Origin of the sequence: Bombilactobacillus mellifer, from assembly GCF_000970795.1 — a bacterium.
Classification (GTDB): domain Bacteria; phylum Bacillota; class Bacilli; order Lactobacillales; family Lactobacillaceae; genus Bombilactobacillus; species Bombilactobacillus mellifer.
Map to the genome: position 1 here is coordinate 349537 of NZ_KQ034028.1, position 57671 is coordinate 407207.

Sequence of the window (57671 nt, forward strand, 5' to 3'; positions counted from 1 at the left end):
CTGATGCTGATAAAGCAAATACTGATTTAACTAATGAACAAGCCGCTCAAAAACCGGTTATTGATCAGGCTAATAAAGATAGTCAAGATGCTAATAACCAAGTTGACTCTTTAGCTGCTAAATATGCAGCTGCCAAGGATTGGTTAGATGGTTATGATGCTGGTGAAAAAGATGCTCAAGCTGGCAATGCTAAAGCTGACTTAACTGGCAAGAGTGCTGCCTTTGTTGAAGGTTACAACAGTGGTTTTGCTTCTGTAAGCAAAGGCAATCAGAATTCTGATAATAATAATGGTCAATCCAACTCTTCTAACAATGGTGCCAATAATAATGGTGGTCAATCCAACTCTTCTAACAATGGTTCCAATAATGGTGGTTTAACACCAGTTAATAATAATGGTGCTGCTAATGCTAATAACAACAAGCAAGCTAATGATCCAAATCAAAAGGCTGCTAGCGCTAACAAGAACAACTTACCACAGACTGGTGAAAATGCTAATGAAGCTCAAAGTCTAACCGTTGCTGGTGCATTATTAGCCGGAATGACCTTCTTATTCGGCAGTTTTGCTTACAAGTCCAAACACTAATTGGATAGCTTTTTGAAAATAGTCCCGTCGGGGCTATTTTTTTTGCTTTTTTATATAGGGGGGTCATTTTTATTATTTTGAAACGATTAGTTGACGCTGTGTCGGATATGTTTTAAGCGTAATATTTGCTCTTTTAAAATTTATTAGCATCATAGTAATTATCCTGTTGGTTTGAAAGCTATTTCGGATGGCAAGATGCGGGTCGAAAAGCCAGAACGCTTAATCGAAACTTCCATTCGGGGAATGTTGCCAAAGAATTCTCTTGGCCGTCAACAATTAAAAAATTGTATGTTTATGCAGGTCCAGAACATAAGCATGCGTCGCAACAACCAGAAGTTTTAGACATTAATAAGTTGATTTAAGGAGGACAAAAATTTGGCACAAGTATCTTATGCAGGTACTGGTCGGCGTAAAGGATCATTGCAGGGTTGATATTTCATTGCAAAATGCCATAGAAAAGCTTCAGATTTTAAAAAAAGATCGTTACCTTAAAAAATGATCAGATCAATTGAAATAGTAGCGAACGGTTAATTAAATCATGGAAAATATAAAGCTTTAGAATAATTAGTATTTTAAAGTAGCAGTAGAAATTACAAATATATCATGTAATTTATCAACGATTTACTAATTCACAAGGCGTTATCAGCCGTTAGTGCAAGCAAATTTTCCAGCTTGGTAACTGGTTTGGACAATGTGTACTACCTTACAACTTGTTCTAACATTATTGCTTAAAAATTATGTAAATCGATTTTGATAACTAGAAACTAAAAAGTAATTTATAAAAATTTGGATCTTTTTTGAATATTTGACTAGATTTTTGAAAGTATGAATCTTATAATTAAAACATAGATTCTTTATATATTTTTGTTTTAAATGATGTTTATGTTAGAGGGGTTTAAATATGAATAAGAAGAAATTAACCTACCTAGGTTTAGTGGGGGTCTCTGCCTTAGCTTTAGGCACGGCGCCTGCAGTTTCGGCAGTTGCTTCCAGTGCTAATGTGTGCGCAACACAATTGCAAAAAGTAGCTGGTTCAAAGACTGACAGTCAAAAAGAAGCGAATAGTTTGTCGTCGCAACTGGCAGCTGCAAAACAGAATTACAAGAAAGTATCTGCTCAAAGCGATGCTAAAATTCAAGCTGCAAAAGATGCCATTGCCGCTAAGCAAAAAGCGGTTGATGCAGCGCAGAAGAAATTGGAGGCCGCTAAAGCTGATTTTAAGCAAAAGAATGATGCTTTGGCCGCTGAAAAGGATAAACAAGCTGCCACAATCGCCAATGCTAAGCAAGTTAATAAGTTAGCACAGCAGCAATTGGACGCTCAGCAGCAAAAAGTTGATCAAGCAGCCCAAAAGGTTCAAATTGCTAAGAGCAATTTACAAGCTAAAAAAGATGCTTTAGCAGCAGAAAGAGATAAGCAAGCTCCAGTAATTGCTGACGCTAAGAAGTTGGCCAAAGGTGCACAAGACCAATTGGATGCACAACAACAAAAAGTTAATCAATTCAAGCAAGAATTGATACTGGCCCAAAATGCTTTGTCTCAAAACCAGGCAGCTTTGGAAACAGCTGGTCAAAATTATACTAGTGCTGCCAATGCTTCTACTGAGGCCGATTCCAAAGTTAATACAGCTCAAGCTGCTTTTGAAAAAGCTCAAGATAATGTAATTAGTGCTTCTAACACGGTTAACACGGTAACTAATGCTCAAACCTTGAGAATGGAACAAATAGAAAAAGAACTTAACGATGCAAATGGTCCGATTGCTCAGGCTAATGCTGATGTTGCATCAAAACAAAGTGAACTTGAGAATGCCAATAAACAAGTTACCCAAGATAATACAGCATATCAAAATGCTCTAACTACCAAAGAGGCTCAAGTTGCTCCTAAAAAACAAGCGGTTGAGAGTGCAAATCAAAAATTATCTAATGCACAAGGGAAACAAAAAACCTTAAAATCACAAATGGAAGGTCTAACTGCACAGATTGATGAAGCTAGAAAGAATGGTGACACGGACACAGTTAATCAATTGATTAGTAAGCTTGGTGAATTATCTGTAAATTATGGAAATGCTACAGTAGACGCGGGCAATGCCCAAAATGAGGTTAAAACTACCACTGATGATTTAAATAAAGTAACTCAAGAGCAAGATAGTTTAGTTAATGCTGCAAGTCAAAAATTACAAGCATCTCAGGACGTTGCAAAAAGTAAAGAGCAAGCATTAAGTGCAGCAAAACAAAATGCAGATGATAAAAAGGCGCCTCTTGAGGCAGAAAAAGCTGCTTTAGAGCAACAAGTTAAGAATGCTAAGAATAATTTTAATAATGCTAAGTTGAACTTGGGCAAAGCCAAAGATGCCGTTGATTCTGCTAGTGGCACAGCTAAAGATCTTAAAGGTAAAGCTGACGCCGCTAAAGAACAAGTTGGCAAAGCTCAAAGTGCTGCTGATAGTTCCAAGGATGCCTTATCAAAGGCTCATCAAAATTTGGATGTTTCTCAAGCAGAAATGGATCAATTAACCCAAAGCTTGAAGGATATCTTTGACTCCGCTGAAAAGCAAGAAGAAGCAGCTCAAGACGCTGTTAGCGCCAAGGCTAAAGATGTCGATGTTGCCCAAAAGGCACTAGATGATGGCAATGTTGTTTTAGGTGCAGAACAGGCCAAAATGAATGAGTTGGTCAATACGCTCAAACCATCCATGGATGCAGCTAATAAACAACTAGAAACTGCTGAAGCTGCTGTAACTGCTAAACAAGATGCTGCAGGTGCTGCCCAAAAGGCGGTAGATGCTGCTCAAGCTGATGTTGACAAAGCCAACTCTGAATATGCAGCTGCCAAGGATTGGTTAGACGGCTATGAGGCTGGCGAAAAAGATGCCCTGGCTGGCAATGCTAAAGCTGACTTAACTGGCAAGAGTGCTGCCTTTGTTGAAGGTTACAACAGTGGTTTTGCTTCCGTAAGCAAAGATAATCAGAAGCCTGATAACAACGGTTCCAATAACAACGGTGCTAATAATAATGGTCAATCCAACTCTTCTAACAATGGGGCCAATAATGGTGGTTTAACACCAGTTAATAATAATGGCGCTGCTAATGCTAATAACAACAAGCAAACTAAGGATCCAAATCAAAAGGCTGCTAGCGCTAACAAGAACAACTTACCACAGACTGGTGAAAATGCTAATGAAGCTCAAAGTCTAACCGTTGCTGGTGCTTTATTAGCCGGAATGACCTTCTTATTCGGCAGCTTTGCTTACAAATCTAAACACTAATTTGGATAGCTCTTTAAAAATAGTCCCGTCGGGGGCTATTTTTTTTGTTCTGTCTAAAAGAGTATACGAGTTCATTTTTGTCATTTTGAAACGATTAATTGCACACAGTACGCAGGTGTACGCCTGCTATTTTAAGCATAATATTTGCTCCTCTGCTCCTTGGGCTTTATTGTGATTTTGTAAGGAGTGAAGAAGATGATAAAAACTGGTCAAGCACTTTTAAATGATCCTTTTTTGAACCGAGGTACTGCTTTTAGTCAACAGGATCGACAAAAATATCATTTAGTAGGGATGCTGCCTCCGCGAGTCCAATCTTTAGCGGAACAAGCGCAAGAGATCTATTCACAATATCAAGAGAAAGCCACCGCTTTAGAAAAGCGGATCTTTTTAATGACTATTTTTAATACGAATCGGGTTTTGTTTTTTAAATTATTTAGTGAACATGTCACGGAATTCATGCCCATTGTCTACGATCCGACGATTGCAGAGTCGATTCAAAATTATAGTCATTTATTTGTTAATCCGCAAAACGCGGCTTTTTTATCGATTGACCAACCAGAACAGATCCAAGCTACGCTGGAAAACGCCGCGGCTGGTCGCAATATTAAGCTGATTGTCGTAACTGATGGTGAAGCCATTCTGGGGATTGGCGACTGGGGCGTACAAGGCGTGGATATTTCGGTCGGTAAATTAATGGTTTACACAGCTGCAGCAGGAGTTGATCCGGCCACAGTGTTGCCGGTTGTTTTAGATGTAGGAACTAATAATCAGCAATTATTACAAGATCCGCTTTATTTAGGTAATCGCCATCGCCGAATTAGCGGAGAGCACTATTATCAATTTGTGGATAATTTCGTCCAGACAGCCGAACAGCTATTTCCTGATATGTATCTTCATTTCGAAGATTTTGGCCGTGACCATGCCGCACAAATTTTAAGTCGGTATCGTTCCCACATTTTAACGTTTAATGATGATATTCAAGGAACAGGTATTATTGTTTTGGCGGGGATTTTAGGCGCTTTAAAAATTAGCGGAGAAAAGTTAACTGATCAAACTTATCTTTGTTATGGTGCAGGAACTGCCGGCACTGGTATTGTTCAACAAATTTACACAGAAATGCTTCAAAGCAACTTAAGCCCGGAACAAGCCCGGCAACATTTTTACCTAGTGGATAAGCAGGGTCTTTTATTTGCAGATACGCCTGATTTAACACCGGAACAAAAGCAATTTACCCGCCAGCGGCATGAATTTGCCCATCCGGAACAATTAACCGATTTACTGAGCGTTGTGCAGGCGGTGCATCCGACTATTTTGGTAGGTACTTCAACGCAGGCCGGAGCATTTACACAGAAGGTCGTTACTGAAATGGCCGCCCACACGGCGCGTCCGATTATTTTTCCTTTATCTAATCCGACCAAATTGGCGGAAGCTACAGCAGCAGATCTCATTAAGTGGACTCAGGGACAGGCTTTGATCGCTACGGGCATCCCAGCGGAACCAGTCGATTATCAAGGAACCCGCTATGAGATTGGGCAGGCTAATAATGCCTTGGTTTATCCCGGTCTAGGTTTGGGTGCTTTAGCAGTCAATGCCAAGATTTTAAGTGATAGTATGATCAGTGTCGCCGCGCATTCCTTGGGCGGTTTGGTAGATTCGAAGCAGCCCGGAGCAGCGGTTTTGCCGCCGGTCAAAAAGATTAATTTGTTTTCGCAAACGTTGGCTAAAAGTGTCGCCCAACAAGCGCTGCAAGAACATTTAAATCAAAGAGAATATCGTGATGGTGAACAAGCGATTGCTGCGCAGCGTTGGCAGCCCTCTTATTCCCAGTGGAGTTAGCTTATGCAGGCGATAGTTGCTTCTTTAACCAGTGTAGTTGAAATTTTAATCGTTATTGCATTAGGCTACTGGCTGCGAAATTCCTATAAATTAGGAGATCAGTTTAAAGGTAATATTTCCTATTTGATCATGAATGTCGCTTTACCGGCTTCGATTTTTGCGTCAGTGATGAAGTATTTAACCCGTGACAAACTGTTGGGATTAACTGGGGGCTTAATTTATGCCGTGATATGTATTGCCTTAAGTTATCTCATTTCATGGTTATTAAGTAAAGGGCTCCATGTACGTCCTGGTCGGCGCGGTACCTTCATTAATGCGATTACTAATGCCAATACTATTTTTATTGGTTTGCCGTTGAATATTGCGTTATTTGGGCAAAAAAGTATGCCGTATTTCTTGGTTTACTATGTGGTCAATACAATTTCCACATGGGCCATTGGGGTCTTTTTCATTTCCAGTGATGATCCGACCGCGTCTAGTCAAAAAACTGGCGGATTCAATTGGCGCAAATTATTACCAGCTCCTTTAGTCGGCTTTTTGTTGGCTTTAGTCTGTTTATTAATTGCAATACCGATTCCTAATTGGATTACCAGTGTGTTAAACATGGTAGGCGGGATTGTGACGCCGCTGTCTTTAATTTACATTGGGATCATCTTGGCAGATGCCGGCTTAAAGTCCTTACATTTAGATCGTGATACGCTGGTGGTCATTTTAGGCCGCTTTGTGCTGGTACCAGCGCTAATGCTGGGCTTAATTATGCTTGGCACTGCTTCGATCGGTCCGCATTTAGCCGGTATGGAAATTAATACCTTGATGGTGCAATCTGCCACCCCAGCGTTGGCCGTTTTGCCCATTTTAGTAGGTGAGTCACATGGTGATGTTCCATTTGCCACCAATGTGGTGACAACGACGACGGTCCTGTTTGTCATTGTCATTCCCGTAGTCTTAGCCATAACTCAAGTACTGTTATAATAAGCATTCCTTCGTAAGTTGTTGTTTTGACAATTTTTTAAAAATTTTTCGCGACATATACACAATACAAAAAAAGATCTTTGCAGTGGCGACGAGCATTCTGAGTCGTGCTTCTGTCAAAGATCTTTTTTACTATAATTTAAATGGTTGTGTTGTGGTGATAAATTGATCTGTTTCCAAGTTTTTAAACGACATGATGATTTGGTCTTTTGTATTGGCGACGACAAACATCATGGCCACGTCGGCTTTTTGTCCCGGATCAACAGCTTTTTGGGCGGCATTAATTTTATTTTGTGCGTCTTGATTGTCGCCCGCCGGACCGATTCCTGTTAAAACTTGGTCATTTTGTTTTAATTGAATATCTTTCCCAACGGCATCTTGCGGTTTGAGGGGTTGCTTGCTCTTATTGGTAAAAGTATATTCAATATAAAGGGCTGGTTTTTGATCACTATCCGGAATGAGTTTAACCCCGTCACTGGAGTTATTTAATTGAATAGTAAAGTCATCATTATCATATTTCATATTGTCATAAGATCCAGGGTTATTCCAGTGACGTTTGGTTTCATCATTCTTTTTATTTGGCTCGTTTTGTACTTTTTGGTCTGGTTGCAGCTTTTTAGGAGCCTGTTTCGTTTTGAGCTTCGGCTTAGTTGTCAGTTTCGCTTTTTTGCTAACGGAACTGCTGGTGGGGCTGGCCGGAGTCGAAGCACTTGGCGTGGGGCGATTAATGAATAAAAAGACTGCTAAAATGAGTCCCACAATAACAATCAATCCAGCTAAAATCCAGACGAAGGGTTTTTTATACCACACGGTACTATTTCGTTGCTGCCGCGTGCGCGTCACACGTTGATCTTTTAATTGTTCTTGACTTTGCTTGTATTCTAATTCCGGATTCTGGGGATAGTTGGGCGCTGGCGATGAATTGGCACCATTAGCAGTTGGCTGAGCGGGTTCTCCCGCTTGCTGGGAGGCGGCTATTTGTTGATTTTGCGTTGTTGAACGAAATCCCCCGGGAGGAGTTTGGAGACCATCACGGTTTAATTTAGTTTTAAATTTATGTTTGGGAGTTGGTTTACTTTGAGACATAAAAAGACCTCCATCTGTATTAGTATACATGCTTTTAGCTAAATGAAACAGTTAACAATTAAAAAAATCAAAAAACTTTGAAATCAATGATTGAATTATGCCTAAATTCATGATATAACATTCTGGTTGAAGATCACAAATGGAGGGGTAAAAATGTCAATGTTTGCACGCCATATCTGTGACTATGAAGTTACAGGAATGTTTAACAAAGTAGATGGTGAACAGGTTGTGACCAAACGAATTTGTCATAATGTTTCCAAAAGAGAAGCTGCAGCACGTATGAAACGTTATGTACAACTAACCTATGCGGACTCGTTGGATGTGCGGCGCCCAATTAGGGTAAATGTGAAGCTCCCTCATTAATGTTAATTGGTGGCGCTAGGTTAATAATACTCATAAGTATATTTTAACATAATGACACTGGGAAATAGTATATATGCTTGAGTCAACCCATAAGGGTTGACTTTTTAAGTAGGGTTGCATGTTTTGTTAGTTTAGCCTAAAATCAACTCCAATGGGGGGTAGTGGGATGGAACATAAGCATAAAGCAACATTGTCTGCGGGCCGTTTTGCAATTGTGACCGTATTAAATGCGGTCATTACGCTGGCCGAGATTATTGGCGGTCTGTTAGCGGGTAGTTTGGGATTAATCTCCGATGGCTTTCATAATATGGAAGACACCTTATCGATTATTATTTCCTTTGTTGCCCACTTGATTAGTAAAAAGGAAAGCAACGAACGCCAGACCTTTGGTTATCAGCGCGCGGAAATTTTGGCCGCGTTTGTGAATGCTGCGATTTTAATTGCGATTACTTTGGTCTTGGTTATCGAAAGTATTAAACGCTTAGGACATCCGCAGCATATTAATGGTGGTTTAATGTTGGTAGTCTCGATTATCGGGTTGCTGGCCAACTTATTTTCTATGTTGTTGATGTTGCAGGGCTCGCATGAGAGTTTAAACATTAAAGCGACTTTTTTACATATGGCTTCGGACACTTTGTCTTCAGTTGGTGTGATTATCGCCGCTCTTTTGGTGAAGTATTTGCATTGGACTTGGGCTGATCCGGTGATTACCGTGTTGACGGCACTGTGGATTATGAAAGAGTCCTTTGGCGTTGTGAAACAAACGGTCTTGATTTTAATGGAGGCGAGTCCCCAATTGGATTTAGAGGCCATTAAACAGACCATTTTGCAACAATTTCCCGAAGTGGTCGGATTGCATCATCTACATGTTTGGCGAATCGATGAACATTTAATTGCTTTTGATGCCCATATTAATGTGAAGGCGACCGAAACCATTCCCCAATTAGAAGATTTATACCAGCGAATCACGAATCTATTGACCAAGCAGTACGGTATTGAACATGTTACTTTACAAGCAGAATGTCAAACCGGCTTGGATGAAACGCTCATCCATCATCAGGATACTTCCCACTAATTTGGGCCATTGCGGCTGAGAGCAGTTCTAATAGATGGTCCAACGATTCAGCGGCCAAAAACGTAATTTAACTACACCAATAATATCGCGCCGGTTAACGGCATTAAAATGGCGACTATCCACCGATTGGCGCCGATTATCCCCCATGACAAAATAACTATTTTGCGGAACCCGACGAATCCCAAAAAGTTTATGAAGAGTAAAATTCTTGGTGAGTAACATGCCCGGCCGCAACCGTGCTTTGTAGGGATCTAAATAAGGTTCGGCAATAGCGTGATGGTTGATATAGGTCGTGTCATCATGAGAGCTGATTTGGTCATGTGGTAGGGCAATAACTCGTTTAATAAACAGTTTCTGCTGACTGGAACCGGGAGGATTGATCACAACAATGTCGCCTCGGCGAATAGTAGCCGTTTGGGAAGCAAAGTAGTGATCACCTTTATAAAAATTAGGTTCCATCGATTTGCCGGCCACGGTGCCGTTAAACCAAACTACATGGGTAATTAAATAAGTTAAAACGATTATGGTGAGTAAAATGCCCGCTTCCAATTTAATGGCAAATTGGTTTTTGCGGACCCAAGTTTTCCAACGCTTCACTAGTTCCTTATTTCCTCTCTTATTTACTATTTTATTTTATCTTTCCTCAAAAAATAGTCTAGTTAATGTTAAGATAAAAAGTAAATTATTTTTTAATCGAGGTTTTCTGATTGTTAATGCATAGCGTAAGTGGTGTTTTAATTATTTTAGTCTTAATTGCCACTGGATATTGGCTCACAGTGCAGGGCTGGTTTGATGAACATTATAGTAAAATTACCTCTAAATTAGTCACGCAAATAGCCTTGCCCTGTTATATGATTAATACGATTACCACCCAATTCACGCGGGGACATTTATTAAAGATTTTACCTGATCTGCAATTTCCCATTTTATCGATGACTTTACTTTTTGGCCTTTCTTATTTGGTGCAGTGGTTTTTTCAGATCGATCCCCATCATCGCGGGTTGTTTAAATCTATGTTTGCCAATTCCAATACCGTTTTTGTGGGTTTACCCGTGAATATGGCGCTCTTTGGCAAGGCCAGTATTCCGTATGTCTTAGTTTATTATATGGCAAATACCACCTTTTTTTGGACGCTGGGCGTTTACTTGATTCGCAGTGATGGTCAAACCCATCCCGGTTTTAATTTGTGGCAAATAGTGCAAAAAATCTTTTCACCACCGTTGTTAGGCTTTATGATGGGGATAGTTCTGGTATGCCTGCAAATTAAATTACCGCCTTTTGTGGAGTCCGATTTACACTATTTGGGTAATTTGACGATACCTTTATCTATGTTTTTTATCGGTATGAAATTAGCCCAAATGGGCTTGCGCAATATTCGTCCGTCCAAAGACATGGCCGGCATTTTCTTGGGTAGATTCTTGTTAGCTCCCATTTTAATGACGATATTAGTATTACCTCTGACCGTGCCCAATTTAATGAAGGCGGTTTTTATTATTCAATCGGCGATGCCGGTTATGACTAATGCGCCGGTAGTAGCTAAATTATATCATGCAGATTCGAATTATGCGGCAGTGATGGTTACCGCCACGACTTGTTTTAGTTTAATTATGGTGCCCCTTTTAATGATGATGGTTATGCGATTGGTATAGGTGAAAAAATGGTTCAACTAATTTTAATACGCCATGGACAAAGCCAGGCGAATGCTTTGAATCAATATACTGGTTGGTCGGATGTACCCTTAACTGCTCAGGGCAAAGAACAAGCCCGCCTAGCAGGCCAAAAACTTTACCAAGCTGGAGTGGGCTTTGAGGCGGTCCATACTTCGGTATTACAACGTGCAATTCAAACGGCGATGATTATTCAGACCGTTTGTCACGCCGCCGCAGTGCCATTAACTAAATCGTGGCGTTTAAATGAACGGCATTATGGTGCTTTACGAGGACGTAACAAAGATCAAACCCGCCAGCAATATGGAGCAAAACAAGTAGCTTTGTGGCGTCGTAGTTATGCTGTAGTGCCGCCCCCTTTAACGCAGCGAGATACCCACTTACGGGTCTATCAACGTTACCCACAAACCATTTTACCCTGGTCTGAGAGCTTAAAAATGGCTCTACAGCGGACGGTCCCATATTTTCAAGATCATGTGGGTCCGGCTTTAATCACTGGGCATAATCAATTGATTGTGGCTCATGGTAGTACCTTACGGGCCTTGATTAAATATTTAGAGGCGATTGACGATCAACAAATTAATCACGTCGAAGTCGCCAATGGCCAGCCGATTATTTACGAGATGGATCAGCACCTGCGAATCCGCTCCAAAACTGTGTTAACTTAGCTTTTGCTTCCTTGCTCACGCTAAGCAGCAGCTTTTCCCAATTAAAAACTCTGGGTCCTTAACTGACCCAGAGTTTTTTTAATCGTCATCTGTTTCGTCTTCGTCCAGCTCATCGTTAGTATAGTTGATAATGGGTTCGCGTTTGACCAAGCGTAAGCGATCTGAGCGCATGCGCCCTAAAGCTAGCGGTACGCGTTCTTCGATCACATCGCTATAAGAAAGGCCAAACCAAATGGCCGGAGTGACCGTATATTTTTGTAACCAAAGCCGCGCTTGGATGATATTCTTTTTTAAATTGTCCAATTGCGTATCGGGGGAGAGCACTTCTTGAATTAAGACAAATGTAAAATCGCCCACGCTCCGATCAGGAATCGTGGTATATTGTTGCGGTTGCCGCGGTAGTTCCCCTTTAATCATCATTTCATTAATAATTTGCCGCAAAAAGAGGTTAACTTTTTGTTCCATCCGAAATCCCAGATACAATTGAACATTAACCATATAATTCGTGTTATAAGTATCAACACTATAAGCGGTCGTATAAGGATTGTCCGTTACATTAACGGTCACAAACCAGTATACTTGGGCTCTTTTAGGACGTTTGTCCAGAATGGAATATAAAATATCTTTTTTAATTTTGTAACCATTATGCACATGGGTTAAATAAACTAAATTGGTAGCATATAAGGGCATACTTTGATCTTGGCTGAGATTTTTCAGTTGGTTTTTATAGGCTAAAAGCGAAACATACTCCCGGTGAAAAGTATTATCGTTTTTAAGCAATTCTCCATAATGCCAAATGATCATAATCATAATGATCACCAAAGCAATTCCCAATGTAACGTAGCCGCCATGCAGGTATTTAATACTATTTGTGATCAAAAAGATAGTTTCAATACTAAAAAAGAAAATCACAATTAACTTAGCAAAAAATTTATTGAAGTTGCTGGTGGCTAACCAAGCGTTTAACAAGATGGTGGTCATAATCATCGTAATCGTAATTTCCAACCCATAAGCTGCAGACATTCGTGCGGAAGTTTGAAAGAAAATAACAATACCTAAACAGAGGATCCAAATAATATTGTTGACCGCCGGAATATAAAGTTGACCTTTAAAATTGGTCGGATAAACCATTCTCAAACGCGGTAAAATTTTTAATTTAGTAGCTTCGGAAACCAAAGTATACGAACCGGAAATTAAGGCCTGCGAAGCAATAATCGCCGCCATCGCTGCCAAAAAGGTCATCGCTAAACGAAATTGTGATGGAATCATCGCAAAGAAAGGATTTAAACCATCCATTTGTTGAAATAAGGGCTGATCTTTAATTTGGTTGATCCACACGGCTTGACCTAAATAATTAATTAATAAACAGATTTTGACATAGGGCCAACTACCATAAATATTATTGCGCCCCACATGACCCATATCAGAATAAAGAGCTTCTGCACCCGTTGTAGCCAAAAAGATGCTGCCTAAAATGAAAAGCCCATTTTTATTTTGGGGACTGAATAAGGTTTGCACCGCGTACAAAGGATTTAAGGCCCGCAAAAAACTCCAATCATCAGCGAGGCGGTATAAACCGATTAAGGCCAAGCACGTAAACCATAACATCATGATCGGGCCGAAAGCGCGGCCAATGGCTTCTGTCCCAAAACGTTGAATAAAAAAAAGAATAGATAAAATGATGACTGTGACTAAAATGACGGTTTTTTGGTTATGAATCCACACACTATTAAAAATAGTGACACCTTTTAAACCTTCAATGGCCGTCGTCACGGTGACTGCCGGCGTCATCATCCCATCGGCTAAAAAGGTGGCCCCGCCGATCATCGCCGGAATAATCAACCATTTAGCTTTTTTACGGACTAAGGTATATAAAGCAAAAATTCCACCTTCACCATGGTTATCCGCGCGCAGAGCAATCAAGACGTATTTGGTGGTGGTGACAATAGTTAACGTCCAAAAAATTAACGACACGGAGCCTAAAATAAAATCTGTAGAAATATTTTGTAAGCCACCGTTACCACTAATCAAGGCGGCCATGGTGTACATCGGTGAAGTACCAATGTCGCCGTACACGACCCCAAGCGCCACGATAATCCCGGCCAGAGAAAGCCGGTTATTAGTGCTTGGTTTGTGATTTATCAGGGAACTTTTCCACTTCATAGTTATTAGTCACGAATCCTTCAAAGTGATTTTGAATTCATCATATCACGACCATTCTTCTAAAACTAGATTTATAACAAACTGGCGGTTGGAAAACAACGCGGGATAATCCCAGAAGCTATGCTTTCAGATGGATCCTCCAGGATCACTCCGACTGATTGGTGTTGGTAGATTGAACTTGCCGTTTTAAGCGTAAACTGGTGGAATTGAGCTGCCCCAAAATCACCGGTACGCGTTCCAAAACCACTTCACTATACGACAACCCAAACCAATTAACCGGACTGATGGTGTATTTTTTTAACCACAGCCGCGCTTGAATTAGATGCTTTTGCCAATGATCTAATTGGGTATCTGGGGATAGGATTTCTTGAATCAAAACAAAAGCAAAGTCTCCCACTTCCCGATTAGGAATAGTTGAATATTGTTGCGGCTGGCGGGGCAATTCACCGCGTAACATCATTTCATTGACAATTTGTTTTAAAAATACCGAGACTTTTTGCTCGATCCGAAAACCTAAATAGAGTTGAACATTAACCATATAATTAGTGTCGTAAGTATCAACACTATAAGCAGCGGTGTAAGGATCATCAGTGACATTGACCGTGACAAACCAGTACACTTGGGCGCGTTTGGGACGTTTATCCAAAATAGAGTAAAGAATGTCCTTTTTTATATGGTTGCCCTTTGACATTTTAGTTAAATAAACTAAATTAGTAGCATACAAGGGTAAAGTCTGATCTTGACTTAAATCATGCAGTTGTTTTTTATAAGCCAAGATAGAAACATAATCTTGATGAAACGTATTATTATTTTGATAAATTTCCCCGTAGCGCCAGATAACCATAATTACGACTAACAGCGTTGCGGCCGTGAAGGTGACATAGCCGCCTTCAAAAAATTTGACACTATTGGTTAATAAAAAGATGCCTTCAATGACTACAAAGAAGCCAATAATCAAATCAGCCAAAAAAGGTTTTAGTTTGGTAGTATGTAGCCAAAAACTTAACAAAATGGTCGTCATAAGCATAGTGATCGTGATGACCAGACCATAAGCGCTGGACATTTTGGCTGAACTTTGAAAATACAGCACCACTAAACTGCATAATATCCATAGAATTCGATTAATAGCGGGAATGTATAATTGCCCTTTAGAGTTCGTTGGATAAATCACTTGTAAACGCGGTAGAATTTTTAATTTGGTAGCTTCGGAAACTAAAGTAAAAGAGCCGGAAATTAAAGCTTGCGACGCAATGATGGCGGCCAGCGCTGCTAAAAGGATCATAAAAAGACGGTAATGAGCCGGAACCATGGCAAAGAAGGGATTTAAATTGTGATCTTGGAGATACAAGCGCGAAATTTTAATTTGATCGAGCCAGACGGCTTGGCCTAAATAATTTAATAATAAACTGACTTTCACATACGGCCAGCTGCCATAGATATTATTGCGGCCGACGTGTCCCATATCCGAATACAAGGCTTCAGCACCAGTCGTGGCCAAAAAAATACTGCCCAAAATAAAAAGGCCATTACGATTTTGGGGATCACATAATATGCGCACGGCATATGCGGGATTTAAAGCTCGTAAAAAAGACCAATTACCAGCCAAACGATATAACCCAAACCAGCCTAAAGCGGTGAACCATACAAACATAATGGGGCCGAATGCTTGACCAATCTTAGCGGTACCAAAACGCTGAATTAAAAACAGCCCGGAAAGAATAAGAATGGTGACCACTATGACGGTATGCTGATTGGCAATCAACACATGCCGCCCCAAAGGAATGCCTTTGAGGCCTTCAATCGCGGTCGTAACAGTGACCGCTGGAGTCATCATCCCATCTGCTAAAAATGAGGCGCCGCCGATCATCGCCGGAATAATTAACCATTTGGCCTTTTGCCGCACCAAGGTATATAAGGCAAAAATCCCACCTTCACCTTGGTTGTCTGCCCGCAGCGCAATGAGCACGTATTTGACCGTCGTAATGATCGTTAAGGTCCAAAAAATCAACGAAACTGACCCTAAAATAAAAGTAGTAGAAATATGGCGTAAACCCCCGTTGCCGTTAATCAGCGCTGACATAGTATACATCGGTGAAGTACCAATATCTCCATAGACCACGCCTAGTGAAATTAACAGTCCAGCAGCAGATAATTTGGTAGCAGTGGAGGCTGGGTGTAAATTATTTTTGTCCACATTAATTACTTCCCTATACTTCTTGAGACTTCCAGTATAAGATGATGAGAGTATTTAACATCATTTCTAAATAATTTTCAACAATAATCAGAATAAAGAGTAAAAAATGTTGGACTATTAATACTTTCGTTTTAAGAGTGTAAAGGTTAAAAGTATGCAACAAAAATTCAAAAAAGCTCTATATGTATTCTTAATAAGTAGTTCTATTTGCCTGTGGAGTAGTAGTTTCGTGCAACCTGTACAAGCAGTCACCTTAATGCCGGCTGCGCAAAGCGAAGTCCAAAATTATCTTCAAAAAAATGCCTTTAGTGGAACTTTGTTGATTATTCGGCACCAACGGCCTTTGTGGATCGTCAACCAGGGCTTTGCTAATTTTGCACAACAAAAACCGACCACAATTCGATCGGTTTATCAATTAGCGTCGCTGCAAAAATCGGTCACGGCCACTTTAGTCATGAAAGCGCAAGAACGCCATAAATTACGCTTAACCAATACCTTAGCCCAGTATTATCCGCAAATACCCCAGGCCCAAAATATAACTTTGTGGAACTTAATTCGGATGGAATCGGGTCTGGACACCACTGCCCAGCTGCCGCCCAATTTGCGGGGGGCGCAATTAGATCACTTTTTGCAACATAAATTGCAAGCCATACCGCGATATCGTAATGTTTGGCATTATAGCGATTATAATTACGTTTTATTGGCCCGGATTTTAGAAAAAGTTTACCACCGGTCTTATGCGCAGATTTTTCAACGGGAAATCAAACGCCCCTTACACTTGCACCACACCGATGTCCGCTCTAATTTTCATCGCCAAACAGAAGCTGCAACGGCTTATGCCTATGATAACTATCAAACTGGTTTTTCCCAACCTTTAAAATTAGATGAACGGCAACTGCATTCCGAATCAGGGGCCGATCAATTGTATTCCACCGTTTATGAATTTTATCGCTTGCAGGCAGCCATCGTCCAAGGAAAAATTATTCGGCCTGCCGATGTGATCATGTTGCGGACTCCCGGAGTAGCTAGTCTGTACAATGGTGGGGTTTACAATGTGAAACCTGAACATTTCTTTTATGCCCGGGGCGTCGATCAAGGCTTTGACGCCGCTTTTGCGATGGCCGATTCCGGCAAAGACGCTGTAATTTTATTTAGTAATCGCCATAATCCCCATGGCGATAATTCTAATAAAATGGTCCAAATCATTTATCGGAAAGTTTTTGTGCAATAAAAAAAACGACCAGCGTTTGATGAACGGTGCTCGTTTTCTAAGATTCTGATAATGATTAAGCTAAAGAGCCCATTGGATCCCAAGGTGCGAGGACATGTGCGCTTGCTTGATCGTAAATTTGATTTAACTCATCAGACAGATATTGTTTATTAATGACTAATTGATAGACAAATTGATCAAACCAGGCGTCACTCATGACAAAATAACCTTTGGTGCCCACTTTTTCGCCCCAAGAGTTTTCCACTTTCCATTTGCGTGGTTTGCCTTGGTCGTCCAAATCCACACCGGTCAATACCATTGCGTGATTCATCAAGCTTTCCGCATAATCTAAGCGTTGCGCCTTGGTTAAGTTGAAGTCGATATTAAAGAGACTTTGCAGATCATAGATATCTGTATCTAAAATGCCGCTTTGGCGTTCCGCCATTTGGGACACGTCACTGCCAAACCAGACAGCTTCACCATTTTTTAGTTGCTTAATAGCCGCTTCTTTGAATGTCTTTAAATCTAAGTTCAAATGGCGTACTTGTCGACCGCCGACTACGTTGCCTAACATTTCCACCGTATAAACTTCATTGTACGGTTTGTCAGCTGTCGGTGAATTGATCGTGGAAATATATTGACTCAAATCCATATCAATATATTTTTGATAGAAGGTCAAAGGGGTGAGGTCATGTTCTGTGTGATAAACTTGATCGTCATCCCGATAAGACCAGTCAAATTTAACTGGTGGCTGACCTAAAGCCAAAACTAAAATTCGATAAACTTCACTGAGCATTTGTTCTTTATGGCTTTGTACTTGGGTTTCCGGGGCCTGGTCATTCACTAATTGCCGCAATTGAATGGCATCTTTGCGTAATTTTAAGTTTAATACTTTATTTAAATCAGCCGAATTCGTGCGATTAGCTGTATCGGGCATCACACTTTTGGGAACGACTCCATATTTGTCAAATAAAGCACAAACTAAATCCCATTGGCCGCCATCTTGTTGGGGCGTAGCCAATAAGAAATCCACTTTGCGATCACCTAGTGGCAACGCCGCCGTTTTAATAATATTTTCATAAAAGTAATTGGATTTTTCTAATTTATCCCAAAAGAACATGTAACTTTCTGACAATTCAAAATCTTTAAGTTTGAATTTGTTTTGCATAGGGTGGCGCAAAGTATTTAAAGCTGCAAAAATCCAGCACATTCCTGAACGCTGTTGGTCAGCGACTTTACCAGTATCTAATTCGATGGAAAAAGTGGGGCTCATGGCTGCTTGTGATTTGAGGGTCAGACTAGATTTGAAAATCCCGTTGTGGGCGACACTATTTTGTAAAGCAGGAGCTGCCGGTAGTTTTTGCAAATCGGCTTGGAACTGGTTTATTGCTTGTGGATCAATAGCTTGAGTCATAGAATTCCTCCTTGAAAAATAAAAAAAGTTTAATTTGAATTTAACGGAAAAATCAAGTCGCGTCTAGTGCTTTAGCGAATATTCTCAATAATTTGTGGTCCGTTGGCAGTGCCTACAATGACGGTATTCACAATATCCAAAAACAGACCGTGTTCGATAATTCCGGTTTGATGATCTAACCAATCTGCTAAAAGATGCGGATGTTGCAGCTGGTCTAAGTGCAAATCAAAAATATAGTTATGCATATCGGTTAACACCGGTTGACCCTGATCATCCATCCGCCACTGCGGATGTAAATTTTCTGCCTCCAAACGTTGCAATAATTGTTGATGACCAAACGGAATCACTTCCAGTGGGATGCCAAAAGCTCCTAATTGTTGAACTTGTTTAGATTGGTCAACAATCCATAAATTGCGTTGCGAGTTTAAGGCCACAATTTTTTCATAGGTTAACGCTGCACCACCACCTTTAACCCCTTGAAATTGAGTATCAATTTCATCGGCACCATCAATAGTCAAATCAATGTGGTCTACTTGATCTAGTGGTAACATGTTGATGCCGAGCTTTTTTGCCTGATCCCAAGTGCGTTGGGAAGTGCTGACACAGTTGACAGTTAAATCACCGGCTTGCACGCGTTTGCCTAATTCTTCGACCATGTAATAAACTGTGGAGCCGGTTCCCAAGCCCACAGTCATATGATCTTGAATAAAATCAACTGATTTAATACCGACAGCTTGTTTTAATTGATCTTGCTTCATTTTTTTTGCGCTCCTTTAGACACTGGATGGTACCATAATTTTTGAAAAGTCGAGTTTTGTTCAAACATTTTATGTGCAAAAGGACAGACGGGAACAATTTGGTAATGATGTGACTTTGCCCAATTAACAAAGGTGCTTACTAACTGCGTGGCAATTTGCTGTCCCCGATAGGCGGGGGCTACAAAGACTTGATCAATACTAACAATGTCAGCTGCGAGTATAGTATAGGTTAATTGGGCCAGTAACTGATCGTGTGCATCGGTCTGAAAAAAGCGACCAGGTTCGTGGTTAAATTCCAACAATATATCCTCCTGCCCTCATAAAGTTTGCTATAATTGATTTTACTATATTTATCTATAATAAGGAGTATTTTCAGTGAAAAAACGGGGATTTGAAGTGGTTTCACGCTATCAACAAGAAGACATTCGGTTACCACAACGCCAAACGCGCGCAGCTGCCGGCTATGATCTGGAGGCCTCGGAAGATTTTGTAGTGCCGACTATTTGGCGACAACCCCTAGCGCAAGTTTTAGGTAGTTATTTGCATTCTGCTTTGAAGCGGGAGAATTTTTTTGAACAGGCTCAAAAAGTTTTGCAACCTGTGTTAGTGCCGACAGGCTTAAAAGTTTACATGCCGTCCCAAGAGGTCTTATTATTAGTTAGCCGTTCGAGCGGGCCGTTGAAACGTGGTTTGGTGATGCCCAATGCAGTAGGGGTTATTGATGCCGATTATTACAATAATCCCCATAACGAAGGTGAGATTTTTGTTCAAATGTTGAATTTCTTTCCACGGGATCGAGTAATTCACAAAGGTGAGCGGATTTGTCAGGGCATTTTTGTGAATTACTTGGTGACGGATCAAGAGCTAAAGGAGGCTCGAGCCCCCGAACGTCAAGGAGGCTTTGGCTCTTCAGGTTTATTTTAGGAGGTTTTATGGCGAAGACTAAATCGCATTTTGTGTGTCAAAATTGTGGTTATGTTTCCCCGCGGATGTTGGGGCGTTGTCCAAATTGCGGAGCTTGGAATCAGTTTGTGGAAGAATTAGAACGACCTAAAGCAAAAGTTCCACAAGCGCAGTTGTCCCATAGTGTTCCCCAACCTACAGCGTTAACAAAAGTAGCATTTGATGAAACACGGCGGATTGTCACGGGCTTATCTGAGCTCGATCGTGTTTTAGGAGGAGGATTAGTCCCCGGTTCTCTCATTTTAATTGGTGGCGATCCCGGAATTGGCAAATCAACTTTGCTGCTGCAAGTGTCTGGACAGTTAGAGCAGACGGGCGGTCGCGTATTATATGTTTCGGGTGAAGAAAGTCCTTCGCAGATTAAATTGCGGGCTAATCGATTACATGTGAGTGGTCAAAATATTTTTCTGTATGCGCAAACGGATATGAATATCATTCGCCAAGCCATTGCACAGCAACAACCAGATTACTTGATTATTGATTCCGTTCAAACCATGAATGAACCGGAATTATCCTCGGCAGTGGGTAGTGTCGCGCAAATTCGCGAAGTAACTGCGGAATTAATGAATATTGCAAAACAGCAGGGCATTACGATTTTTGTCGTCGGGCATGTAACCAAAGGCGGAGCTATTGCCGGACCGAAGATTTTAGAGCATATGGTAGACACAGTGTTATATTTCGAAGGTGATTTGCATCATAATTATCGCATGTTGCGCTCCGTGAAAAACCGCTTTGGTTCGACTAATGAAATTGGCATGTTTGCGATGCATAATGATGGCTTACAAGAAGTCAGCAATCCTTCCGAAATTTTTTTAGAAGAGCGGTTAGCTAATGCGACCGGTTCCGCTGTGGTTGTCTCTATGGAAGGCACTCGGCCGATTCTAGTAGAAATTCAATCTTTGATTACCCCGACCCTTTATGGTACCGCCAAACGCACAACCACGGGCCTCGATCATAATCGCGTATCCGTTATTATGGCGGTGTTAGAGAAACGGGCCAATATCTTATTGCAAAATCAAGATGCCTATTTAAAAGCTACGGGAGGCGTGCGCTTGGATGAACCAGCAATTGATTTAGCAATGGCGTTGGCGATTGTATCCAGCTACCGCAACAAAGGCTTGCCTGCTCAAGACTGTTTCGTGGGAGAAATTGGTTTAACCGGTGAAATTCGCCGAGTTAATTTAATTGAACAGCGAATTAAAGAAGCCGCTAAATTAGGCTTTCGTCGAATTTTTATTCCGGCTAATAATCAGTTATCGGCTGATGAACAATATAAGATTGAAATTATTGGGGTTCATACAATTGTTGAAGCGATCAAAAAAGTTTTTGAAAATTCGGCAATAACCCTTTGATTTTTGGCCAACAGCGGGTAAGCTGGTAAAGGTAAGTACTAAAAGTTTATCAAGAAAGAGGATCTTGTTTTGACTGAACAAAAAATTAGAGTTCGTTATGCTCCGAGTCCCACGGGTCATTTGCATATTGGTAATGCACGAACAGCATTATTTAATTATTTGTTTGCCCGCCATAATAAGGGTACCTTTGTGATTCGAATAGAAGATACTGATCAAAAACGCAATGTTGCTGGTGGCGAACAAAGCCAATTAGAGAACTTAAAATGGTTGGGGATTGATTGGGATGAAGGTCCGGATATTGGCGGTAATTATGGTCCTTATCGGCAATCTGAACGCGGGGAGATCTACCAAAAATATATTCAACAATTACTAGATCAAGGCGCGGCTTATTATTCTTATGAGACTTCCGAAGAATTAGAAGCCCAAAGAGAAGCGCAAAAAGCTCGTGGTGAAATGCCGCATTATGAATACGAATTTGCGGGATTGAGCGAAGAAGAAAAACAAGCAAAAATTGCGGCCGCTAAAGCTAAAGGTTTAAAACCAGTAGTCCGGATTAAAGTGCCTAAAGATAAGATTTATCAATGGGATGATCTGGTCAAAGGCCCAGTCCAGTTTGATTCCGATACAATTGGCGGTGACTGGATTATTCAAAAACGCGATGGTATGCCGACATATAATTTTGCGGTAGTCATCGATGATCATCTCATGGAAATTAGTCATGTGTTACGTGGTGATGACCATGTGGCTAATACGCCGAAACAATTAATGATTTATGAATACTTAGGCTGGCAAGCCCCCGAATTTGGGCACATGAGTTTGATTATTAATAGCGAAACCGGTAAAAAATTAAGTAAACGTGATGAAAGTGTTCTGCAATTTATTGAGCAGTATCGGCAACGGGGTTACTTACCGGAGGCAATGTTTAATTTTATTACTTTATTAGGCTGGTCACCTGTGGGTGAATCTGAGATTTTTACCCGGAAGCAATTTATTAAACAGTTTGATCCTCGGCGTCTCAGCAAATCGCCGGCCGCTTTTGACCAAAAGAAATTAGAATGGGTCAATAATCAATATGTGAAAGCGGCTGATTTGAGTCGGGTGGCCGATTTGGCTTTAGCCAATTTAATTGATGCCGGCTTAATTGAACCTCAGCCAAGTTTGTCCACTATTGAATGGGCGCGGGCGTTGGTGTCCTTATTTAAGGATCAAATGAGTTATACGAATCAAATTGTCGAATTATCTCAAATTTTCTTTAACGATCCTAAACAACTGGACGCTACAGAAATGGCGGAACTGCAAAAAGACGAGGCTTTGCCGACTTTATTGGCATTTGAAAAACATTTGCGCCAGTTGCAACGCTTTACCGCGACGCAAATTATGCAAGCTATTCAAATGACACGCCAAGAAACGGGAGTCAAAGGGCGTAAATTGTATATGCCAATTCGGATTGCGATTACACGCTCAATGCATGGTCCCGGCATTGGAGAAGCAATTGAATTGTTAGGTGCCACTAAAGCACAACAGCATCTGACAGAAACTTTACAACAATTACAGCAATAAATTTTAAAGCACAGCGGGTGAGTGATTGTCAACAGCTGTGCTTTTTTACAAAAGAGGTGGTCCAATGGTTTTACGTGTATTTAATACTTTAACCCATCAGAAAGAAGAATTTCGGCCCTTAGAGGCACCTAAGGTCACCATGTATGTTTGTGGCCCCACGGTCTATAATTATATTCATATCGGCAATGCCCGCAGTGTAGTAGCGTTTGATACCATTCGACGGTATTTGGAATACCGGGGCTTTGAGGTGAATTATGTTTCCAATTTTACCGATGTGGACGATAAAATTATTAAAGCAGCCCAAGAACAGCAGCTCACTTGTGAACAAATCGTCGAAAAGTACTTGCGGGCTTATTATCAAGATATTCAAGCCCTCAATGTGCAGCCGGCGACTTTAAATCCGCGGGCGACGGAAAATATGCCGGAGATTATTACTTTTATTGAAGATTTAATAGCCAAAGGCTATGCTTATGCCAGTGCAGGTGATGTCTATTTTCGGGCCCGTAAATTTGCCAACTATGGACAGTTGTCAAAACAAGCCGTGGATGATTTAGAACAAGGAGCTAGTCAGCGGATTAATGCGGCTGATACTGTCAAAAAAGAAGATCCCATTGATTTTGCTTTATGGAAACATGCGGCTTCTAACGAAATTTCATGGGATTCACCTTGGGGATTAGGACGTCCGGGCTGGCATATTGAATGTTCCGTGATGGCTATCAAATATTTAGGGCCTACTATTGATATTCATGCCGGGGGCGAAGATTTAATTTTCCCGCATCATGAAAATGAAATTGCACAAAGCGAAGTGCATACGGGTCAAAAATTTGCCCGGTATTGGTTGCATAATGGCTTCGTGACGATTGGCTCTGATAACGAAAAAATGAGCAAATCCCTGGGGAATTTCATAACGGTTCATGAATTATTACAGCAAGTAGATCCCCAAGTTTTACGGTTGTTACTGGCTGCCACGCAGTATCGCCATCCTTTGCAATACAGTGATGCCAGTCTGGATGATGCACAAACGAACCTCCAGCATTTACAAACGGCCGCGAAAAATTTGAATTTCCGCTTGCAGGATTCGCAGACTACGGCTTTTGATGAGGGTATCGAGCAACAATTAACCCAGTTAACTCAGCAATTTACTGCTCATATGGACGATGATTTTAATGTGCAAAATGGGTTGAGCGATGTCTATGAATTAATGCGCTTGATTAATCGGTATAGTCAACAAGCGCAGATTAATTTTGACAATGCCCGCCATTTGTTGGATCGTTATGCCCAATTATTGGCGATTTTTGGGATAACTTTAAAATTTGACTATGAGGTTAATGCCCAAGTGGAAGAATTAATCCAACAACGGGAAGCAGCGCGAGCTAATAAAAATTTTGCCCAAAGTGATCGCTTACGGCAACAATTACGGCAAATGGGAATTATTTTAGAGGATACGCCACAAGGAACGCGGTGGCACAAAGAATGATCGATTATCAACAATTAAACGGAACGACTTTAGCTTATTTAGGAGATGCAGTTTGGGAAGCCTATGTTCGACAGCATCTGTTACAACAAGGTTTAACCAAAGTTAATAGCTTACAGCGCCGGGCTACTTATTTTGTCTCAGCCAAATCGCAAGCGGCCTTAGTCGCTTTAATGCGGGCAGATGATTACCTTACGGCGGATGAATGGGATATTTTTCGGCGGGGCCGGAATGCCAAAAGTTATACCCATGCGAAAAATACGTCGATCCAAACTTATAATATTTCCACAGGGTTTGAAGCAGTTTTTGGCTATTTACAAATTAGTGGTCAAAGTTCCCGGCTGCATGAGTTGGCCACGTGGTGTTTAAATCAAGTAGAGGCAGGTCGTTGTAATGCATACCATTTCCAATAAGGAATTGCCTGAGGTGGTTTTTGGGATTCATGCGGTGCAGGAGTTATTAAAGAGTGATCAAGCCCTGCAAAAGGTAAATAAAGTTTATCTGCAAAAAAATTTGCACAGTGGATCTTTGACCCGGATTAATCAGCGGGCGCAGGCCTTACATTTAGTGGTCCAAGCAGTTCCCAAAAATAAACTAGACGACCTAAGTGACCACGGTAATCATCAAGGAGTGGTGGTCACGGTCAGTCCGTTTGCGTATGTGGAATTAGACACTTTGCTTGAGCAGTTACATGCTAATCAACAAGAGCCGTTTTTTTTAATTTTAGATAATTTAAATGATCCGCGCAATTTTGGCTCTATTTTACGCACTGCGGATGCCGTCGGGGTTAATGGAGTTATTATTCCCAAACGTCGGGCGAGCGGTGTCACGGGCTTAGTAGCTAAAACCGCTACGGGAGCCATAGAACATTTACCTATTGTGCGCGTGACCAATTTAGTTCAGACGATTCAACAATTAAAGGCGGCGGGCATTTGGATTTTTGGAACGGATATGACTGGAACCGATTATCGCCACTGGAATGCCCAAGGACCCATTGCCTTAGTCATTGGTAATGAAGGCAAAGGACTTTCAACTTTAGTCAAACAGCAGGTAGATCAAATGCTGACTATCCCGATGATCGGACATGTGCAGAGTTTGAATGCTAGTGTAGCGGCTGGAATTTTGCTCTATCAAGCTTTCACCAGTCGGAAAGTTAATTAACATGAAAAAACAGATTTTGATCGTTGACGGTTACAATGTCATTGGGACGTGGCCGCAATTAAAAAAATTAAAAAGTCAGGACCATTTAGAAGATGCCCGTGATCAATTATTGGCAATTTTAGCTAATTATCGGAAATTTTTTGAAGGGCAGATTATTGTAGTCTTTGATGCAATGTATGTGCCGGGAATCAAAGAACATTTTAATAAGTGGGACTTAGATGTGATTTTTACACCGGAAGATATGACGGCGGACACGTATATTCAAAATTTAAGTGAAAAATTAAATACGATTACCAATCAAGTGACCGTCGTCACGTCCGATCAGGCCGTCCAATGGACAATTTTTTCCCGCGGCGCAATTCGGATCCCTTCTTATGAGTTATATCGGCGGATCCAGGAAATGAAGCGGGAATTAAATCTGGAAAGCAAAGAACATCACGATCGTAGTATTCAGCGGACCACCCCGTGGCGGGATGATCAGTTGGAAGAATTAGCGCGCTTGCGTGATGAATTGTCAAAAAAGCCATAATGAAATCGCTTGTAATTAAACATTTGTTCGCTTATCGTTGGAAAAGCTTTTTGTTATCATGAAGATAGTGTTTGTTGATCCGAAAGGAGCAACATGGCAAATAAAGGTTTAATTGAGCAGGAATTACGGTGGATTGACCAAGTGAAACAAGATAAGTGCTCGTGGTGTTTAGAGTGCTTATTCAATAAATATCGTCCCCTTGTCGAAAACTTGCGCCAAATTTATCACTTGCAGCTATTTGATCGTGATGATTGGTATCAAGAAGCGCTTTTGGTCTGTTATGAAACATGTTTAATTTTTAATGCGGCCCGCGGTTCGAAATTTGGCAGTTTTTATAAGTTACGTTTACAAAATCGAATTGCCAATTTAATTCGCCAACAATTAGCCTTTAAACGTCGTTCGAATGTGGCGGCCTTGTCCTTTGAACATTTATTAGATTTAGATCCGGATTTGGAAGGCTGGCTACGTCCTGCTATGTCACCTTTATATATTGAAGAAATTGTCGAAACCAAACGTTACGTGCAACAATTATCTCCTGTGGAATTACAGAGTTTGCGCATTGTATTAGGCCAATGTTCGCTGGAGCAGGCTGCCCAGCGTTCAATTTATTCCACGGCCCAACTGCAACGAGCCATTGGCCGTTCGCATGGTAAACTCAGACTTTTATTATGTGGTTAAACGATTGACACCTTTTTGTGAGTCGGTTATAGTAGCAAGCAGGTGGACTATTTTATGAAAGCTAAAAAAATCACTTTACAATGTAGTATTTGCGGGGCACACAACTATCATCCCATCAGAAACACTGAGCATACAGAGCGGATGACAATCAAAAAATACTGCCCGCATTGCCGACGTCATACGATCCATCAAGAAACCCGCTGAGAAAGAGATTATGATCATGAAATTTTTAAGAGAAGTTATCGCAGAAATGAAGTTAGTGGAATGGCCCACTTTAAAAGAAAACCGTCATGATACAACAACGGTAGTTCTAACATCGATCTTTTTTGCTATCTTTTTGGGAGCCTGTGATTGGATTTTCCAAAAATTATTTACAACTTTTGTGACTCACCGTTAATTGATTGGATTGTGTATTAAATAAAATTTTGTTACAATTTATTTGTGATGGGAAACTTCGTGGAAACGAGGTTTTTTTATTTGGAAAGAATAAGGAGAAAAACAATGGCCGATCCAAAACAAAAAATGTGGTATGTGTTACATACTTATTCAGGATATGAAAATAGTGTCAAAGATAATTTAGAATCGCGTGCAAAATCGATGGGCATGGAAGATTATATTTTTCAAGCGGTGGTTCCCGAAGAAGAGGAAACCGAAATCAAAAATGGTAAAACTAAAACAGAAATGAAGAAAACTTTTCCGGGTTATGTCTTAGTTGAAATGGTCATGTCCGATGAGTCCTGGTTTGTTGTCCGGAATACACCGGGAGTGACCGGATTTGTCGGCAGCCATGGTGCCGGGAGTAAACCCGCACCATTATTGCCGGAAGAAGTAGAGCATATTTTAAATGGAATGCAGCAGGCTAAGCCCAATTATGAATTAGATTTTGAAAAAGGCGAAACAGTTAAAATTATGGACGGCGCGTTTGCAGGACTGGAAGGAAAAGTGACACATCTGGACCAAGAACATGGCAAAGTCAAAGTGGAAGTCGATATGTTTGGCCGCTTAACAGAAACGGAACTAGATTATCATAATTTACAAAAAGCTTAGTTGAAGAGTGCGTTAAATTGTGCTATATTGTTTAAGTATGTCATCTGACATACTTGTGGGAGGGAAAATTAGCTTCCCATCTTAACCACATCACGGACTTAAGGAGGTATGTACCGTGGCTAAAAAAGTTGCCAATGTGCTTAAATTGCAAATTCCAGCTGGAGCAGCAACTCCAGCACCTCCAGTCGGGACTATCTTAGGACCTGCTGGAATTAATATTGTAGATTTTACCAAAGACTTTAATGCGCGTACGGCTGATCAAAAAGGCATGATTATCCCTGTGGTGATCACCGTCTATGAAGATCGTTCATTTGATTTTGTAACGAAGACTCCGCCTGCAGCCATTTTATTGATGCAAGCGGCCGGAATTAAGAAGGGTTCCGGTAATCCTCGCGATGAAAAGGTCGGTAAAGTAACGCAAGATCAAGTACGTGAAATTGCCGAGACAAAATTAAAAGATTTAAATGCTAATGATGTTGATGCTGCTATGAAAATGGTAGCAGGTACTGCTCGCAGTATCGGTCTTAGTGTCGAAGAATAACAGCAGTTTTCAACTCAAAGTGACGAACAAGCACGGGCTTGTTAAAGTGGGAGGGGCAATACCCCATTGGACCACAATCGCAAGGAGGAACAAACGACGTGGCTAAACATGGAAAAAAATATTTAGCAGCTGCTAAACAAGTAGATGCTCATAAATTATATGAACCAAAAGAAGCAATTGAACTATTAAAAAAGATTGATTATGCAAACTTCGACGCAACCATTGAAGTAGCGTATAACTTAAATTTAGATACTAAACAAGCCGATCAACAAATTCGGGGTGCCATGGTTTTACCAAATGGTACCGGTAAAACTCAGCGCGTAGTTGTGTTTGCAGACGGTGATCAGGCTAAACAAGCTGAAGCTGCCGGTGCAGACTTTGTGGGCGCAGATGATTTAGTTGATCGCGTTTCTGACGGTTGGTTGGATTTTGATGTGGCAGTAGCCACACCAAAAATGATGGCCAAAGTAGGACGTTTAGGGCGGATTTTAGGTCCTAAAGGATTAATGCCGAATCCGAAGACAGGCACCGTAACAATGGATGTGCAAAAGGCTGTGGAAAATATCAAAGCCGGTCAAGTAGCTTATCGGGCCGATGCGCAAGGCTTAATTCACGCACCATTGGGTAAATTATCCTTTGAAACCGATAAATTACTCGAAAACTTTGCAGCTTTCAATAGTATGGTCTTAAAAGCTCGTCCGGCTACTGTTAAGGGCCAATTTGTAAAGACAGTCAACTTAACTTCAACTTTTGGTCCGGGCGTGAAAGTTTCCTTTGACTAGTTCTTTAATTAATGGTACTTTATTACAAGTAAAACCTACCTAAGACTCAGGTGGCCTTGTCCTTAATATCCTGCCGAGGCTAGATGCTGATAAATCAGGCATTGCGTCGGTGACGCAGTGCCTTTTAATTTAGGTGGAATAATAATGGAGGTGAAATGGGATGAAAGAAGCAGTTTTGAAGGCCAAGCAAGATTTGGTTGACGAAATGGCGGATAAGATGCAACGTGCCGAATCAGTGATTGTAGTCGATTATCTAGGCTTGAATGTAGATCAGGCCACGGAGTTACGGCGTCAGTTACATGAAGCCGACGTAGAATTCAAAGTGGTTAAAAATTCGATTTTGAGCCGTGCTGCTCAAAAAGCCGGATTTGCAGAATTAAACGATACTTTTGCTGGTCCGACGGCGGTGGCTTTCTCATACGAAGATCCAATTATTGCAGCCAAGACAATTTCTAAATTTGCGGAAAGTGCTACAGTTTTAGAAATTAAGGGTGGTATGATTGAAGGCAAAGTGCAAACTTTAGATAAAATCAATGAATATGCACATATGCCAAGTCATGATGAATTATTAGCAACCTTAGCTTCGATGTTGAAAGACCCTGTACGTAAAGTGGCTTATGCAGTACAAGCGATTATTGATAAACAAAATGATTCTGACGCTGCGTAATTGTTAAAATAAACCATTGGAGGAATAAAAATGGCTTTTGATAAAGATAAAATTATTGATTCGCTCAAAGAAGCAAGCATTTCCGATTTAAACGATTTAGTAAAGGCAATTGAAGAAGAATTTGATGTTTCAGCTGCTGCTCCAGTTGCTGTAGCTGGTGCTGCAGCCGGTGGTGAAGCTGAAACTAAAGACGAATTTGATGTTGAATTGACAGAAGTTGGTCAAGAAAAAGTTAAAGTTATTAAAGCAGTTCGGGAAATTACCGGCTTAGGCTTGAAAGACTCCAAAGACTTAGTTGATAAAGCACCTTCTGTTGTTAAAGAAGGCGTAGCTCAAGCTGATGCTGACGATATGAAAGCCAAATTGGAAGAAGTTGGCGCAACAGTTACATTGAAATAATTGCAATTTATCGTTAAGATTTAAGGGTAATCAGTTCGTGATTACCCTTTTTTTTGTTATCATTATAATAATAGTTCGATCAGAGATGTTTTCTTGCTTATGGGCGATGTTCCTGGATAATTAGCGCTGTAAGTAATATTTTAGGGGTTAGGTAAATACCCATGAAAGAACAAAAATCACTAGCAGCATTCCTTTTAATCAATTTAGTTATGTTAACTTTAGCCATTATTCCTGTCATAGCTGATTACAGTTCTTTTCAAGTGCTCCTGAAGTCGGAACAACTAGCCCAGCAGGCACAGCAGCCAACCCATCAGGCGGCTGTCAAGCATCGCTCTGTCACAACTGCGCCCAATTCTCGTCGAATCCGTGACTCTCGTTTCATGCGGCAGCCCATGAATTGGCGTTTATCTTCGCAAGTGACTCCTTATCCTGATCTCAAGAAATATCCGCAACTGTGGATCAAAGTTTCTTTAGCTAAACAACGGGTCTATTTAATGAACCAGCAGCATTTATTATATGAGATGTACGCTTCTACGGGGGCTAATCGGCCGGCTATGCAAACTCCGCGGGGAACTTACTACATTCAACATGAACGCGGAACTTTCTTTTATAGTCCCCGCGAAAAAGAAGGTGCGTATTACTGGGTATCCTGGTTAAATCATGGGGAGTATCTATTTCATTCCACCCCGACGGATCTGCAAGGGCATTATTTAGAGTCGATTGCTCAGCAATTGGGACGCAAAGGAACCTCCTACGGCTGTATTCATCTCACCGTTGCGGATGCTAAATGGTTTTATCAGAATATTCCCTATCGCACGAAAGTCGTGATCCAATAATTAATAGTTAAAGTGAGGCAATAACTTGGCAGAGCAATATTTTACAGCACACCCAACAGCACAACATGATCAACACACTTTTGATTTTACTTTACGGGGTCAGGTATTCCATTTTCTCACTGATAGTGGCGTTTTTGCCAAAGGGACCATTGATTATGGCACACGAGTTTTATTACAAACTCTGGATTTTGACCAATTGCCTGAGGGTCCCATTTTAGATTTAGGTTGTGGCTATGGGCCTATTGGCTTAACGGTTGCCAGTGAACAACCGCAACGGCCAGTGGATTTAGTAGATATTAACCAACGGGCTTTGGAGTTAGCCCGCCAAAATGCTCGGCAAAATCAACTCACGAATATTCGGGTGTTTGCCTCTGATAGCTATCAACAAGTGACCATTACCGATTATGCCGCCATTTATACAAATCCGCCTTTACGTGCCGGCAAAGTGGTCGTTACTACGATGATTACACAAGCCAAGGATCATTTACAACTCCAAGGCCAATTCTGGTTAGTAGTTCAGAAAAAACAAGGCGCACCTTCTTATCAAAAAATTATGCAGCATACTTTTGGCAATGCGCAAATTATGAAACGAGATAAAGGATACTATATAATTAAAAGTGTTAAGACCGAAAACTAAAGATTTATATACCACTGAGCAATTAAACTTTTATATGAACCAGGCTCTCGTAACGGCCCAACAAGCGGCGGCCCAACAGGAAGTACCAATCGGAGCCATCATTGTAGATAATTTGACGGGACAGATCCTGGCACGCGGGGCTAACGAGCGTGAACATCAGCAAAACCCCTTAGCCCATGCGGAAATCTTAGCTATTCAAGCCGCTTGTCAACAATTGGGCAGCTGGCGCTTGGAACATCATTCTTTATTTGTAACCTTGGAACCTTGTGCCATGTGTGCCGGCGCCATTATTAACAGTCGGATTACAAATGTGATTTATGGCGCAGCCGATCCCAAAGCCGGATCAGTGGAGTCGTTAGTTAATTTATTTGCCTTACCTTACAATAGCCGCCCAGATTATCAAGGGGGTATTTTAGCACCAGCCTGCAGTAAATTATTACGCGATTTTTTCCAAAGAATCCGCCATCAGCAGCGCTAAATAGTTGCTAAAAAATGATAGATCGGTTACAATTAACCATGGTCGTTAGACCAGAGGCAATGGTGGACTTACGAATCGTGTCAGGTTCGGAAGAAAGCAGCACTAAGTATGTTCTGTCATGTGCCTTTTATATGACAATTGAGACTCTTAGCTAATTAGCTAGGGGTTTTTTATTATTTTGATTTCGATAAAAAGTACTTGCAACCTAAAGCTCATTTTAGGAAGCAAAACCGTTATAATAAAAATTAAATGTATCCTTATGTATGTGTCGGGAAAAATCTCACAATCTTAGATCAAAAGGAGCGATGCTATGGCTTATCAAGCTTTATATCGTGTATGGCGTCCGCAAAAATTCAGTGAAGTGATTGGGCAAACGGCCATTACGCAGACGCTACGTAATGCAGTGGCTACGAAGCAAGTCAGTCATGCGTATTTATTTACGGGACCGCGTGGTACCGGTAAAACTTCTTGTTCCAAAATTTTAGCCAAAGCAGTCAATTGTCAAAATCCACAGGCAGGTGAACCGTGTAATCAATGTCCAATTTGTCAAGCTATTAATGATGGCAGTCTCAGCGATGTTTTGGAAATTGACGCTGCTTCCAATAATGGTGTGGAACAAATTCGCGATATTCGCGAAAAAGTTAAATATGCTCCCACACAGGCGGAATATAAAATTTATATTATTGATGAAGTACACATGTTGTCGACAGGGGCCTTTAATGCCTTATTAAAAACTTTGGAGGAGCCCCCAGCCAAAGTAATTTTTATTTTAGCAACCACCGAGCCGCAAAAAATTCCGGCGACTATTATTTCACGGACACAGCGCTTTGATTTTCGCAGAATCACGGCTGTGACTATTTTTCAGCACTTAGAAGACATTTTAAATCAAAAACAGATAACCTATGACGCCCAGGCGCTGCGCATTATTGCGCAAGCAGCAGAGGGTGGGATGCGAGATGCGCTTAGCATTTTGGATCAGGCATTGGCTTTACCACCTGATAATTTGACAGTGGAGAATGCATTACAAGTAACTGGGACATTAGATAAGCAACAATTGGAGTCATATTTTCAAGCGGTGAGTGAACAGCAAACGGCGGTGGCTTTAGAAGCCTTACATCAGATTATGGCGAGCGGCCGCTCAGCCAAGCGTTTTGGTGAGGCCATTATTGAAGTTTGTCGGGATTTATTATTAGTGAAAACCGACCCGCAGCTCTTGGATGATTTTGCTCAGACCTTAATATCGCCCAAGATTTTAAATCTCCAATCCGCCTTCTCTAATGAACAATTATATCGGCTCATTGATGTTACTTCCCAAACGCAACAGCAATTAAAAACAGCGGATCAACCGTTACTCTACTTGGAAGTGTTGACGGTCAAATTAATTGAAGTACTCCAAACACAAGCGAAGACAACAACACAGTCCATGGCCTCAAAAGTGCAGCACTTACAAACAGAAGTGGAGCAATTGAAGCAAATGGTCAAAACCTTACAAACAGCACCACCAAAGACAACAACTGCGGCTAGTGCACCGACTAATTCAGCTCAAACTGCTTCAGCTAAGAAACCCCATGCTAAAGTTCAAGTGGATCGAACGAAGATCAATCATATTTTGCAAACGGCTACCCGTCCGGCGTTACAAGCAGTCCAAGAAGTATGGCCTGATTTAATGAATATGTTAAGTGTTACTCAACGTGCAATTATGAAAGTGTCCAAACCGGTTGCGGCTAGTGCTGATGGGATTGTGGTGGCTTTTGATTATGCGGTTTGGTTTGAACGGGTCATGAGTAATCAGGAAATGTTGACAATGTTAAAAGTCAACTTGGATAAACTCTTAGCTAATCAAGCCGATGTCGTACTTGTGGCGGCCGAAGACTGGCCACAACTGCGGCAAGATTTTTTAAAACATCATGACTTGACCAAAGCACCAACGTCTGCGAATAATGCTTCTACTAACGATTCAACAGCCAACGATCTGGTGACACAAGCGCAAAAATTATTCGGTAAAGAGGCAGTCGAAGTTAAAGCCGATTAAAATTTTCTCCCGAACACGACTGTTAGCCGGCAAGCCAGCTGGATATGGACAAGCTGGTAGCAGATAGGACGCGCTAACAGAGAAGCTTCCATTTATCATGGAAAAGAAGCAGAATTTTAGGAAGTGAAAGTATAAAATATGCAGTATCCTCAAGCGATCACGCAATTAATTGATTCATATATGAAATTACCCGGCATTGGTGCCAAAACAGCGACCCGGTTAGCTTTTTTTACTATCGATATGGATGATGCGGATGTGCAAGAATTTGCCCAAAGCTTGCAAGCAGTGAAGACCCAATTAACTTATTGTTCTATTTGCGGCAATATTACAGACATTGATCCTTGTCTAATTTGTACGGATCCGCATCGGGATCAGTCACAAATTCTGGTAGTCGAACAACCTAAAGATATTATGGCATTAGAAAATATGCACAGCTATCAGGGGCTGTATCATGTTTTAGGCGGCGTCTTGTCACCAGTCAAAGGCGTTGGTCCTGATGAATTGAAGATCAAACTTTTGGTAGAACGACTCAAGAAAAGTAAGCAAGTGCAAGAAGTTATCGTTGCTACTAATGCCACACCGGAAGGAGAGGCCACCGCGATGTATTTGGCTAAATTAATCAAACCTGCCGGTATTAAAGTCACACGCTTAGCACACGGACTGGCAGTAGGAGCGGATATTGAATATGCCGATCAAATGACTTTAAAACGAGCCGTGGAAGGGCGGCAACAATTATAAGCTAAAGTAAAGCACTTTGGCTTTTTTAATAGAAAATGATGAGAAATTAATGGAGTTTTTTAAGAAAGCAAAACATTTTCTGCAGCCTGCAGATATAGGTGATTATTTAAAATTTAGTGCCTGCACGGCGGTCATTTTGCAAACAGTATTGCAGTTTGCCTGTCATACTCAGCCTACGGTTGCTGAGCAACGTGGCATTGCCATAGTTTATAATTTGACTAAGTTTACTGCTCCCGCGTTTATTTTTGGGATTTTATATACTACGACTCACACCACTTTAGATACTGCGGGGCCGCCCAATTGGCAACAATATTTTCGCACAGCTTGGCAAAATTTAGGCCGGCCGACATGTATCTGGACGCTTATTTACCTGCTGTTTTTTCCTAATTTGCAGCAAAAACGACCCTACCATAATAGCGTAACGTTTCTGGAACAGTTTTTAAATGGTAATGCGGCACCGCATTTGTGGTATAACACAATGATGTTTCAGTTTATCATCCTGATGCCCTTGTTTTCGCTGCTGGTACATTGGTGTCACCGACAACCGGGCCGCGGTTGGCTGTTGGCCGGCAGTGCTGTGGTTGCAGCTGGTGGATGGTTATTTTTTTATGACGCGCAAATTTTACACGGACCGCATGCTAGTGACTGGTATTGGTGTGATCGCCTAGGTCTTAGTTTTGGCTTATACGGCATCGGGGGAATGTTGGCTGGTATTTTTCCTGAATGGTGGGAGCGTCAACTGCAACGTGTGGGTAATTATTTTTTTATTTTATTTGTGGGGACCCTAATTTGGATTAATTGGGAATTTTTTCAATTAGGTTTACCCATTGTGTTAGCCCGGGCCACTTATTATAAATGGTCCACGACGATCTATGATTTAACCGTCATTAGTTTCATTAGTTATTATGCTAGTAAGCATATTCGCAATCACCCTCAAGCCACTAAGAAAGTTCACTGGGGTGCTCAGCTGGCATATCGAGCTTATTTAGCCCATGTGTTTTGGCTCCAGCTTTTGTGGAATCTAGGCGGCCAATTACTGGTAACCCGGCAGCTGCTCGGTGGTGTAGTTTTATTGTATGGCTTAACCTGGCTGTTAGCCTTTAGTTCCGCGCAAGTGACTCTCACTTTAAGTCAAAAATTACAAGCACGCGCAATTAAATAGATAGATTGATTGTTCGCTGGTGCTGAGGTAATGGTTGTTTTCAATGTGGTGTAATTTATCTACTGACTTACGGTTTTTTATCCAGAGATTTTATCAACATGTTATGATAGAACAGAACATAAGAACTGGAAATTAGATCGAAAAGGTTGGGATGCTGGTGACAGGTATTTTTATTTCTTTAGAAGGACCTGACGGTGCCGGTAAAAGCACCGCGGCACAAAGTTTGGTTCCGTTGATGGAACAGGTCAGTCAACAAGAAGTGGTATTAACCCGTGAACCTGGGGGCAGTCAAATTGCCGAGCAAATTCGACAGGTCATTTTAGATGTTAATAATTCTGCAATGGATCAGCGAACAGAAGCCTTATTGTATGCGGCTGCCCGGCGACAACATTTAGTAGATGTGATTTTGCCGGCGCTTGCTGCCAATAAAATTGTTTTAAGCGACCGCTATATTGATAGCTCTGTGGCTTATCAAGGCGCAGGCCGCCAAATTGGCACGCAGGCCGTCTGGCAGCTCAACATGTTTGCCACCGAGCAGTTATTGCCACAGCTGACATTGTATCTTGATGTTCCGGCCGAAGTAGGTTTAAGTCGCATTCAACACCAACGCACTACGGGCTTAGATCGATTAGAGCAAGAACAATTAGCATTCCATAAGCGAGTCCAGCAAGCTTATATGCAGCTGCTGCAGGATAATCCGCAACGTATTAAACGCGTAGATGCCACTCAAGCCCCCGCACAAGTGGTTCAAAATTGTTTGCAGATCATGATGACACAATTTAAATGGGCAAGGTGAGAAGTCATGAAATTAGTAATTGCAATTATTCAAGATCAAGATCGTTTAAAATTAGCAAAGGCCTTGCGCCAAGCTGAATTTCAATTTACCCGTTTGGCGACGACAGGTGGCTTTTTAAAGCACGGTAATGCTACTTTCTTGTTAGCGGTGAAGGATGAGCAGTTGGATCAGCTCTTAGAAATTATTAAAGCCCATTCCCAAACGCGGACAGAATATCTCCCCCCAGCAGTTGCGTCGACTTTGTTGGATCAAATGCCGACACAACCTATTGAAGTGACAGTGAACGGGGCTACTATTTTTATAGTGCCGATTGAAAAGATGATTAAATTTTAATGATGACTGCAATCGAACAGCTCCAACCGCAATTAACAACGCAACTGGCCCAAACGATTGTCCGTCAACAAGTGGCGCATGCTTATCTTATGGTGGGAGAAGATCAGAGCCAAACCGTACAATTGGGCCTCTGGTTTATTCAAGCTTTGTTTTGTCAAGATCTGCACGCCGGTTATCCTTGTAAAAAATGTAACCACTGTCGCCGAATTGCGCAAAATAATTTTCCAGATGTGCTGTGGCTTACTACAACCAAAGCTAGCTTAGGCGTCGATGAAGTACGTCCCGCTAAATTAGAAATGGAGCAATCAGGCTTAGAAAGCTCGCACCGAGCTCTTGTGGTTCAAGCTGCGGAAAAGTTGACCAACGCCAGTGCCAATAGTTTATTAAAGTTTTTAGAAGACCCTACAGGGCAAGTAGTGACAGTATTGTTGGCCACCAATTCCACCATGATTTTACCTACTATTTTATCGCGGGTGCAGATTTTACGACTGGCTAATAATGTCGTCGATCAGACTTGGCAAGCCCAATTACAAAAAGAAGGCTATTCGACCCAAGATATCCAAATCTTGGCGGCTGCGCATTTAGATAATGATTTGACTGCTAATTTGGCAGCAACTGAATTTGACCAATTAAAAAAGTTATTGCAGCACTGGTTTGATTTGTTATGGCAGCAACCGCAGTTGGCGTTTGTGGAAGTTGGGGCCAAGATTAATAAACAAGTTAATCAACGGCCACAACAAAAAATCTGGTGGTGTTTACTGGAACATCTGTTTTCACAAGCGTTAAATCAAGCTGCCATGCAGCAAACACAATTAGCGCAGACCCAATCGGCGGTCGAATATTTTTTACAGGCTAAAACTTATTGGAAGAGTAATGTCAGTTTTGAAAATAGTTTAGAGTATTTAGCTTTAAGTATGGAAGCAATTCTTCAAAGGAGTTAATTATGGCACAAGAAGATTATTATGCCCGCTTTGAAGCGCTGCAGCAAGGAGCTCAAAATTTAACTCAGGAATTAACCGCTATGAAGGCGGATATTGCGCAGATTATCGAAGAAAACGCTAAATTAAAAATTGAAAACGAACACTTGCGCCATCATTTAGCAGCGCTGAATGAAAAAAATACTAGTGATTTGCCGGAATCGCGGCGAACTTTGGAAAAGCTATATCAAGAAGGCTTTCATGTGTGCACGGTTATGTATGGTGCTCATCGGGAAAGCCAAGAAGAATGTGCTTTTTGTCTAGATGTAATTTATGGAGATCGTAAAAATAAATGATTACGGAAGTTTCAAGTTTTGCCCCGCACACTACGGGGTGTTTGTATTTAGTACCGACGCCGATTGGCAATTTAGATGATTTAAGTGTGCGGGCCGTAAAAACTTTACAACAGGTGGCCTTGATCGCGGCAGAAGATACTCGAAATACGCAAAAATTATTAAATCATTTTCAAATTCCCACTAAGCAAATAAGTTTTCATGAACATAATACCCAACAGCGTTTGCCCCAATTAGTGGCGCTGTTACAAAGTGGACAAGATATTGCTCAGGTTAGTGATGCCGGAATGCCCTCGATCAGCGATCCAGGCAAGGAATTGGTGCAAGCTTGTGTAGCCGCCAAAATTCCAGTGATCCCGCTTCCAGGGCCCAATGCTGCTTTGACCGCACTTATTGCTTCGGGTTTATCCCCTCAGCCTTTTTATTTTTATGGTTTTTTACCCCGAAAAAAAAGCGACCTGCAGCAGACTTTAAATTTTTTAGCACAGTTAACGACAACCTTTATATTGTATGAATCGCCATATCGAATTCAACAGACCATAGCCCATTTACAAACGGTCCTGGGATCCCAGCGGCCAATTGTGTTAGCGCGGGAGTTAACGAAAATTCATGAAGCCTTCCTGCGCGGCAGCTTAGCGGAAGTGCAAGCTTATTTCCATGACCACGCTCCGCGCGGTGAATATGTGTTATTGGTGGCCGGCAAATCAGGACCCGCAGTAGTGACGTGGAGTGCCTCACAAGTCTTGGCACAGGTGCATACTGAGATTGCCGCCGGAACGAAGCCTAACACAGCAATTAAGCAGGTAGCAAAACAAGCTGATTGGTCGCGGCAAGCAGTTTATAATTTATATCATGGATTGGAAGCCAAAGAATGAGTCAAAAATATGCAGAACAAATCATCGTACCGTTTTATTTTATTAATTCTACAAGAGAAATGAATTTATCGGCTTTATTTAATGCCATGCTTTTAGTTTCAGAGCATCAATTGCATGCTTTAGGCTTGGATTCGCAGCAGCTAGTCGCTCAGCATGGCTTAGGATGGGTGGTCACTAAGTATCATTTAGACGTTCAAGCCATGCCGCGTTTGGATGAGCAGATTACGATTACGACTGAGGCCAATAGCTATAACAAATTTTTTTGTTATCGAACTTTTACAGTTCAAGATGCCCACGGACAAGAATTACTGCGGTTAATCAGTAATTGGGTAATGTTGGATATCCAAACCAGAAAAATGGTCTTATTGGATCCCCAGATAATGCAGCAATTAGATTGCCCATACTCGCCGAAAGTCTGGAACTTCCCCCGGATTGATTTAGTAGAATATCCGGCATTGCCGCGCGAGTACCGGACCCGATTTTTTGATATTGATGTGAATGGTCATGTGAATAATTCGATCTACTCCGATTGGATGTTAGATTCTTTAGGCCGAGATTTTTTGTTGAGCCATGATCTGCAAGCTTTTGATATTAAATTTGAACGTGAAGTACATTATGGTGAAACCGTGCAAAGTTTTGTCCAACTCGAGCAAAATGTGAGTCATCATTTAATTAAGTCAGCTGCCGGCACTAATGCCCAAGCTCAAATCACTTGGAAAACCCTCCCGCAAACTTAATGACGGCAGACTCATAATGAGGATTTTGAACTAAAAGAATGCTTGTCAAGAATTATCTTTTAAGTATGCTACTCGTGATAGATACCAAATACCATAGCCGCTAGGATCGTTGGGAACAATTTAGCGCGCCTAATCTTTGCTAAGGGTTAGATCCATTAGATTTCTGTCTTTTCGGGTCAATTAGTGCAAGTGAGGGCAACAATTTCCTCGGCAAGGACAGTAATCTGAGAATTTTCTGAGTATAATTCTCAATGATGCTCTAGCTGAATCCTTCAAAACTTTCTGGATAATTTTTAATGATTGACTGTGCGTTTGGCGGAGACAAGGCATGAAACCGCTCAGTTAGAGTCACAGGTGGTCAGCTTTGAAGCATAGTTCATTTAGTTTATAAAAAATTAATTAAAATTAATTTATTTTAATCAAATTGGTTTACTTCTCTCATTTAATTGTTTTATAATGCAGTAACGAAATGGGAGGATAAACCATGAAACGGATTGGCAAAATTGTCCTAGTTTTCATTTGGAGCCTGATCCTTGTGGGCGGGATTGCCCTTGGTATTGCGGGTTTAAATGTTATTTGGAGAGCTGTTTTGTTTATTATTCATCCGAATGCCAGTACGAATTTCAAAATTTTTGAAATTGCAGAAGTACAATTTAGTACCCCGGGAGTGATCTGGGTGGCTTTAATTCTTCTTTTAGAAATTATTGGTTTGGAATATATGTTATATCTATTCCATACAATTTTACGGGGCTTTTACCGCCATCAAGTGTTGAATGTTAAAAGTTTACCCCAGTATCGGGGCTTAATAATAACGGCTGTCGCATTGGTGCTGGTTCAGGTGATTGCCATTCTCCTATTTAAAATGTTAACCTGAGAGTTGATGCTAAGAAGTGGGTGATCAGGTGACGAAAATTTTGGTGATTGAGGATAATCGATTACTGCTCGAAGAGATGCAGACTGCATTTCAAAAATGGAATTATCAAATGGGGCGTATTCAGAATTGGGACCAAGTTGATGACGAAGTGCGCCGGCAACAACCAGATTTAGTCATAATGGATATTACGCTGCCGAGTTATGATGGCTTTTATTGGACGCAAAAAATCCGGGAATTTTCTGATGTCCCGCTAATTTTTGTGTCGGCAGCCGAAATGGATCCCAATGCAGTACGGGCAATTGCCAGTGGAGCGGATGATTATATAGTTAAGCCCTTTGCCAGTGAAGTTCTGATTTCAAAAATTCAGGCGCTGTTGCGGCGAACGCAGCCCCAGTTGGCTACCCAGTTGAGATTTGAAAATTATCAACTTAATGTTTTGACCAATGTAGTAACGCAAGGTGCCCACCAAGTTAAATTAACTCCTACCGAAGGTTTGATTTTAAAAGTTTTTTTTATGCATCCGCAGCAAATCATTACTAAAAAGCAACTCTTACAGCAGATTTGGCAAAGTGGGGAATTTCTGGATGCCGCAGTGCTCAATGTGAACATGAGTCGATTGCGGTCTAAAGTAGCCACTGTGGGTAATTTAAAAGAGCAGCTGGTGACAGTACGAAAAAGGGGGTATCAATTAGTATCCCATGCGAACAACTATTAAATTGTGGGGCCGTCTGCTTCGAGCACAAGTAATCTTTGTGGTTGGATATTTGATTATTGTGGGGCTTTTAGCCGGACTTTTTAAATTATACCGCTTTCCGGTGGCCTTAACTTGGGATTTTGTGCGGTACTCTGGCTTGCTGTTGGTGGGAGCTCTTATAGGGCATATGCTCTTGCAATATTATCAGATCAAAAGGTTGCAGCAGTCACAAGCTAAGCGCTCTTTGATACATAATCCAGTTATCGCTGCTTATCAGCAACAAATAGCACTTTTACAACACCAATTGCGCCAAGAAAAAAGCCAAACCCAATACCAGCAATCGGTACAGCAGAATTATCTATTGACTTGGAGCCATGAAATAAAAACACCTTTGACGGCGCTCATGCTGGCAGCAGAAAATGATGGACAAGTGGATAGTAATTTAGTGCAGCAGCAGACGATGATCATTAAAGAGCAGTTACAATTATTGCTGAATTATGAACGCTTAGCTGATTTTCAACATGATTTAACTTTTGAAACTGTAGATTTAGCTCAAGTTATTAAAACCGTTATCCAAGAATATGCGCTCTTTTTTCTGAATAAAAAGATTACACTGCAATTCACGGTACCGACAGTGACAATTATTTCTGATGCGAAATGGTTACAAGTCGTCCTGGAACAGATCATTTTTAATGCTGTGAAATACTCATCGGTGGGCGGCAAAATTAAAATTGCCTGGCAAAATGCGCAATTAATTATTCAAGATCACGGCATTGGGATTACGAGTATGGATTTGCCCCGGATTTTTGAGGCCGGATTCACCGGCACTAATGGCCGGCAGCATCAAGCAGCCACAGGTATGGGGTTATATTTAGCCAAACAGATCTGTAACCAGCTGCAAATTGAGCTGAGTTATACTTCGCAGGTCGGACAACAAACCACCGCACAGCTTGCTTTTAATACAGTTCAATAACAAATTGTAAGGTTCTTGACAGGACTGTAACTAACAGTCTGGTTAGGGGCCTTTTATAATGACTGTAAATCCAACATTAGGAGGAGCAGACAGGTGGCATTTCTAACTTTAAAACATATTCAACGTATTTTTGAACCGGGAAACAATCAAGTAGTAGCTTTGAAAGATATTTCTTTGACCGTGGATGCTGGGGAATATGTGGCTATTATGGGTGAATCAGGAGCGGGGAAATCGACACTCTTGAATATTATTGCTACTTTGGATCAAGCCAGCAGTGGAAAAATTACCCTCAATGGGCGCGATTTGACCAAGTTACCCGAAAAAGCGGCAGCCCAATATCGGCGGGAACATCTCGGCTTTGTTTTTCAAAATTTTAATTTATTGGATTCATTTAATAATCAAGATAATATTTTTTTGCCTTTAGTTTTGGCGCATACACCCCTGCAGGAAATGCAGCGGCGTTTAGCACCTTTAGCACAGCAATTGATGATTACGAAGTTACTAGCACGCTATCCTTATGAAATTTCCGGAGGACAACGGCAACGGATCGCCGTGGCGCGAGCTTTAATCACGCAACCAGAATTACTGTTAGCCGATGAACCTACGGGAGCTTTGGATTCACATAACGCAACCCAATTGTTGAAATTATTCGCTCAAGTTAATCAAGCCGGACAAACTATTTTATTAGTGACACATAGCGCTGCCACAGCCAGTTATTCGCGGCGGACTTTGTTTATCAAAGATGGCATTATCTATCATGAACTATATCGCGGCACCCAAAGTCAAACGCAGTACTTACAAAAAATTAATACGAGTTTGACCGCCTTAATGACCTCCGGAGGTGAAGAAAATGTTAAAGCTTAAATTAGCTTGGCGCGGCTTAGTTCACCATGGTCAACAATATGGAATGTTTGTCTTTGCGAGTGCCGTTTTAGTGGCTTTAAATTATATTTTTACGGCGTTGGTCAATAATTCGAGTCTGCACCAGGCTATGAATGGCCAGTATTTAATTATCATTGCACGGCTGTGTTTGATCTTTGTATTAATGCTGGCGGTTGTTTTTATGTTTTATGTGAATAGTTTTTTGCTCCAGCAACGGGATCGAGAATTAGGTTTATATAATATGCTGGGTCTCACACGCGGTAATTTGGGCATGATTATGTTTTGGGAAAATTTAATGCTTTATATCGCCGCTGTAGGTCTAGGATTATTAGCTGGAATTAGTTTTTTAAAAATTGCTTTTTTAGTCTTACAGCACTTGACGACGATGCAACATTTACATGAAGAAATTAAGCTGGCCAGTGTCAACAAGGTTGCAGTAATGTTTGGGGTCATCTATGGGCTATTGTTACTATATGATATTGGTCGTATGCGGCGGGTCAAACCGATTACTTTGTGGCAACAGGCTAACGCAGGTGAACAAGAACCGCGTAGCCATTGGGTGAGTGGTATTTTAGGGGTTGTCTGTTTAGGGGCAGGTTTTGTCATCGCAGTCCGCACGCACCCCAATATATCGGCTTTTTTCTCCTTTATGGGTGCAATTATTTTGGTAGTAATAGGCACTTACTTAGTTTTTATCAGTGGTAGTATTTTATTATTGAAATTTTTAAAAAACCGCCCACAGTACTATTATCAACCGCAACATTTTATTGCAGTTTCCGGAATGTTGCATCGGATGAAACAAAATGGCGCCAGCTTAGCCTCTATTTGTCTTTTATGTACCTCGATTTTAGTCACAATGATTATGACGGCTAGTTTGTATTTTGGCAGTAGTAGTGTCTTACGTTTATGGAATCCCTATGACGTGATGATCAGTCAACCTCAACCGCTGAATAAAACGCAACAACAGCAACTACACCAGCTAGCTCACCGCCAGCAGCTCCAAGTGCAGCCGCAACATCAACTGACAATGACCCAACCCGTCTTGGGAGAAATTCAAGGATCTGTATTTGTCAAAAGCCAAGCCACGCCGACTTATCAGTTGGCTACTTTAACCGTGGCTAATTATAATCACTTAAATCACACCCATTATCATTTAAAAGCTAACGAAATTCTGTTCTACTCACCGGATTCCAATTTACATTTGACCCAACTGACAATCAAACAACAACATTATAAGGTACGCATGTTGCATCATTTTAATTTGTATTTTAACTATGAACATTCCGTAACAACGCCTCTTTTTGTCGTGGCCGCCAATCGTACGCAGGCGCAAGCCATTAATCCGCAACGGTGGCTCACGGTGACGGGCTTTAATCTTCGAGGTAAACCGCAACGCCAAATTCACTTTGCCCAGCAAATGCAAGCCCTGTGGCAATTAGATCCCAGCATGTATTCGGTCCGAGCGCAAATGGCCGCCTTTTGGAATTCATTATTTGGGGGGTTCTTTTTCTTAGGCATTCTGATCAGTATTGCCATGGCTTTGACAACGGCTTTAATGATTTATTATAAACAAATTGCTGAAGGAACAGCGGACAGACAGCGATTTTGGACAATGCAGCAAGTCGGTTTAAGTTTGGCAGAAAGTCGTAAAGCGATTTATAGTCAAGTGTTAACCGTATTCTTTTTGCCTATTGTGGGGGCGGTAGTGATTACTGGTTTTGCTTTGCCCGCGATCATTAATGTTTTAAAAGTATTTTCGTTATATAATATCCATTTATTATTAGCGGTTGCAGCGATCACTTTACTTTTGTTAATCATTTTGTATGTCGCGTTATATTTATTAACCACACAAGTTTATTCCCGACTGGTACGCGTGGAATTTAATCCTCAAAATTGATCCAAAAGCAAAGGATACACTCAGCTTTAATCCATCAATACAGGGTAGACAAGTAGATAAATTCACACCAATTACGCAAAAAAATCCTTCACCGGCTTGTGAAGGATTTTTGGCGTCAGCACAATGAAAGATTACACTTTATTTTTGAATGCTAATCGTCCACGCGCCATTATCATGCTGTTCAAAATTGGTGATTTGAAGATGGTTTTGATCACAATAATTAGGCAGGGTCTCTACTGCTTCAGGGCAGGTAAAGGTTAACTCAATTTCTTCACCATCTAAACAATCGCCTAAAGTTTTTTGCAGAGTTAAAAGTGGAACGGGACAATCTTTGCCGCTAACATCAATTTTTTTCATAAAAATCACCTACTTATAGAATATGTTGACTAATTGGTAGCTTCTGGTTGTTTAATTATTTTAAAATGTTTTTTATCGCTGGGATTCCCCTTTTGCACTGGAAATTCTTGGGGGTGTTTTTGATGACTCTTATCCCAATCATACCAGCCACCGTCAAAAATATGGACCTGTTTCCAACCATTATCTTTGGCCAGGAAAAAGGCCGGACAAGCACGCCAACCCGTGCCGCAATAAAAAACAGTTTCTTTATTAGGAGTAATGCCTTTACTCTTCCAATATTGCAGGATGCGCTGAGGATTTTTCATCGTCCAATCTTTATTCATTAAATAATAGACGTCACTGCTGGTCTTACTTACCCGTGCATACACCGCACCGTTGACCTCGCCGGTGTTTTTAATATAGTTGTAGCCACTAATATTGCCGACATATTCGTCCCAACTTCTAGTACTTGCTAAAACTAATTTGGGATGTTTTTGCCGATATTGCCGAAAGTCATTGGCTGTTCGAATGAGATCTTCCGGATGTGCCGGTGTTTGACGACCAAAGTTGGATTTAGCTACAGGCTTGAGGGTTCCTTTTTGAAGCGGCAGCTTATTATTTTTCCAAGCATTTAAGCCGCCATCGACGATTTTGATATTTTTAATCCCCAGCCAATAACCCACAAATTCTACTCGAGCGGAGGAAAGGGCATCTTCGGAATAAACAAGCACCGGTGTGTTTTTCGTAATTCCTTTTTTCAAAAAAGCATCCCGGCATTGTTTAAAGCTTAAAATGTTCCAATGATTTTGTTCCGTTTCAATTTCTAAAGTATCAAATTGAACCGCGCGTGGTAAATGGCCTTTAGCATAACTAGTTTTTTTACCGTAAGAAGTCTCCAAAACCACGGTTTGCGGATGCTGCTTAATTTCTTGATTAGCTGCTTTGGCATCAATATAAAAATGTGAATGTTCTGTCTTCACTAACCGGCTTTTGTCCGGAGCGATAGTTTTGGCAGGTTTGGCTGCGTTGTTTCCGCTTTTGCAGTCTGCTTGAACATTCGTGGTGCTCAGACAGCCGACAGTGAACAGTAAAACAAAAGATAAAGTAAGCTTTTTAATTTTCATTATTAATTTCCCTCGACATTGGTCTGATATATAAAAAGTAGGATCCAATCCATAAACCAAAAGTAATAAAGATAATATTAGTCAGTGATTCCAAAGATAACATGGCATTGCCGACAATCCCATTGGCCAAAATGCAGCCATTGCCTACTACGGCGCCAAATCCCATTAAACAACCACCAACAAAAGATAACATGATATCTTTACCACTATAATTTTTAAAGGCAAATTCTTTGTTGGAAAAAGTAAAGGTAAAAGAACCCAAAATTAGACCCACCACGAATAATTCGCCCCAGTCCAGTTTGACCGCGGCACTACCAAAAAAGTTTTGCCAAGAAATTAGAGGCCCTAGAGTTGCAACACTGCCATAACGGCCGGTTTGATAGCTAAAATAAAAGCTTAAACCAGCAATAATTCCTAAAATGGCTGCTGTAATAAAGGGATTCCAGCGTTGTCTTAACAAATAATCAGAAATTTTCGTTTTGGAGGAATGTTTTTGAAATTTACTGAGGTAAGAATTGGCTTGTCCCAGTTTTTGTTTATAAATTACAAAAAGAAAAATTACAAAAAGTGGTACTAACAAAAATAGGGGATTGAACCGAATCAGATTCGTATAGTTGGCACTAGTTAGTGTGGATTGCTGTAATTGATTATTTAAGGGTGATAGCGGACCTTGTTTCGTTGCAACTGCGATCAGCATAAAACTTAAGGCTGCAATTAAACCGGTGATCCGACCGTCACCAATTTTAATCATAGCCGTCGTGATACAGCCGCTGCACATGGCGGCTCCAAAGCCAAAAAAGAGACCGCCAATAATTTCGGAGCTTACCGAAAAGGGAACTTGGGCGGCTTCAGGAATTACATGTAGCGCAATCAGTGAAAAATAAATAACACTGGTGGTTAAAATAATAAAAAAGAACCACCATAAACCATCTAATTTTTTTTCTACATAAATATCTCGTAAACTAGCAGATAAACATAAGCGACTTCGTTTAAGGAAAAAGCCAAAGGCTAATCCCATAATTAATCCTGATATCAACATAATTCACCACGTAACTTGAATTGAGATTAGTTGAACTTGCGAATGATCAGGGGTTAGTGGAGGCGATGAAATCCTCCAATGATCTAGCGATTAATGGGATAAAATAAGTAAGCGTTTTACTATCAGCAAAATAAATTCTCAATCATATGTAAAAGTTTAAGTAATGATTGATTCATACAAAAGCATCCCATCACTCCCTTTGTTCTTAAAATCACATTCACAAGTACAAAAATAACTATAATACAGAAATAATTATAATTCAATATGAAAAAAATGTTGATGGTCTCTTACGGAATTTTAAAATCTTGTTTCGGAAGCTTTTGCTTGTCAGATTATAACTTGAAAATAACGCGATTTATTGACAGCAAACCTGAAAGAAGTGCTATGATAGAACATGTGTTATTTTCAGTAATTACAATTCATAGTGCATCATTCTTGGAAGAAATGGCATTATACGAACAATAAGTAATGACAAAATAACATGAGGCTTTTGAGGAAAGTTGGATTTAGAGGTTATGAGTTCTATACAAAAAAGTCCCTTAACTCCGCAAGTACGTTTATCCCATAAGCATCATATGACGATTCATTGGAAGGAATTAATTCATAATGATAATGTGGTCGCCGTAAAAGCGCGTTTTAAAGAGCGGGCGTCATTAGTGGGGCGCGTGGGGATTATTATGCTAGCTTGTGGTACTGGTGCGTGGCGGGTCCGATCGGCGATGAATACCACTGCGCGTGCTTTGGGTATGACCTGTTCGGCAGATATCGGTTTAGTAACCATCTCTTTTACTTGTTTTGGACCAGAACGGAGTTATTCGCAAGTGTTATCGCTGCCTACCAGTGGGGTCAATACGGATAAATTAGCCCGAATGGAGCAGCTGGTTCGGCAATTACCAAAATTATGTCAAACAAAGACAATACGGGAATTACATATTATCTTGGATCAGATTCAGCATTTGTCCGGCAATTATACACCACCGTTAGCAGCGTTGGCAGCTGCCCTAGCTTGTAGTGCCTTCGTTTTTTTGCTGGGCGGCGGTTTAGTAGAAATGTGTTGCTGTTTTGTCGGCGCGGGGATTGGTAATTGGGTGCGCAAATTAATGCTAGATCGTCACTTAACCATTATCGCTTGTATTGCGACTAGTGTGGCTTTAGCAGGTGTGGCTTATTTAGGTTGTTTTAAATTTTTGGAATTAGTCATCGGTGTTTCTGCCCGCCACGAAGCGGGATATATTGGCGCCATGTTATTTGTCATTCCCGGTTTTCCCTTTATTACCAGTATGTTGGATATGGCTAAATTAGATATGAAGTCGGGTTTGGAACGGCTGCTGTATGCATTGATGATTACAACCACGGCTGCTTTGGTGGGCTTAATGGTAGCGTTATTAGTTCATTTCAAGCCAGATAATTTTGCCCCTTTACAGCTATCCGCGGAATTATTATTTTTATTACGTTTGCCAGCGAGTTTTTGTGGAGTATTTGGATTTTCCATTATGTTTAATAGTCCACCGAAGATGGCGGCTTGTGCCGGGTTAATCGGTGCTGTGGCTAATACCTTACGCTTAGAATTGGTTGACTTGACTACCATGCCTCCTAGCGCAGCGGCGTTTATCGGGGCTTTAGTAGCTGGTTTGATTGCTTCGGTAGTTAATCGCCATACTGATCATTTTCCCCGAGTTTCATTAACAGTGCCGGCCATTGTCATTATGATTCCCGGCTTATATATTTATCGCGGAATTTATAATTTAGGCATTAATGCTGTAGGAGTTGGAGCTTTATGGCTGTCTCGGGCGGCCTTAACTATTATGTTTTTACCTCTGGGATTATTTGTGGCCCGGGTTTTGTTAGATAAAGATTGGCGCCATTGTAATTAAGTCCAACTACTTTTCGTAGTGGGGCTTTTTTAATTAGTCCTTGATCTCTAGTGTACTTGAAGGTCTATTTTAAAGTTCAAAGAGGTGATGAGTTCAATTAAATCATTTCCATAAACATGATAGGCAATGAAGAAAGGATTAGTTTTTCAAAAAAATCAACCAACGTATTTATAGTCTGACTTGATAAGAGGAGGATCTCTAATGCAAAAGCAAACTGCTGGCCGTAAACAACTGGGAGACTTAGCACCTAAGTTTGCCCAACTCAATGATGATGTTTTATTTGGTGAAGTGTGGTCGCGGGAACAACAAATGTGTGTCCATGATCGGAGTCTGATTACTTGTGCCGCGTTGATGGCCCAAGGACTATTTCCACAATTAGAGTCGCATATGCATCTGGCGCAACAAAATGGGGTGACCCAAACAGAAATGGTTGAATTAGTGACGCACCTAGCTTTTTATTGTGGATGGCCGAAAGCCTGGTCCGCGTTTGACTTGGTCAAAAAAGTTTTTGGTACAAGTGCGACTTCGACCACAAAAAATCAGGACTGATGGGATAATTCGCCAATAACTTTTCTCAACGGTTTTGTTAGCGTTTAATTTCCGGTACACTAAAGGGTGAAAACTGGCGCTTCAATTAAGAAATAGGAGTTAACACGTTAATAACGTGCAAATTACTGTAAATTGTGGAGTTTGAACCAATAAAAAAGACTGACAACCAGAGTGCTGGTGGTCAGCTTTTTGGGTGGACTCTACAAAGAGTACTTGAAAGTGCCAGGTTTCAAAATTATGGATCGGAGGAACAAAGTACATGCTACTACCCAATGACTATTGGTTAGATAAAATTTTGACAAAATCTTTTTTATTATCGCCCCGCGCTTTACGGCATATGGCAATTGATGATGAATTTCCTTTAACTCCAACAGTAATGGCCTTATATGATTTGCGGACACGTGCACAGTGTGAATGGTCCACAGTAATAGTAGATGCTAAGTTTGGTTGTCTGCTCACTCATCGGACGACTCGGCAATTAATTAATCATTTTTTGCATCACAATTTGGTCGATCTGCATCTGTCCCGTATTCTACTTTTGTATCATCAACGCCGCCGCTTTTTACCGTTAATCTTGGGGAATGCGGTGTATTTACCGTTACATGGGGCCCAACAAACAACAAGTGATTGGATAGGGTTGCATTGGCAACGATATTTTTTCCAAAATCGGGCCGCCCAATGGGTTCAATTTCAAACTCTCAATCATTACCATTTACAATTTGCTTATAGTTCTCAGCGCAGTCTTTTAAGGGCGATTCACGATGCTTGTTATTTAGCACATTACTGTTACTGGTTGACGGTCCAATTAGTGCAGAATTTAGGTTATCAATTACAAGCTTCAACAGTACGCAATTTACTTTGGTTATTTGAGCAGTGTTCTTGTACATTACATAAAAACTTGCCGCCCACAGCTGCGGAGAGTAAACGGTTTTTACAAACTTTTCAAATCTGGACTTTGCAACAAGTTGTGGCGTTACCTGAATTTTCTTGGTCTGCGCAAATGCAACAACAAGTCGTTCACGAATGGTCTGCTTTGTTAATGGGACATCGTTATCTGTGGTGACCAATAGTCATCCAATTGTAATGTTAATGCAGATTGGCGGGTAACATGACAGCGTCGAAAATGGTAAATTAACTGCACCATAAGCGCTTGTGGAATAAATAGTAAAGGATTATTTCACATGATTACCCATGATTTAGCAACTGGTTTTACCTTAGCGCTCGACCATCGGGCCTTAATTCAAGGTGCTTTAAAACGGGGGCACATTGTCTTAGGGCAAACCATCTTTGATGATGCACTGCAAGAAAGTTATCTGTTATATGCTCAAACTTGGGCCCACAGTCAATTAGAATTAAAACAGTTTAATCCGTTTATTTTTCAAAAAATCGTCTGGCGTGCTCTGGATTGGTGGCGAGCCCAAGCTGCGCATCGTCAAATAATTCATGATTCTTTTTTACCGCAACAGCTCGCTGTTAACGCCACGACTGCCAATATAATTGATCACTGGTTAGCAGTAGAACAACTCGTCCCGCAATTGACTAGATTACAATTAATTATTCTACAACAGCACTATTGTCAAGGACTAACTTTGAAACATTTGGCGGCAAAGTTAAAGGTCAGTGAGCGTTATTTACGCCAACAGCGGGCCCGCTTACGCCAACAATTACGTTTGGAATAAGCTCGCTATAACGAAACCTCCTCAGTTAGCCCCTGAAAAGATGTTTTTTCTTGATTTATAACTATAAAAATCCTCCCCACTACGCAAATTATAGTGGGGAGGATTACTTTTGAAAAAGCTGATTAGATAAGGCATCAATCGCTAATCTGGGCGTTAATCCTGCTTAGACCCGATTGACGTTTTGCACGGCTTTATATTGTAAGTTAATCATTGTAACTCTGCGGAAATTGGAAAAGTTTAATTTAAATTAATTCAAAATGTACGGGGTTACGGCTCTGAAGGGCGCATTATTAAAGACCCAGTGCACTTCACGACGGAGTTGGAGGCAACTTGATTGGGAGGCAGTCAGTTATACCAATTGGCCTTTTTTGTACACTTGTTTATCTTCTTGTTGTACTGCCTTGATATTTTGTAAAGGATTTTCATCTAATACTAAAAAGTCGGCAAATTTACCTGCGGCCAAGGTTCCGTATTCTTGATCAATTTTCATCAGTTTGGCGGAATTAACTGAAGTTTGCAGGGCATCAAAATTACTAAAACCATGTTCGACCATTAATTCCAGCTCCACTGGGGTTTGGAAAAATTCATTAAATGGAGTCCCAGCATCAGTTCCCAAAGTAATAGGAACTCCGCGATGATAAGCATGGCCGATATTTTTATATAAATCATCTAATGCATCTGCGGCTTTTTTCACTTCCCAATCAGGCAAAATGCCGTGACCATATTCCGGGATAGCCCAAGCGGCGATAAAAGTTGGGGTTAGGTAAGTGCCTTGTTCCAACATTAAGTCGATTTCTTCATCGTTAACATAAAAGCCATGCTCAATCGAATCTACCCCGGCTTTGATTGCATTCAAAATGCCGGGATTGCCTTCCGCATGAGCCGCCACGATGTCATTTTTGTGGTGGGCTTCTTCTACGGCGGCATGAATTTCTGCCGTACTTAATTGTGGATCATCCATGAAGTCATTGGGAGTCATAACCCCGCCGGTAGCCATGACTTTAATTGCTTTGGCACCTTTTTTCAAGCCCTGCCGTACAGCTTTGCGCATTTCATCGGGAGAATCGACTAAATGACCAAAGTTGGGGAAGTCGCCGTGGCCGCCAGTCATCGAATATGGACGTCCGGAAGGCATAATTTCCGGAGCGGCTGTAAGGCGTTTATTTTGGATTAATTGACTCAAAGTAATATCAATATCGTAAGTACTACCACACTCTCGAATGTAAGTAACACCGGAATGCAGCAATGATTGCAAGTTTTGTACGGCTAGCACAGTTGAGGCTACTACGTTGGCCGCAGTTCCACCATCACCGGTTTTGGGATTCATTGTAATGTGGGTATGGCAATTAATTAAACCAGGCATGACAAATTTTTGTTGTAAATCAACTTTTTGTTCAGCCTCAGGTGCAGCTTGGGTACCAGTTTGCTTAATTTTGCCAGTTTCATCTACCAAAAACCAGGCGTTAGCTTGAATTTCATTCTTGGACCCATCAAATAGCTGGCAATTATAATATAACGTTGTTCCCATTTTTAACACTCCTCTAATTTAAATTAAATATTTTAATGGATTTATCATAATATTTGTGGTATCTTAAGTCAAATCAAATTATAAAATAAAGGAGATGGAATTATGACAGCATTGGCAGCCATTTTTGCGGTCATGGGCTGTATTTTTGTAGGAGAATGGGTGTCAAAAATAACCCATGCTTATTTGCCCTCAGTCTTTGTATCGGCTATGTTATTCGTTGTTGGTTATTGGACGATTTTCCCCAAGGACTTATCAGCTCAGGCATCGTTTAATATGACCGCTGTAAATATGTTTATGGCTTTAAGTTTAGTCCACTTAGGAACGCTCATGAGTTTAAAGAAACTTTTGCAGCAGTGGCGTGCAGTATGTATTGCCCTTTTGGGGGTCTGTGGGACAATTATTTTGACAATGTTAGTCGGAACTAAATTGTTTGATTGGCATACGGTGGTTGCGGCGGTGCCACCATTAACTGGTGGCATTGTGGCTGCTTTGTTAATGTCTAATGGATTACGGGAACAAGGGATAATGACGCTAGTAGCCTTACCTATTGCAATGATGGTAACGCACTCCTTAGTCGGTTATCCGTTAACATCTACTTTGTTGAAGCAGGAAGGCAAACGGCTGATTAAAAAGTTTCGCGGTGATCCCAAACTACAAGAACAAATTGCTCAGGCGGGCGCGAACTCCGATTCCAGTGCAGCCATTATGGAAGGACCAGCTAGAAAAACAATTTTTACTGTACCGGAACGTTATGATACTGCCGCCTTTATCATCGCTAAAGTAGCTTTTGTAGCCGTGTTAGCTACCGCCTTTGCTAAATTATTAAATAACGTTATTAATCCGAATGTGATGTGTTTATTATTTGGAGTGGTGGCGCACCAAATTGGGTTTCTGGAAGATGAAGCTTTGGAAAAGGCCCGTATTTATAACTGGATTTTATACGGCATTATGATTTATGGTTTTTCTCAATTATCTTTGCTTTCACCAAAACAGATGGGTCCGATTTTTATCCAAGTCTTGGTTTTGATTGTTTTAGGCCTGATCGGGATGTTCTTAGCCTCTTTCTTGTTAGCTAAACCATTTCACATGTCTTGGCAGATGGCTTATTGTTGTTCGTTAACAGCACTTTTTGGCTTCCCTATGGACTATGTTTTAACTAAAGAAATCGTTGAAGATTTAGCTACTAGTGAAGGTGAAACACAGTACTTATTAGACAGTATGATGCCTAAAATGCTGGTGGGTGGTTTTGCCACTGTTTCTATCGCGTCGGTGGTCATCGCCTCCATCTTCTTAAAACTTTTATAATTCAAAAAAGCACTACTATTTTTGAGTAGTGCTTTTTTATGCAAAAATTCCAGAAAATTTAACTATTGAGATACTTTTTCAGGGCAGAACCTTGCAACCCTGCACTGAGACCAACTAATAATTTAATCCGCGCTTTGGGGCCATTTAAACCACGACAAAAGATAATTCCCATTTGTGCCAGATTGACCCCGCCGCCTTGATAATCATATACGGGTTCGGCAATTCCATTGAAACAGCGGGAAACTAACACCAAGGGGATATTCTGGTGCACTAAAGCTTGTAAGGCAGCAAGTGTTTGGGGCGGAAGATTACCAGCACCTAGAGCCTCGATGACAATTCCGCGAGTGGTAGGTTGGTTGAGAGCTTGAAATAAAGTCCCGGTCATGCCGGCATAGGCTTTAATCAAATAGACCTCAGTTATTACTTTTTCGATTGGTAAATGAGGTTGTGGATTGATTGTTTGCATATAATTGACATGACCTTCTGACACAATACCAATGGGGCCAAACGTCGGCGTGCGAAAGGTTGCAACATTAGTGGTATGAGTTTTAGTCACGTAGCGGGCCGAATGAATTTCATCATTCATGACAACCACGACACCCTTACCCACAGAGGCATTGGCACTGGCTACCATGATCGCCGTGCGAAAATTATATAAACCATCGCTGCCAATTTCATTGGAGGAACGCATGGCCCCAGTGACTACTACGGGCATTGTGCTGGTTAAAGTTAAATCTAAAAAGAGGGCGGTTTCTTCTAAAGTGTCAGTGCCATGGGTCACTACGGCACCATCGAAACCTTCGGCAGCTGCTTGACGGAGTCTTTGTGATAGCCGCAGCATATGCGCAGGGGTAATATGAGGCGAAGGCAAATTGAAAATTTCTTCAGTTACTAATTGGATTTGCCCTTGCGAGTCCAAAGGTAGTTCTGCCAAGGGATTTTGGGCATTGGGTTTGATTTTACCAGTAGCATCTTCTGACATGGAAATAGTGCCACCAGTGTGAAGGATAAGAATTTTTTTAGTCACAAAAATAGCTCCTCATAAAAAGAATTAGTCCAATTTTAGCACTAACTACGTAAATTATGATACATTAGAGTTTAATTAATAATCTGGAGTAGGAAATAAAGCGTTAAGTGTCAGTGGAACGGAATGTGAACACTGAACGAAAAGCCTGAGCTTGCGGTTTTATTTCCGCATTCGCCACGATTTGCAGTGGCAACTCCGCCAAGGAGATGCTGAAATGAATAAATTACAAAGTATCACGAAAACGAGAGCTTTAACTGATTTAGCAGTTTTAATTGCCCTGCAATTAATTCTGAGTCGCTTAACCATCGGGCCTAGTTTTTTAAAAATCGGTTTTAGCTTTGTTATTATTGCCTTAATAGGTTACTATTTTGGACCGGCGCGCTCGATGTTGGTAGGGATCGTGACAGATATTTTGGGCAATATTTTATTTCCACCGCAAGGCGGTTTCTTCTGGGGATTTACTTTGTCAGCGGCATTATTAGGTTGGCTATACGGACAATTTTTATATGAACGGCCCATTCGATGGTGGCGGTTGTTGGCAGTGACGGTGGTAGCTTTATTAGTAGTCAATTTGGGTTGCAATACCTTATGGGTTAGTTTTTTAACGAAGATTTCTTTTAAAACTTTATTTTGGATGCGTTTATGGAAAGAGCTGCTTTTTATTCCCATTCAAACTGGTGTTTTAATAGGAGTTTTTCACTGGTTAAAAAAACACCATTACACGTTTGAGGAATAGAGCGCGGACCATTGTCGCCAGCAGGCGGCTTTTTTTATGCTAAAATATAAGCAATTAAGGAGAAATCGATATGAATTTATTGGCACTTGATACTTCTAATCGCTCATTAACAGTAGCTAGTGCAAGTGATCACCACTTAATCGCACAAGTCAGTTATGAAAACCAACATTCACATAGTGTGACTTTAATGCCGGCCGTTGATCAAGTAGTGCAACAGGCTGGTTGGCAGCCGCAAGATTTAGATCGAATTATTGTAGCCCAAGGTCCGGGATCTTATACAGGTTTGCGAATTGGGGTCACTACAGCTAAAATGTTAGCTTGGACTTTGCATAAAGAATTAGTAGGAGTTTCCAGCTTAGCCGTTTTAGCTCAAAATGTCGGCCCGACAAAAGGTTATTTAGTACCGTTGTTTGATGCTCGAAATCACAATGTCTTTGCCGGAGTATATAGATTTAATGAACAAGAACAACTAGAAACAGTCGTTGAAGATCAGCACTTGGCTTTAGCGACTTTATTACAAGAATTACACCAAATTGACCAGCCGCTTTGTTTTATTTATGATTTACGTGCCGATTTTCAAGAACAGATTAAAAATAGTTTGGGCACTCAGGTGCGCTTTATAGATTGTTATCAGCCTCAGCCGGAATCTTTAATTACGCTGGGATTACAGGCAGCAGTAATTACTGATCTCAATCAATTTGTGCCGCATTATTTAAGGCAAACGCAAGCAGAATTAATTTGGTCACAAACTCATTCTGTCAATAGTTCCTCAAATTATGTGGAAGATGTTTAAACATTGGTGGTCATGGCATAGTTTTACACCGTTAGTGTTTGTGCCTCAACAACTGGAGC

The 57671-nt window shown here is 41.0% G+C and carries 61 protein-coding genes, 1 other RNA gene, 1 pseudogene, 1 riboswitch and 1 other annotated feature (1 of these 65 running past the window's edge); of the genes and pseudogenes, 51 read left to right on the forward strand and 12 right to left on the reverse strand.

Going from position 1 to position 57671, the window contains the following annotated elements:
- The 5 genes and pseudogenes from JG30_RS01665 to JG30_RS01685 form a co-directional block, all read left to right on the forward strand.
- Positions 1–584: LPXTG cell wall anchor domain-containing protein (locus JG30_RS01665; RefSeq protein ID WP_046315659.1), on the forward strand; the 584-nt coding region annotated here is incomplete at its 5' end.
- A 150-nt stretch (positions 585–734) separates the two neighbouring features.
- Positions 735–946 (forward strand): annotated as a pseudogene (locus JG30_RS08950) (uL13 family ribosomal protein); the annotation flags it as partial.
- Between the two features lie 539 nt (positions 947–1485).
- Positions 1486–3849, forward strand: a complete 2364-nt coding sequence (locus JG30_RS01675; RefSeq protein ID WP_052725159.1) for a coiled-coil domain-containing protein — start codon at positions 1486–1488, stop codon at positions 3847–3849.
- Between the two features lie 195 nt (positions 3850–4044).
- The gene (locus tag JG30_RS01680; protein ID WP_046315663.1) at positions 4045–5685 is read left to right on the forward strand and encodes a malolactic enzyme; all 1641 of its coding nucleotides are present in this window, start codon (positions 4045–4047) and stop codon (positions 5683–5685) included.
- Between the two features lie 3 nt (positions 5686–5688).
- Positions 5689–6657 carry an AEC family transporter gene (locus JG30_RS01685; protein ID WP_046315665.1) on the forward strand — a complete coding sequence of 323 codons (969 nt, stop codon included), beginning with the start codon at positions 5689–5691 and terminating at the stop codon, positions 6655–6657.
- A gap of 132 nt (positions 6658–6789) precedes the next feature.
- On the opposite strand, the gene JG30_RS01690 is transcribed toward JG30_RS01685, so the two are convergent.
- Positions 6790–7743, reverse strand: coding sequence for a DUF5067 domain-containing protein (locus tag JG30_RS01690; RefSeq protein ID WP_046315667.1), 954 nt, complete (start codon positions 7741–7743; stop codon positions 6790–6792).
- A 153-nt stretch (positions 7744–7896) separates the two neighbouring features.
- Here JG30_RS01690 and JG30_RS01695 point away from each other — a divergent pair, with 153 nt between their 5' ends.
- Entirely contained in the window at positions 7897–8106 is a 210-nt protein-coding gene (locus tag JG30_RS01695) for a hypothetical protein (protein WP_046315669.1), read from the forward strand.
- A 166-nt stretch (positions 8107–8272) separates the two neighbouring features.
- Entirely contained in the window at positions 8273–9181 is a 909-nt protein-coding gene (locus tag JG30_RS01700) for a cation diffusion facilitator family transporter (RefSeq protein WP_046315671.1), read from the forward strand.
- A gap of 27 nt (positions 9182–9208) precedes the next feature.
- On the opposite strand, the gene lepB is transcribed toward JG30_RS01700, so the two are convergent.
- The gene (gene lepB, locus JG30_RS01705; RefSeq protein ID WP_046315673.1) at positions 9209–9778 is read right to left on the reverse strand and encodes a signal peptidase I; all 570 of its coding nucleotides are present in this window, start codon (positions 9776–9778) and stop codon (positions 9209–9211) included.
- A 116-nt stretch (positions 9779–9894) separates the two neighbouring features.
- Here lepB and JG30_RS01710 point away from each other — a divergent pair, with 116 nt between their 5' ends.
- The gene (locus tag JG30_RS01710; protein ID WP_046317128.1) at positions 9895–10830 is read left to right on the forward strand and encodes an AEC family transporter; all 936 of its coding nucleotides are present in this window, start codon (positions 9895–9897) and stop codon (positions 10828–10830) included.
- An 8-nt stretch (positions 10831–10838) separates the two neighbouring features.
- Positions 10839–11516 carry a 2,3-bisphosphoglycerate-dependent phosphoglycerate mutase gene (locus JG30_RS01715; RefSeq protein WP_046315675.1) on the forward strand — a complete coding sequence of 226 codons (678 nt, stop codon included), beginning with the start codon at positions 10839–10841 and terminating at the stop codon, positions 11514–11516.
- A gap of 78 nt (positions 11517–11594) precedes the next feature.
- Here the strand turns inward: JG30_RS01715 and JG30_RS01720 are convergent, their stop codons facing one another.
- The gene (locus tag JG30_RS01720) at positions 11595–13679 is read right to left on the reverse strand and encodes a KUP/HAK/KT family potassium transporter (RefSeq protein WP_046315677.1); all 2085 of its coding nucleotides are present in this window, start codon (positions 13677–13679) and stop codon (positions 11595–11597) included.
- Between the two features lie 145 nt (positions 13680–13824).
- Entirely contained in the window at positions 13825–15873 is a 2049-nt protein-coding gene (locus JG30_RS01725; RefSeq protein ID WP_046315678.1) for a KUP/HAK/KT family potassium transporter, read from the reverse strand.
- A gap of 229 nt (positions 15874–16102) precedes the next feature.
- On the opposite strand from JG30_RS01725, the gene JG30_RS01730 reads away from it, so the two are divergent.
- A complete protein-coding gene (locus tag JG30_RS01730) occupies positions 16103–17104 on the forward strand; it encodes a serine hydrolase domain-containing protein (RefSeq protein WP_046315680.1) in 1002 nt (333 codons plus the stop codon).
- Between the two features lie 55 nt (positions 17105–17159).
- Here the strand turns inward: JG30_RS01730 and JG30_RS01735 are convergent, their stop codons facing one another.
- The 3 genes from JG30_RS01735 to JG30_RS01745 all read right to left on the reverse strand — a co-directional run bounded on the left by JG30_RS01735 (position 17160) and on the right by JG30_RS01745 (position 19554).
- Positions 17160–18497 carry a C1 family peptidase gene (locus tag JG30_RS01735; protein ID WP_046315682.1) on the reverse strand — a complete coding sequence of 446 codons (1338 nt, stop codon included), beginning with the start codon at positions 18495–18497 and terminating at the stop codon, positions 17160–17162.
- A gap of 71 nt (positions 18498–18568) precedes the next feature.
- The gene (gene rpiA, locus JG30_RS01740; protein WP_046315684.1) at positions 18569–19255 is read right to left on the reverse strand and encodes a ribose-5-phosphate isomerase RpiA; all 687 of its coding nucleotides are present in this window, start codon (positions 19253–19255) and stop codon (positions 18569–18571) included.
- The gene (locus JG30_RS01745) at positions 19252–19554 is read right to left on the reverse strand and encodes a GNAT family N-acetyltransferase (protein ID WP_046315687.1); all 303 of its coding nucleotides are present in this window, start codon (positions 19552–19554) and stop codon (positions 19252–19254) included. The genes rpiA and JG30_RS01745 overlap by 4 nt, the downstream gene beginning before the upstream one ends.
- A 76-nt stretch (positions 19555–19630) precedes the next feature.
- On the opposite strand from JG30_RS01745, the gene JG30_RS01750 reads away from it, so the two are divergent.
- The 33 genes from JG30_RS01750 to JG30_RS01900 all read left to right on the forward strand — a co-directional run bounded on the left by JG30_RS01750 (position 19631) and on the right by JG30_RS01900 (position 45622).
- Positions 19631–20179, forward strand: a complete 549-nt coding sequence (locus tag JG30_RS01750; RefSeq protein ID WP_046315689.1) for a dCTP deaminase/dUTPase family protein — start codon at positions 19631–19633, stop codon at positions 20177–20179.
- A gap of 65 nt (positions 20180–20244) precedes the next feature.
- Positions 20245–21570, forward strand: coding sequence for a DNA repair protein RadA (radA, locus tag JG30_RS01755; RefSeq protein ID WP_376856570.1), 1326 nt, complete (start codon positions 20245–20247; stop codon positions 21568–21570).
- 69 nt (positions 21571–21639) lie between these two features.
- Positions 21640–23130 carry a glutamate--tRNA ligase gene (gene gltX / locus JG30_RS01760; protein WP_046315693.1) on the forward strand — a complete coding sequence of 497 codons (1491 nt, stop codon included), beginning with the start codon at positions 21640–21642 and terminating at the stop codon, positions 23128–23130.
- A 64-nt stretch (positions 23131–23194) separates the two neighbouring features.
- Positions 23195–24607: a cysteine--tRNA ligase gene (gene cysS / locus JG30_RS01765; RefSeq protein ID WP_046315695.1), complete on the forward strand. Its 1413-nt coding sequence runs from the start codon at positions 23195–23197 to the stop codon at positions 24605–24607.
- Positions 24604–25017 carry a Mini-ribonuclease 3 gene (locus JG30_RS01770; RefSeq protein ID WP_046315698.1) on the forward strand — a complete coding sequence of 138 codons (414 nt, stop codon included), beginning with the start codon at positions 24604–24606 and terminating at the stop codon, positions 25015–25017. The genes cysS and JG30_RS01770 overlap by 4 nt, the downstream gene beginning before the upstream one ends.
- On the forward strand, positions 24998–25765 hold the full coding sequence (gene rlmB / locus JG30_RS01775; protein WP_046315699.1) for a 23S rRNA (guanosine(2251)-2'-O)-methyltransferase RlmB: 768 nt from the start codon (positions 24998–25000) through the stop codon (positions 25763–25765). The genes JG30_RS01770 and rlmB overlap by 20 nt, the downstream gene beginning before the upstream one ends.
- Position 25766: 1 nt before the next feature.
- Positions 25767–26294, forward strand: a complete 528-nt coding sequence (locus JG30_RS01780) for an NYN domain-containing protein (RefSeq protein WP_046315701.1) — start codon at positions 25767–25769, stop codon at positions 26292–26294.
- Between the two features lie 93 nt (positions 26295–26387).
- On the forward strand, positions 26388–26972 hold the full coding sequence (locus tag JG30_RS01785) for a sigma-70 RNA polymerase sigma factor region 4 domain-containing protein (RefSeq protein WP_046315703.1): 585 nt from the start codon (positions 26388–26390) through the stop codon (positions 26970–26972).
- Between the two features lie 54 nt (positions 26973–27026).
- Positions 27027–27176, forward strand: a complete 150-nt coding sequence (gene rpmG, locus JG30_RS08860; RefSeq protein ID WP_084616631.1) for a 50S ribosomal protein L33 — start codon at positions 27027–27029, stop codon at positions 27174–27176.
- 16 nt (positions 27177–27192) lie between these two features.
- Positions 27193–27369 carry a preprotein translocase subunit SecE gene (gene secE, locus JG30_RS01790; protein WP_376856531.1) on the forward strand — a complete coding sequence of 59 codons (177 nt, stop codon included), beginning with the start codon at positions 27193–27195 and terminating at the stop codon, positions 27367–27369.
- Between the two features lie 104 nt (positions 27370–27473).
- Positions 27474–28019, forward strand: coding sequence for a transcription termination/antitermination protein NusG (nusG, locus tag JG30_RS01795; protein ID WP_046315704.1), 546 nt, complete (start codon positions 27474–27476; stop codon positions 28017–28019).
- A gap of 115 nt (positions 28020–28134) precedes the next feature.
- Positions 28135–28560, forward strand: a complete 426-nt coding sequence (rplK, locus tag JG30_RS01800) for a 50S ribosomal protein L11 (protein ID WP_046315706.1) — start codon at positions 28135–28137, stop codon at positions 28558–28560.
- A 98-nt stretch (positions 28561–28658) separates the two neighbouring features.
- Complete coding sequence (rplA, locus tag JG30_RS01805; RefSeq protein WP_046315708.1) at positions 28659–29342, forward strand: 50S ribosomal protein L1; 684 nt, start codon at positions 28659–28661, stop codon at positions 29340–29342.
- Positions 29343–29362: 20 nt separating this feature from the next.
- Positions 29363–29478, forward strand: a sequence feature (ribosomal protein L10 leader region).
- Positions 29479–29502: 24 nt separating this feature from the next.
- Complete coding sequence (gene rplJ / locus JG30_RS01810) at positions 29503–30009, forward strand: 50S ribosomal protein L10 (RefSeq protein ID WP_046315710.1); 507 nt, start codon at positions 29503–29505, stop codon at positions 30007–30009.
- Positions 30010–30039: 30 nt separating this feature from the next.
- On the forward strand, positions 30040–30408 hold the full coding sequence (gene rplL, locus JG30_RS01815) for a 50S ribosomal protein L7/L12 (protein WP_046315712.1): 369 nt from the start codon (positions 30040–30042) through the stop codon (positions 30406–30408).
- A gap of 161 nt (positions 30409–30569) precedes the next feature.
- Positions 30570–31244 (forward strand): L,D-transpeptidase, encoded by a 675-nt coding sequence (locus JG30_RS01820; RefSeq protein WP_052725160.1) that lies wholly within the window; start codon positions 30570–30572, stop codon positions 31242–31244.
- Between the two features lie 25 nt (positions 31245–31269).
- The gene (locus tag JG30_RS01825; RefSeq protein WP_046315713.1) at positions 31270–31881 is read left to right on the forward strand and encodes a class I SAM-dependent methyltransferase; all 612 of its coding nucleotides are present in this window, start codon (positions 31270–31272) and stop codon (positions 31879–31881) included.
- Complete coding sequence (locus JG30_RS01830; RefSeq protein WP_282433253.1) at positions 31862–32359, forward strand: nucleoside deaminase; 498 nt, start codon at positions 31862–31864, stop codon at positions 32357–32359. The genes JG30_RS01825 and JG30_RS01830 overlap by 20 nt, the downstream gene beginning before the upstream one ends.
- A gap of 48 nt (positions 32360–32407) precedes the next feature.
- Positions 32408–32494, forward strand: an RNA gene (ffs, locus tag JG30_RS08775) — signal recognition particle sRNA small type.
- A gap of 175 nt (positions 32495–32669) precedes the next feature.
- Complete coding sequence (gene dnaX / locus JG30_RS01835) at positions 32670–34391, forward strand: DNA polymerase III subunit gamma/tau (RefSeq protein WP_046315714.1); 1722 nt, start codon at positions 32670–32672, stop codon at positions 34389–34391.
- Between the two features lie 138 nt (positions 34392–34529).
- Positions 34530–35129: a recombination mediator RecR gene (gene recR, locus JG30_RS01840; protein WP_046315715.1), complete on the forward strand. Its 600-nt coding sequence runs from the start codon at positions 34530–34532 to the stop codon at positions 35127–35129.
- A 49-nt stretch (positions 35130–35178) separates the two neighbouring features.
- Complete coding sequence (locus JG30_RS01845; RefSeq protein WP_046315716.1) at positions 35179–36291, forward strand: acyltransferase family protein; 1113 nt, start codon at positions 35179–35181, stop codon at positions 36289–36291.
- A gap of 157 nt (positions 36292–36448) precedes the next feature.
- Positions 36449–37087, forward strand: a complete 639-nt coding sequence (gene tmk / locus JG30_RS01850; protein WP_046317135.1) for a dTMP kinase — start codon at positions 36449–36451, stop codon at positions 37085–37087.
- Positions 37088–37093: 6 nt separating this feature from the next.
- Positions 37094–37420, forward strand: a complete 327-nt coding sequence (locus JG30_RS01855; protein ID WP_046315718.1) for a cyclic-di-AMP receptor — start codon at positions 37094–37096, stop codon at positions 37418–37420.
- Complete coding sequence (locus JG30_RS01860; RefSeq protein ID WP_046315720.1) at positions 37420–38361, forward strand: hypothetical protein; 942 nt, start codon at positions 37420–37422, stop codon at positions 38359–38361. The genes JG30_RS01855 and JG30_RS01860 overlap by 1 nt, the downstream gene beginning before the upstream one ends.
- A 2-nt stretch (positions 38362–38363) precedes the next feature.
- Positions 38364–38693 carry a DNA replication initiation control protein YabA gene (locus tag JG30_RS01865; protein WP_046315722.1) on the forward strand — a complete coding sequence of 110 codons (330 nt, stop codon included), beginning with the start codon at positions 38364–38366 and terminating at the stop codon, positions 38691–38693.
- Positions 38693–39565 carry a 16S rRNA (cytidine(1402)-2'-O)-methyltransferase gene (rsmI, locus tag JG30_RS01870; RefSeq protein WP_376856572.1) on the forward strand — a complete coding sequence of 291 codons (873 nt, stop codon included), beginning with the start codon at positions 38693–38695 and terminating at the stop codon, positions 39563–39565. The genes JG30_RS01865 and rsmI overlap by 1 nt, the downstream gene beginning before the upstream one ends.
- Positions 39562–40302, forward strand: a complete 741-nt coding sequence (locus JG30_RS01875) for an acyl-[acyl-carrier-protein] thioesterase (protein WP_046315726.1) — start codon at positions 39562–39564, stop codon at positions 40300–40302. The genes rsmI and JG30_RS01875 overlap by 4 nt, the downstream gene beginning before the upstream one ends.
- A gap of 484 nt (positions 40303–40786) precedes the next feature.
- On the forward strand, positions 40787–41176 hold the full coding sequence (locus JG30_RS01880) for a hypothetical protein (protein WP_046315728.1): 390 nt from the start codon (positions 40787–40789) through the stop codon (positions 41174–41176).
- A 28-nt stretch (positions 41177–41204) separates the two neighbouring features.
- The gene (locus JG30_RS01885; RefSeq protein ID WP_046317137.1) at positions 41205–41891 is read left to right on the forward strand and encodes a response regulator transcription factor; all 687 of its coding nucleotides are present in this window, start codon (positions 41205–41207) and stop codon (positions 41889–41891) included.
- Positions 41875–42843, forward strand: coding sequence for a sensor histidine kinase (locus tag JG30_RS08580; protein ID WP_052725161.1), 969 nt, complete (start codon positions 41875–41877; stop codon positions 42841–42843). Before JG30_RS01885 ends, JG30_RS08580 begins: the two co-directional genes overlap by 17 nt.
- Before the next feature lie 93 nt (positions 42844–42936).
- Complete coding sequence (locus tag JG30_RS01895; RefSeq protein ID WP_046315730.1) at positions 42937–43707, forward strand: ABC transporter ATP-binding protein; 771 nt, start codon at positions 42937–42939, stop codon at positions 43705–43707.
- Positions 43694–45622, forward strand: coding sequence for an FtsX-like permease family protein (locus JG30_RS01900; RefSeq protein WP_046315732.1), 1929 nt, complete (start codon positions 43694–43696; stop codon positions 45620–45622). Before JG30_RS01895 ends, JG30_RS01900 begins: the two co-directional genes overlap by 14 nt.
- Positions 45623–45760: 138 nt before the next feature.
- On the opposite strand, the gene JG30_RS01905 is transcribed toward JG30_RS01900, so the two are convergent.
- From JG30_RS01905 to JG30_RS01915, 3 genes are read right to left on the reverse strand one after another with little or no spacing between them, the layout of a single operon-like run.
- Entirely contained in the window at positions 45761–45979 is a 219-nt protein-coding gene (locus JG30_RS01905; protein ID WP_046315734.1) for a sulfurtransferase TusA family protein, read from the reverse strand.
- 29 nt (positions 45980–46008) lie between these two features.
- The gene (locus JG30_RS01910; protein WP_052725162.1) at positions 46009–47082 is read right to left on the reverse strand and encodes a sulfurtransferase; all 1074 of its coding nucleotides are present in this window, start codon (positions 47080–47082) and stop codon (positions 46009–46011) included.
- Positions 47072–48121, reverse strand: a complete 1050-nt coding sequence (locus JG30_RS01915; protein WP_084616632.1) for a YeeE/YedE family protein — start codon at positions 48119–48121, stop codon at positions 47072–47074. Before JG30_RS01915 ends, JG30_RS01910 begins: the two co-directional genes overlap by 11 nt.
- A gap of 515 nt (positions 48122–48636) precedes the next feature.
- Between JG30_RS01915 and JG30_RS01920 the strand changes: the two genes are divergently transcribed.
- The 4 genes from JG30_RS01920 to JG30_RS01935 all read left to right on the forward strand — a co-directional run bounded on the left by JG30_RS01920 (position 48637) and on the right by JG30_RS01935 (position 52223).
- Complete coding sequence (locus JG30_RS01920) at positions 48637–49995, forward strand: threonine/serine exporter family protein (protein WP_046317146.1); 1359 nt, start codon at positions 48637–48639, stop codon at positions 49993–49995.
- A gap of 201 nt (positions 49996–50196) precedes the next feature.
- A complete protein-coding gene (locus tag JG30_RS01925; RefSeq protein WP_046315736.1) occupies positions 50197–50544 on the forward strand; it encodes a carboxymuconolactone decarboxylase family protein in 348 nt (115 codons plus the stop codon).
- 259 nt (positions 50545–50803) lie between these two features.
- Positions 50804–51607, forward strand: coding sequence for a hypothetical protein (locus tag JG30_RS01930; protein WP_046315738.1), 804 nt, complete (start codon positions 50804–50806; stop codon positions 51605–51607).
- A 118-nt stretch (positions 51608–51725) separates the two neighbouring features.
- Positions 51726–52223, forward strand: coding sequence for a sigma-70 RNA polymerase sigma factor region 4 domain-containing protein (locus JG30_RS01935; protein ID WP_046315739.1), 498 nt, complete (start codon positions 51726–51728; stop codon positions 52221–52223).
- A 349-nt stretch (positions 52224–52572) separates the two neighbouring features.
- Here JG30_RS01935 and JG30_RS01940 read toward each other — a convergent pair whose 3' ends face one another.
- Positions 52573–53751 carry a metal-dependent hydrolase family protein gene (locus JG30_RS01940; protein WP_046315741.1) on the reverse strand — a complete coding sequence of 393 codons (1179 nt, stop codon included), beginning with the start codon at positions 53749–53751 and terminating at the stop codon, positions 52573–52575.
- A gap of 102 nt (positions 53752–53853) precedes the next feature.
- On the opposite strand from JG30_RS01940, the gene JG30_RS01945 reads away from it, so the two are divergent.
- Complete coding sequence (locus tag JG30_RS01945; protein WP_046315743.1) at positions 53854–55056, forward strand: hypothetical protein; 1203 nt, start codon at positions 53854–53856, stop codon at positions 55054–55056.
- A 58-nt stretch (positions 55057–55114) separates the two neighbouring features.
- On the opposite strand, the gene JG30_RS01950 is transcribed toward JG30_RS01945, so the two are convergent.
- The gene (locus tag JG30_RS01950; protein WP_276831344.1) at positions 55115–56083 is read right to left on the reverse strand and encodes an asparaginase; all 969 of its coding nucleotides are present in this window, start codon (positions 56081–56083) and stop codon (positions 55115–55117) included.
- Between the two features lie 82 nt (positions 56084–56165).
- Positions 56166–56262: riboswitch (THF riboswitch) on the forward strand.
- Between the two features lie 35 nt (positions 56263–56297).
- Between JG30_RS01950 and JG30_RS01955 the strand changes: the two genes are divergently transcribed.
- The 3 genes from JG30_RS01955 to rimI form a co-directional block, all read left to right on the forward strand.
- Positions 56298–56819 carry a folate family ECF transporter S component gene (locus tag JG30_RS01955; RefSeq protein ID WP_046315745.1) on the forward strand — a complete coding sequence of 174 codons (522 nt, stop codon included), beginning with the start codon at positions 56298–56300 and terminating at the stop codon, positions 56817–56819.
- A 70-nt stretch (positions 56820–56889) separates the two neighbouring features.
- A complete protein-coding gene (gene tsaB, locus JG30_RS01960; protein ID WP_046315746.1) occupies positions 56890–57612 on the forward strand; it encodes a tRNA (adenosine(37)-N6)-threonylcarbamoyltransferase complex dimerization subunit type 1 TsaB in 723 nt (240 codons plus the stop codon).
- A protein-coding gene (gene rimI, locus JG30_RS01965) for a ribosomal protein S18-alanine N-acetyltransferase (protein WP_052725164.1) crosses the window boundary here: on the forward strand, positions 57605–57671 show its beginning. Its footprint extends 458 nt past the window's final position; the window shows 67 of its 525 coding nt (coding positions 1–67); it begins with the start codon at positions 57605–57607; its stop codon lies off the right edge, out of view. The genes tsaB and rimI overlap by 8 nt, the downstream gene beginning before the upstream one ends.

What these genes read in the sequence shown, in the direction of transcription:
- nusG (WP_046315704.1), top strand. Translation starts at nt 27,474, where the DNA reads ATGGCCGATCCAAAACAAAAAATGTGGTATGTGTTACATACTTATTCA.
- JG30_RS01690 (WP_046315667.1), bottom strand. Translation starts at nt 7,743, where the DNA reads ATGTCTCAAAGTAAACCAACTCCCAAACATAAATTTAAAACTAAATTA.
- JG30_RS01935 (WP_046315739.1), top strand. Translation starts at nt 51,726, where the DNA reads ATGATTACCCATGATTTAGCAACTGGTTTTACCTTAGCGCTCGACCAT.
- JG30_RS01720 (WP_046315677.1), bottom strand. Translation starts at nt 13,679, where the DNA reads ATGAAGTGGAAAAGTTCCCTGATAAATCACAAACCAAGCACTAATAAC.
- JG30_RS08580 (WP_052725161.1), top strand. Translation starts at nt 41,875, where the DNA reads ATGCGAACAACTATTAAATTGTGGGGCCGTCTGCTTCGAGCACAAGTA.
- JG30_RS01715 (WP_046315675.1), top strand. Translation starts at nt 10,839, where the DNA reads ATGGTTCAACTAATTTTAATACGCCATGGACAAAGCCAGGCGAATGCT.
- JG30_RS01845 (WP_046315716.1), top strand. Translation starts at nt 35,179, where the DNA reads ATGGAGTTTTTTAAGAAAGCAAAACATTTTCTGCAGCCTGCAGATATA.
- cysS (WP_046315695.1), top strand. Translation starts at nt 23,195, where the DNA reads ATGGTTTTACGTGTATTTAATACTTTAACCCATCAGAAAGAAGAATTT.
- JG30_RS01675 (WP_052725159.1), top strand. Translation starts at nt 1,486, where the DNA reads ATGAATAAGAAGAAATTAACCTACCTAGGTTTAGTGGGGGTCTCTGCC.
- JG30_RS01875 (WP_046315726.1), top strand. Translation starts at nt 39,562, where the DNA reads ATGAGTCAAAAATATGCAGAACAAATCATCGTACCGTTTTATTTTATT.
- radA (WP_376856570.1), top strand. Translation starts at nt 20,245, where the DNA reads ATGTTGGGGCGTTGTCCAAATTGCGGAGCTTGGAATCAGTTTGTGGAA.
- recR (WP_046315715.1), top strand. Translation starts at nt 34,530, where the DNA reads ATGCAGTATCCTCAAGCGATCACGCAATTAATTGATTCATATATGAAA.
- JG30_RS01955 (WP_046315745.1), top strand. Translation starts at nt 56,298, where the DNA reads ATGAATAAATTACAAAGTATCACGAAAACGAGAGCTTTAACTGATTTA.
- JG30_RS01920 (WP_046317146.1), top strand. Translation starts at nt 48,637, where the DNA reads ATGAGTTCTATACAAAAAAGTCCCTTAACTCCGCAAGTACGTTTATCC.
- JG30_RS01865 (WP_046315722.1), top strand. Translation starts at nt 38,364, where the DNA reads ATGGCACAAGAAGATTATTATGCCCGCTTTGAAGCGCTGCAGCAAGGA.
- dnaX (WP_046315714.1), top strand. Translation starts at nt 32,670, where the DNA reads ATGGCTTATCAAGCTTTATATCGTGTATGGCGTCCGCAAAAATTCAGT.
- JG30_RS01930 (WP_046315738.1), top strand. Translation starts at nt 50,804, where the DNA reads ATGCTACTACCCAATGACTATTGGTTAGATAAAATTTTGACAAAATCT.
- JG30_RS01695 (WP_046315669.1), top strand. Translation starts at nt 7,897, where the DNA reads ATGTCAATGTTTGCACGCCATATCTGTGACTATGAAGTTACAGGAATG.
- JG30_RS01905 (WP_046315734.1), bottom strand. Translation starts at nt 45,979, where the DNA reads ATGAAAAAAATTGATGTTAGCGGCAAAGATTGTCCCGTTCCACTTTTA.
- JG30_RS01860 (WP_046315720.1), top strand. Translation starts at nt 37,420, where the DNA reads ATGATGACTGCAATCGAACAGCTCCAACCGCAATTAACAACGCAACTG.
- JG30_RS01735 (WP_046315682.1), bottom strand. Translation starts at nt 18,497, where the DNA reads ATGACTCAAGCTATTGATCCACAAGCAATAAACCAGTTCCAAGCCGAT.
- JG30_RS01710 (WP_046317128.1), top strand. Translation starts at nt 9,895, where the DNA reads ATGCATAGCGTAAGTGGTGTTTTAATTATTTTAGTCTTAATTGCCACT.
- JG30_RS01925 (WP_046315736.1), top strand. Translation starts at nt 50,197, where the DNA reads ATGCAAAAGCAAACTGCTGGCCGTAAACAACTGGGAGACTTAGCACCT.
- JG30_RS01880 (WP_046315728.1), top strand. Translation starts at nt 40,787, where the DNA reads ATGAAACGGATTGGCAAAATTGTCCTAGTTTTCATTTGGAGCCTGATC.
- rplJ (WP_046315710.1), top strand. Translation starts at nt 29,503, where the DNA reads ATGAAAGAAGCAGTTTTGAAGGCCAAGCAAGATTTGGTTGACGAAATG.
- rpiA (WP_046315684.1), bottom strand. Translation starts at nt 19,255, where the DNA reads ATGAAGCAAGATCAATTAAAACAAGCTGTCGGTATTAAATCAGTTGAT.
- JG30_RS01785 (WP_046315703.1), top strand. Translation starts at nt 26,388, where the DNA reads ATGGCAAATAAAGGTTTAATTGAGCAGGAATTACGGTGGATTGACCAA.
- rlmB (WP_046315699.1), top strand. Translation starts at nt 24,998, where the DNA reads ATGCATACCATTTCCAATAAGGAATTGCCTGAGGTGGTTTTTGGGATT.
- tsaB (WP_046315746.1), top strand. Translation starts at nt 56,890, where the DNA reads ATGAATTTATTGGCACTTGATACTTCTAATCGCTCATTAACAGTAGCT.
- secE (WP_376856531.1), top strand. Translation starts at nt 27,193, where the DNA reads ATGAAATTTTTAAGAGAAGTTATCGCAGAAATGAAGTTAGTGGAATGG.
- JG30_RS01940 (WP_046315741.1), bottom strand. Translation starts at nt 53,751, where the DNA reads ATGGGAACAACGTTATATTATAATTGCCAGCTATTTGATGGGTCCAAG.
- JG30_RS01855 (WP_046315718.1), top strand. Translation starts at nt 37,094, where the DNA reads ATGAAATTAGTAATTGCAATTATTCAAGATCAAGATCGTTTAAAATTA.
- JG30_RS01910 (WP_052725162.1), bottom strand. Translation starts at nt 47,082, where the DNA reads ATGAAAATTAAAAAGCTTACTTTATCTTTTGTTTTACTGTTCACTGTC.
- JG30_RS01680 (WP_046315663.1), top strand. Translation starts at nt 4,045, where the DNA reads ATGATAAAAACTGGTCAAGCACTTTTAAATGATCCTTTTTTGAACCGA.
- rplL (WP_046315712.1), top strand. Translation starts at nt 30,040, where the DNA reads ATGGCTTTTGATAAAGATAAAATTATTGATTCGCTCAAAGAAGCAAGC.
- JG30_RS01780 (WP_046315701.1), top strand. Translation starts at nt 25,767, where the DNA reads ATGAAAAAACAGATTTTGATCGTTGACGGTTACAATGTCATTGGGACG.
- JG30_RS01770 (WP_046315698.1), top strand. Translation starts at nt 24,604, where the DNA reads ATGATCGATTATCAACAATTAAACGGAACGACTTTAGCTTATTTAGGA.
- JG30_RS01820 (WP_052725160.1), top strand. Translation starts at nt 30,570, where the DNA reads ATGAAAGAACAAAAATCACTAGCAGCATTCCTTTTAATCAATTTAGTT.
- JG30_RS01685 (WP_046315665.1), top strand. Translation starts at nt 5,689, where the DNA reads ATGCAGGCGATAGTTGCTTCTTTAACCAGTGTAGTTGAAATTTTAATC.
- JG30_RS01900 (WP_046315732.1), top strand. Translation starts at nt 43,694, where the DNA reads ATGTTAAAGCTTAAATTAGCTTGGCGCGGCTTAGTTCACCATGGTCAA.
- JG30_RS01915 (WP_084616632.1), bottom strand. Translation starts at nt 48,121, where the DNA reads ATGTTGATATCAGGATTAATTATGGGATTAGCCTTTGGCTTTTTCCTT.
- rpmG (WP_084616631.1), top strand. Translation starts at nt 27,027, where the DNA reads ATGAAAGCTAAAAAAATCACTTTACAATGTAGTATTTGCGGGGCACAC.
- JG30_RS01700 (WP_046315671.1), top strand. Translation starts at nt 8,273, where the DNA reads ATGGAACATAAGCATAAAGCAACATTGTCTGCGGGCCGTTTTGCAATT.
- JG30_RS01945 (WP_046315743.1), top strand. Translation starts at nt 53,854, where the DNA reads ATGACAGCATTGGCAGCCATTTTTGCGGTCATGGGCTGTATTTTTGTA.